The sequence below is a fragment of the Rhodoferax sp. genome, assembly GCF_028688795.1.
Classification (GTDB): Bacteria; Pseudomonadota; Gammaproteobacteria; order Burkholderiales; family Burkholderiaceae_C; genus Rhodoferax.
Map to the genome: position 1 here is coordinate 1 of NZ_JAQTXM010000032.1, position 47,299 is coordinate 47,299.

The following is a 47,299-nucleotide window of genomic DNA, read 5'->3' on the forward strand; positions in this document are numbered from 1 at the left end:
TCAGCTCATCCTTTTGTGCATGGCTGAGTTCGGTGAGGTCGGGCAGGGTTGGCATCAAAACCAATTCTCGCTCACTATTTCATAGCGAACTCAAATTAATCTCCATTGGGAGCTGAGTAGTTACAAATTTTTAGGCTGCAACCTGGCCCACCACCAAAGTCCAATGCCGCCCAGAATCATCGGCACACACAGCCACTGCCCCATGCTCATGCCCAAACTCAGCAGGCCGAGGTGTGCATCAGGCTCACGGAAAAATTCGGCAATGAACCTGAACAATCCATAACCAAACAAGAACGCCGCCGCCACTTGTCCGCGTGCCCTGGGTTTGCGCGCGTACAGCCATAGCAGCACGAACAGCAGCAAGCCTTCCAGCAAAAATTGGTAAATTTGCGAAGGGTGCCGTGGTAAGTCACCGGCACCACGAAACACCATGCCCCAAGGCAAATCCGGGCTGGCCACACGGCCCCACAGCTCGCCGTTAATGAAATTGCCAACGCGCCCCGCTGCCAACCCGGTTGGCACACAAGGTGCCACAAAGTCGGCCACCTGCAGCCAAGGTTTGCCGCGCGAATGAGCAAACCAGACCATCGCCACAATCACACCCAGCAAACCGCCATGAAAACTCATGCCGCCTTGCCACACGGAAAATACCTCCAGCGGGTGGGCAGCGTAATACAGCGGTTTGTAAAACAGGCAGTAGCCCAGGCGCCCGCCCAACACCACACCCATCACACCCAAAAACAGAAAGTCTTCGACATGCTGGCGGTTCCAGGCCTGGGCGCCGCGCATGGATGCGTAGGGCTCATGCCGCAAGCGCCGCGTGCCCAACCACATGAACAGGCCAAAAGCCGCCAGATAAGTCAGACCATACCAGTGCACCGCCAATGGCCCCAATTGCAGGGCCACGGGGTTAATTTCGGGATGAACCAGCATCAGTCGGCAAGCAGGGACAGATCGCGCACAGCACCTTTGTCGGCCGACATCACCAGCTTGGCATAAGCCCGCAGTGCAGCCGAGACCTTGCGTGGACGCGGTTTGGCGGGTTTCCAACCCAAGGCGTCCTGCTCGATACGGCGTCGAGCCAGCTCTTCATCGGACACCAGCACGTTGATGGACCTATTGGGAATGTCAATGCGAATGCGGTCACCCTGGCGAATCAGGCCAATGGCGCCGCCACCGGCTGCTTCTGGCGATGCGTGGCCAATCGACAAGCCCGAGGTGCCGCCCGAGAAACGGCCATCGGTCAGCAGCGCACAGGCTTTGCCCAGCCCCTTGGACTTGATGTACGACGTGGGGTAGAGCATTTCCTGCATGCCGGGGCCACCCTTAGGGCCTTCGTAGCGCACGATGACCACATCACCGGCCTTGACCTTGTCGGCCAGAATGTCAGCCACAGCTTCGTCTTGCGACTCGGTCACGTAGGCCGGGCCTTCAAATACCATCAGTGTGTCATCCACGCCGGCGGTTTTGACGACGCAGCCATTCAGGGCGATGTTGCCCACCAGCACCGCCAAACCGCCTTCTTGCGAGTAAGCGTGCGCGCCGGAGCGAATGCAGCCTTCCACACGGTCAATGTCCAGGCTGGGCCAGCGCGACTTCTGGCTGAACGCCACCTGCGAGGGCACGCCCGCAGGGCCCGCCTTGTAAAAGGTTTGCACCTCGGGGCTGGGGTTGCGCGCGATGTCCCACTGGTCAAGCGCATCTTTCAGGGTTTTGGTATGCACCGTGGGCACGTCAGTGTGCAGCTTGCCAACGCGGTCAAGCTCACCCAGGATGGCCATGATGCCGCCCGCGCGGTGCACGTCTTCGATGTGGTACTTGGGTGTGTTGGGGGCCACCTTGCAAAGCTGCGGCACATCGCGCGAAATGCGGTCAATGTCGGCCATGGTGAAGTCAATCTCAGCCTCTTGGGCAATCGCCAAGATATGCAAAATGGTGTTGGTCGAGCCGCCCATGGCGATGTCCAGGGTGATGGCGTTCTCGAAAGCCTTGAAACCTATGGCGCGCGGCAACACCGAAGCGTCGTCTTGCTCGTAATAGCGTTTGCACAAGTCAACGGCCACTTGCCCAGCACGCTTGAACAATTGCTCGCGATCAGCGTGCGTGGCTACCACCGTGCCATTGCCCGGCAGCGACAAGCCCAGGGCCTCGGTCAGGCAGTTCATGGAATTGGCGGTGAACATGCCTGAGCATGACCCGCAGGTGGGACAAGCCGAGCGCTCTACCTCAGCCAAGTCTTCGTCGGATACCTTGTCGTCGACCGCCATCACCATGGCATCGACCAAGTCCAGCTTGAACACGCTCAAACGGGTTTTGCCCGCTTCCATTGGGCCGCCAGACACAAAAACGACCGGGATGTTCAGGCGCATGGCAGCCATCAGCATGCCGGGGGTGATCTTGTCGCAATTGGAGATGCACACCATGGCATCCGCACAGTGGGCGTTAACCATGTATTCGACACTGTCGGCAATGATGTCGCGGCTGGGCAGCGAATACAGCATGCCGTCATGACCCATGGCGATGCCGTCGTCTACCGCAATGGTGTTGAACTCTTTGGCCACACCGCCCGCAGCCTCGATCTCGCGTGCCACCAACTGACCCAGGTCTTTCAAGTGAACGTGCCCAGGCACAAACTGGGTGAAAGAATTGACCACGGCGATGATCGGTTTTTCAAAATCGCCATCTTTCATGCCGGTGGCACGCCAAAGTGAACGGGCGCCCGCCATGTTGCGGCCGGCGGTGGTGGTTTTTGAACGGTAGACAGGCATGGTGATTGGTGCAAAGTGGGGTTAAAAACAAGGAAATAGGGCTACCGGATTATGTCCCAGAGGCCTTGAATCTTGAATGCCCGGGCTGGCGTCAAGGTGACTGGAACAGGGCCAGTTCAGGCGGCATCAATGGCCTGCTGGCAATCACACTGGCTGCCTGCGGCTTATCGTTTGCGTGTTTTCTGGAAATTGGCGTCCAATGCGTTTTTGGTGCGCTCACGGCGGGCGTCCCGGAGTTTGTCTTCGTGCGCCATGGCTTTGCGCTTGGTGTAGCCCGAGCTATCGGCCCATGCCCACCACGCCACGGCCAGGGCGAACGGCGCCAGCACCCACCACCACGACAACGCGGCCACAGGACCTGTCTCTGTGTACTTCAGCACCAACAAAATCAGCCCCAAGCCGAGCAAATACATGGTTCATTCTCCAAATCAGTCTGATCAATCGGCAAGCAGCACCAGTCAACCGTGCCGCCTACAATGACGTTAAAGCTACTCTAACCCACTTTAACGAAGGACGACACGATGAATCGCTCTCTCTTTGCATTGCTTGCTGCCGCCTCTTTTGCGGCACCGGTGCTGGCGGATCAGGCCTTGGCGCAAAGCAAAAACTGCATGGCCTGCCATGCGGTCGAAAAAAAAGTGGTGGGGCCTGCTTACAAAGATGTGGCCAAGAAATACGCTGGTCAAGACGTGGCCGCCAAACTGGCCACTAAGGTGATGAAAGGCGGCTCGGGTGTGTGGGGTGCAATCCCCATGCCCGCCAATCCACAAGTGAGCCAAGCCGACGCTGACACCTTGGTGAAGTGGGTGCTATCGATGAAATAGGCGGCACGACCGGCCAAAAAAAAGCCCGCTGTAGCGGGCTTTTTTCATGCCGGCATCGTGCCAGCATATTTATAAAAAATAAGCCGCTGGCCCTTATGAAATAAGCGCAAGCAGCTTCTATTTTTATAGCATCAGTAGGCTTGACCCAACTGACCCAGAATGGCTGGGTTTTCCAGTGTCGAGGTGTCTTGGGTGATGGTTTCACCCTTGGCCAGCGAGCGAAGCAGGCGACGCATGATCTTGCCAGAACGGGTCTTGGGCAAGTTTTCACCAAAGCGAATGTCTTTCGGCTTGGCAATGGGGCCAATTTCCTTGGCCACCCAGTCACGCAATTCTTTGGCGATTTGCTTGGCTTCGTCGCCAGTCGGCACGCCACGCTTCAGCACCACAAAGGCGCAGATGGCTTCACCGGTCAGGTCATCAGGACGGCCCACCACGGCGGCTTCTGCCACCAGGTCGGTCTTGGCCACCAAAGCTGATTCGATTTCCATGGTGCCCATGCGGTGACCCGACACGTTCAACACGTCATCAATACGGCCGGTGATGCGGAAGTAACCGCGGTCTTCACTGCGCACCGCGCCGTCGCCGGCGAGGTAGTAGGTACCACCCATTTCTGGCGGAAAGTAGCTGCTCTTGAAACGCTCAGGGTCATTCCAGATGGTGCGAATCATCGATGGCCATGGGCGCTTGATGACCAGCATGCCGCCTGAGCCGTTGGGTACGTCCTGACCCGCTTCATCCACGATGGCGGCCATGATGCCGGGCAACGGCAAGGTGCAGCTACCTGGAACCAAAGGTGTAGCACCAGGCAGTGGCGTGATCATGTGGCCACCGGTTTCGGTCTGCCAGAAGGTGTCCACAATCGGGCATTTTTCATGGCCGATGTTTTTGTAGTACCACATCCAGGCTTCTGGGTTGATGGGTTCACCCACCGAACCCAGAATGCGCAGGCTGCTCAGGTCAGAACGGTCTGGGTGCACTTTTTCGTCAGACTCAGCCGACTTGATCAGCGAGCGAATGGCAGTAGGTGCGGTGTAGAAAATGCTGCACTTGTGGCGCTCGATCATCTGCCAGAAACGGCCAGCGTTGGGGTAGGTTGGGATGCCTTCAAAAATGATTTGTGTGGCGCCAGCTGCCAGCGGGCCGTAAGCCACGTAGGCGTGACCGGTGATCCAGCCGATGTCAGCCGTGCACCAGAACACGTCGTCTGCTTTCAAGTCAAAGGTCCAGTCCATGGTCAACTTGGACCACAACACAAAACCACCGGTGGCGTGCTGCACGCCTTTGGGCTTGCCAGTTGAACCAGAGGTAAACAAGATGAACAACGGGTGCTCGGCACCCACCATCACCGGCGCGCATTCGGTGCTTTGACCAGCGAGTGCTTCAGTGAAGGTCACGTCACGGCCAGCCACCATGTTGCAGGCAGCGGTGGTGCGTTCAAACACAAACACCGACTTGATGGATTCACAGCCACCCAGGCCCAGGCCTTCGTCCACAATGCCTTTGAGGGGCAACTGCTTGCCACCACGCATCTGGAAGTTGGCAGTGACGACGGCCACGGCGCCCGCGTCAATGATGCGTTCTTGCAAGGCCTTGGCCGAGAAACCGCCGAACACCACGCTGTGGGTGGCGCCAATACGGGCGCAAGCTTGCATGGCCACCACGCCTTCGAGCGTCATGGGCATGTAAATCAGGACACGGTCACCCTTTTGGATGCCACGTGCCTTGAGGGCGTTGGCGAACTGGCTGACCTTGGCCAGCAATTCTTTGTAAGTTGTCTTGGTGACTTCACCACCATCAGCTTCAAAAATGACAGCGACTTTGTTCTCATTGGGCGTACCCATGTGCTTGTCAAGGCAGTTGGCTGAAGCGTTGAGTTCGCCGTCTTCAAACCACTTGTAGAACGGCGCATTCGACTCGTCCAGTGTCTTGGTGAAGGGTTTGCTCCACACCACATTTTCACGGGCCAGGCGGGCCCAGAAACCTTCAAAATCTTTTTCTGCTTCAGCGCACAAGGCGTTGTAGCCCTCCATGCCTTGAATGCGGGCCGCCTTGACGGTCGCTTCGCTGGGTGGGAACACGCGGTTTTCAACCAATGTGGATTCAACAGCAGTTTTAGGTGTAGTCACAGATAAGTCTCCTCTAGTTAAACAATGTTCGCCCAGTAATGTCATGGCTGGCACTTACATGCTACTGACTATCAAGCACTCATCACCTGCCCGGTAAACTCCCCACGTTGTTTCCATTACCGAGTACCCCCTATGTCCGAACCCATTTCAAGCCCGCGCCCTTTGCGCCCAATTCCCCGCCTGATATTTGCCAGCCGCTGGCTTCAGTTGCCGCTGTACCTTGGGTTGATTGCTGCGCAGTGTGTGTATGTCTTTCACTTCTGGGTGGAACTGGTGCATCTGCTTGAGGCCGCCTTTGGCAGCCAGACGGCACTGCAAGCGTTGATTGACGGCATTGGTTACAAGACCGATGTGCCCATCACGCACCTGAACGAGACCATCATCATGCTGGTGGTGTTGGCGCTGATCGACGTGGTGATGATCTCCAATTTGCTGATTATGGTGATTGTTGGCGGCTACGAAACCTTTGTGAGCCGTCTGAACCTGGAAGGGCACGATGACCAACCCGAGTGGCTAGACCACGTGAACGCATCAGTGCTCAAGGTCAAGTTGGCCACGGCGATCATCGGCATCAGCTCGATTCACCTGCTCAAAACCTTTATCAACGCTGCCAATTACAGCGACAAGGTGTTGATTGCGCAAACTGTCATCCACATCACATTTTTGCTTTCAGCCATTGCCATTGCCTACACCGACAAGCTGATGTCGCATGGCCCAGCGTCATCACATTGACGGCTCTACCCCAGCCGATGACGCAGGCGCTGGCGTGCGGCAATTCATCACACGCCCTGTTGGGTTAACCGGTCAGTACGCGTGCACAAATGCGTCGACGTGAAAAAATAGTCTGATGCATTTGCTTCTTGCTATCCTGATCCCATTTTTTGGCTCTGTACTGGTGGCCCTGCTGGCGCACCGCGGTCGCAGCGTGTCGGCCTGGACAACCGCAGGGACCACGGTTTTGGCGCTCGCTGTTCTTGCACCCTCGCTCATTGACAGTTTTGCCGGTAAAACAACCATTCAGCGCGTGGGCTGGATACCAAGTGCCGGACTCGACCTGAGCTTTCGCATGGATGGCTTGGGCGTGCTGTTTTCGCTGTTGATTCTGCTCATCGGCCTGCTGGTGATTTTGTATGCGCACTATTACCTGTCACCGCGCGACAGCTTGAGCAGGCTCTACACCTACCTGCTGATGTTCATGGGGTCAATGCTGGGCGTGGTGCTGTCTGAAAACCTGATCCAGTTGCTGATTTTCTGGGAGCTGACCAGCCTGTCATCTTTTATGTTGATCGCTTACTGGCGCCACCGCGAGGCCGCACGCGCAGGCGCCAAAATGGCACTGGCGATTACTGGCGCAGGGGGGCTCGCGCTGCTGGGCGGCTTTATCTTGCTGGGTGAGATGGTCGGCAGCTATGAGCTCACCACTGTGCTGGCCAGTGGCGACCTGGTTCGCGCCCACCCGCTTTACTTGCCCGCCCTGTTGCTGATTTTGCTCGGTGCGTTTACCAAATCAGCGCAGTTTCCTTTCCATTTCTGGCTGCCAAACGCCATGGCGGCGCCCACACCCGTGTCGGCCTACCTGCACTCGGCCACGATGGTGAAAGCCGGTGTTTTTTTGCTGGCCCGGCTGTTCCCAGTGCTCTCGGGCACCGATGCCTGGACCTGGTGGGTGGGTGGTGTCGGCCTAACCACTTTCTTGCTGGGTGCGGTGTTGGCCTTGTTCAAACACGACCTCAAGGGCTTACTGGCCTACTCAACCATCAGCCATCTTGGCCTGATCACCGCGCTGTTTGGCATTGGCACGCCGCTGGCGGCTGTGGCTGGTGTATTTCACATCATCAACCACGCCATTTTCAAGGCCGGCCTGTTCATGGCGGCAGGCATCATTGACCACGAATGCGGCACCCGCGACATGCGCCGTATCAATGGCCTTTGGCACTACATGCCACACACCGCCACCTTGGCCATGGTGGCCTCTGCCGCCATGGCGGGGGTGCCGTTGGCCAATGGCTTTTTGTCCAAGGAAATGTTTTTTGCCGAAGCCGTGGCGGCCAGCAGTGACCTGCGCCTGGGCTGGTTGCTGCCTGTGGTGGTCACGTTGGCGGGGATTTTTGCGGTGGCCTATTCCATACGCTTTATCCATGATGTGTTTTTTAATGGTGAGCCCATCAACCTGCCCAAAACACCGCATGAGCCACCGCGCTGGATGAAGGTGCCGGTTGAAATTTTGGTGGTAGTGGTGTTGTTGGTCGGTATCTTCCCAGCTCAAACCGTTGAGCCTTTGCTGGCCATTGCGGCAAGTGCCGTGCTGCAGGGGCCGCTGCCCGTGCACAACCTGGCTATTTGGCACGGCTTCAGTCCGGCACTGTGGATGAGCATCATCGCCTTGGGTGGCGGTGCCGTACTTTACTGGGGCCGCAAACCGCTGTTTGCCCTGCATGACCGGCTGGACGAGCGTTTGCAGGGCCGGCTGATATTTGATGCCGGTTTGAATGCCGTGTTGGCCGTTGCCCGGCGCATCACCTATTGGCTTGACACCGGCTCTCTGCAGCGTCAGTTGATGCTGTTTGTGCTTTGCGCACTGGTCCTCGGTGGTGCTGGTTTGACACTGGTAGCCGCCCCGTTGACAGGCACGCGCACCCTGCTGCCAGTTGATCTGGTCAGCCTGACCGCTGCTGTGGCCCTGGTGTTGGCCACGCTGGCGGCCACAGTGATGCATCGTCAGCGACTCACTGCGCTGATCTTGACCGGCGCGGTGGGCTTGATCGTGGCGCTGGTGTTTGTCAAGTTTTCTGCGCCTGACTTGGCACTGACGCAGCTGTCAGTGGAGGTGGTCACGGTTATCTTGCTGCTGCTGGCGCTGTACTTTTTGCCAGCCCACACACCACGCGAGTCGGGTGCAGCAAGGCGTTGGCGTGATGCCGGCATTGGCCTGCTGGCGGGTGGCGGGGCCGCAGCAATGGCCTGGGCGGTGCTGACGCGTTCCAGTGACAACATTGCCGGCTTTTTCATTCAAAACAGCGTGCCCGGCGGCGGCGGGCACAACGTGGTGAACGTGATTCTGGTTGATTTCCGCGGCTTTGACACCTTTGGTGAAATCACCGTGCTGGCACTGGCGGGCTTGGGTATTTTTGCCCTGCTGGGCGAATTGCAATTGCCAGGCCCGACGAAAGATGCCAACGGACGCGCCTGGAACTTTGACACCCATCCCATGATTCTGGCCACCTTTGCCCGGCTCTTGCTGCCACTTGCCTTGCTGGTGTCGGTGTTCATCTTTTTGCGCGGCCACAACCTGCCGGGCGGTGGCTTCATTGCCGGCCTGATCACCGCCATTGCCCTGATCATGCAATACCTGGCCAACGGCGTTATCTGGACGCATGCGCGATTGCCAGAGCGCACGCAACCCGTAATTGCAGCAGGCTTGCTCATCGCGCTGCTGACCGGGCTGGCAAGCTGGTTGTTTGGTCGCCCGTTCCTGACCTCAACGTTCGGGCATGTCAACTGGCCGCTGGTGGGTGAATTTGAACTCGCCTCTGCCATGGCGTTTGATTTGGGCGTCTTTTTGGTGGTGGTGGGTGCCACCCTGCTGATTTTGATCAACCTTGGTCTGGCCCACCGCGCCAACCATGACAAGGAGGCCCAGCCATGGAAGCCCTGATTGCCCTGGCCATTGGCACCTTGACGGGCTGCGGCGTCTATTTGATCTTGCGGGCACGCACCTTTGCGGTGGTGCTTGGGCTGACATTGCTGTCGTACGGCGTCAACCTGTTTTTGTTTGCGACAGGCCGACTGGTGATTGGCCAGCCCCCCGTGATCTCGGGTGCGCTGGGTCATGCCGACCCACTGCCGCAAGCCCTGGTGCTCACCGCCATCGTGATCGGCTTTGCCATGACGGCGTTTGTCATCATGCTCAGCTTGCGCGCCCGTGACGAATTCGGCAACGACCATGTTGACGGCACAGACACCACAGTCCCAGCCAAAGGTGACGCCGCATGATGGCGCATTTGGTGATTGCCCCGATCTTGCTGCCGTTCGTCTCGGGGGCTTTGCTGCTGGCCATGGGTCGGCTTTCCCTTCCTACCCAACGCTGGGTGGCAGTGGGTTCCGTGCTGGCCCAGATCGCTGCCGCCATCGCCCTGCTGGTGGCCGTCTCAAATGGCGATATTCTGGTTTACCGTTTGGGTGACTGGCCGGCGCCTTGGGGCATTGTGCTGGTGGCCGACCGGCTGGCCGCATGGATGGTGTTGATCACCACGCTGCTCGCCCTTTTTGCTGCGATTTTTGCCGGCGGCGGCGTGGATGCCCAGGGCCGTCATTTTCATGTGCTGTTCCAGATGCAATTGTTTGGCTTGGCAGGTGCCTTTTTGACCGGAGATTTATTCAACCTGTTTGTCTTCTTTGAGATTTTGTTAATCGCCTCCTACGGCTTGGCCTTGCACGGCGGTGGCGCCACACGCACCCGCGCCGGCCTGCACTATGTGGTGATGAATCTGGCGGGCTCCACCGTTTTTTTGTTCGGCGCCGGCCTCACCTACGCGGCACTGGGCAGCTTGAACCTGGCCGACCTGGCGGCCAAAGCGGCCACCCTGGCGCCCGACCAATTGGGGCTGGCACGCGCGGGTGGCTTGCTGCTGCTGCTGGTGTTTGGGCTCAAAGCGGCATTGCTGCCACTGCACTTGTGGCTGCCACGCGCCTATGTGGGCACCTCGGCCCCGGTGGCTGCGCTGTTTGCCATCATGACCAAGGTGGGCCTGTACGCCATTTTGCGTACTCACACCTTGCTTTTTGGCAACGAAGCGGGGGAGCTCGCCGATTTATTCACGCCCTGGTTGTTGCCGCTGGCGCTCACCACCATCGCCGTCGGCACACTGGGTGCCTTGGCCGCGAGCAGCCTGGCGCGACTGGCCGCCTACCTGGTGCTGGTGTCGGTGGGCACATTGCTTGCCGGCATCTCGGTGAGCACTGAAGGCATCGCCGCGGCACTTTATTACATGCCGCACAGCACCTTCACCGCTGCCTTACTGTTTTTGCTGGCGGATGCCATCAAGCGCCGCCGTCTGGTCAGTGGCGACAGTTTTGCGGTTGATGCGGACATGCCACGCCATGTGCTTTGGGGCTCGCTGTTTTTTGCGGCGGCTGTGGCCGTGGCCGGTTTGCCCCCACTGTCCGGGTTCATTGGCAAGTTTCTGATTTTGCGGGCAACGCCTGGGCAGCCGTGGGTTTGGGCCGTGATCTTGCTGGGGGCGTTGCTGAGTTTGATCGCGCTGGCACGCGCCGGTAGCCGCATCTTTTTCGCGTCCACACCCATGGCGACAGCGCCAGCAACAGCCACGACGGCGACGGTTTCGACCGCCTTAATCACGCCCACCGCTTCAATCGGGACTTCTGCAGTTTCTGACAGTGTGGCCATGCGGTCTTCTGCCAGGGAGCTATGGGCCATTGGTGGCTTGCTCGGTCTTATTCTGGCGTTAACCGTGGCAGCAGGGCCTGCGGTCGACTTTGCCCGTGCCAGCGCGCAGCAGTTGGCCAACCCCGCGCTCTACATAACTGCCGTTTTGTCAGGCAAACCATGAAGCATTGGTTACCCCACCCCCTGCTGACCCCGATCCTGGCCCTGGTCTGGCTGTTGCTCAACAACACACGGGCCCCCGGCCAAGTGGTGCTGGGCTTGCTGCTGGGCTGGGCCATTCCCCGTTTCACCCTGGCGTTTTGGCCAGACCGGGTGCGCATCTACCGCCCGTTGAGCCTGCTGCGTTTTGTTGGTGTTTTTCTGTGGGATGTGCTGGTGTCCAACGTGGCCGTGGCGCGCCTGGTGCTGGCCGGGCCCAAGGTGCTGAACCCGCTGTTTGTGTGGGTGCCCCTTGATTTATCCAACGACCTGGCGCTCAGCCTGCTGGCTAACACCATTTGCCTGACACCGGGCACCGTGTCCGCCAACTTGTCACCAGACCAGCGCCATCTGCTGGTGCACGCGCTGGATTGCACCGACCCGGACGAACTGGTGCGCACCATCAAGACGCGGTTTGAAACCCCGCTCATGGAGATTTTTGAATGCTGAGCATCGCCCTCACCCTCGCCTTTGGCCTGGTTGCCGCCGCCTTTGGCATCAGTTTTTTCAGATTGATGAAGGGCCCCAGCGCGCCAGACCGCATTTTGGCGCTGGACACCCTGTACATCAATGCCATTGCCCTGCTGGTGCTGCTGGGCATTCATTTAGCCAGCCCGCTGTATTTTGAAGCCGCATTGCTGATTGCCCTGATGGGCTTTGTTGGCACCGTGGCGCTGTGCAAGTTTTTGCTGCGCGGAGACATCATCGAATGAGCACCAGCACTGAAATTCTTTTGTCGGTGCTGGTCCTGGTGGGAGCGGCTTTCACCTTTGTCGGTTCGCTCAGCCTGCTGCGCTTCAAGGATTTTTACACCCGTCTGCATGGCCCCACCAAGGCCACCACGCTGGGGGTGGGCTGCCTGCTGGTTGCATCCTCGATTTTCTTCAGCGTGACGACTCAGGATTTAAGCCTCCATGAAATTCTGGTCACGCTGTATTTGTTCATCACCGCCCCGATTTCAGCGCACCTGCTGGCCAAGGCGGCACTGCATCTGCGCTTGCCGTCTGTGACACCACTGCCTGATGACATACCCGCGCCCGCATCTGCACCCACACACCCAGCCGAGCAAAAGTAAACCAAGCGCTCCCAGGGGCAGCGTCAGCCAGGCGTTGGGGCTGGGTGGTTAAACTTCTAGTTTGCGTTGATTCCGCGCTGATTCACCCCCATTTGCCACCACTTCGAGGACGCCTTCCATGAGCACCGCCATCCGTCAAAACGACCTGATTGAATCTGTCGCCGCAGCCCTGCAATACATTTCGTACTACCACCCCGCTGACTACATTGCGCACTTGGCTCGGGCCTATGAACGCGAACAAAGCCCGGCTGCCAAAGACGCCATTGCACAAATTCTGACCAACAGCAAGATGAGCGCCACCGGCCATCGGCCGATTTGTCAGGACACCGGTATCGTCAACGTGTTCCTCAAAGTGGGCATGGACGTGCGCTGGGAAGGTTTCACCGGCAGCCTGGACGACGCCATCAACGAAGGCGTGCGCCGCGCCTACAACTTTCCCGGCAACACGCTGCGCGCCAGTGTGGTTGCAGACCCCGAGTTTTTGCGCAAAAACACCAAAGACAACACCCCCGCCGTCATCAACACCGAAATCGTGCCCGGCAACACGGTGGAAGTCACGGTGGCAGCCAAGGGCGGCGGCAGTGAAAACAAAAGCAAGATGTACATGCTCAACCCCGGTGACTCGGTGGTGGATTGGGTGCTGAAGACCGTGCCGACCATGGGTGCCGGTTGGTGCCCACCGGGCATGCTCGGCATCGGCATTGGCGGCACCGCTGAAAAAGCCGTGCTCATGGCCAAGGAAAGCCTGATGGACAACCTTGACATGTACGAATTGCAAGCCAAGGCCGCCAGTGGTGCGGCACTGGACAAAACCGAAGAGCTGCGCCTGGAGCTGTTCAACAAGGTCAACGCGCTGGGCATTGGCGCACAAGGTCTGGGTGGCCTGACCACCGTGCTTGACGTCAAGATCAAGATGTACCCCACCCACGCCGCCAGCAAGCCGATTGCCATGATTCCCAACTGCGCGGCCACCCGCCATGCGCATTTTGTGATGGATGGCAGCGGCCCGGTTTACCTGACCCCACCCTCGCTCGACACCTGGCCCGACGTGCAGTGGGCACCTGACTACATCAAGAGCAAAAAGGTTGACCTCAACACCCTCACCCGTGAAGAAGTCGCCAGCTGGAAACCCGGCGACACCCTGCTGCTCAACGGCAAGATGCTCACCGGCCGCGATGCCGCGCACAAACGCATCAAGGACATGCTGGCAAAAGGCGAGAAGCTGCCGGTCGATTTCACCAATCGCGTGATTTATTACGTTGGCCCGGTGGACCCTGTCGGTGACGAGGCGGTAGGCCCTGCCGGCCCAACCACGGCCACTCGCATGGATGGCTTCACCGAAATGATGCTGGCCGAGACCGGCCTGATCGCCATGATCGGCAAATCCGAGCGTGGCCCGGTCGCCATTGAAGCCATCAAAAAACACAAGAGCGCCTATTTGATGGCGGTAGGCGGCGCCGCTTACCTGGTCAGCAAAGCCATCAAGACTGCCAAGGTACTGGGCTTTGCCGATCTGGGCATGGAAGCCATTTACGAATTCGACGTGGTTGACATGCCAGTGACCGTGGCAGTCGACGCCCAAGGCATCAGTGTGCACAACACGGGCCCGGCCGAGTGGCAGCAACGCATTGCCAGCGGCGAATTCAAGGGCATTGCCGTCTCAGGCCAGTGAGTTGACACAACCGGGCCTGATTGGGCAAGTCAAGCGCCCCATCGGGGTGTTTGACAGCGGTGTTGGCGGCCTGAGCATCCTCAAGGCCTTGCGCACCGAGCTGCCCTTTGAGGATTTTGTTTATGTGGCCGACAGCGGCTATGCACCGTATGGCGAGCGTGACGAAGGCTTTGTCATTACGCGCTCGCGCACGATTGCCCGGTATTTGCAGGATCACGATCGCCTGAGCATCAAGGCGCTGGTGATTGCCTGCAACACCGCCACTGCAGCCGCCGTGCACCTGCTACGCGAGGACGACCCTGCACTGCCCATCATCGGGGTCGAGCCCGCACTCAAACCCGCCGTTGCCTTGAGCCATACCAAACGCATCGGTGTCATGGCTACCCGAGGCACCCTGGCCAGCCGCAAATTCAAGGCCCTGAGAGATTCTTTGGCAGGCCAGGCCGAATTCATTTGCCAACCTTGCGATGGCTTGGCCGATGCGATCGAGCGCGACGAAACCTCAAAAATAATAGCGCTTTGCGCTGATTACACGGGGGCTATAGGCCAATTTGGCTTAAAAAAAGATCAAATTGACACCTTGGTACTGGGGTGTACCCATTACCCGTTTGCCAGCCATCACCTGCAGACTTTGGTCGGCCCAGAGGTGCGCCTGGTGGATAACGGTGAGCCCGTCGCCCGGCAAACGCGCCGCGTGCTGCCCCTGCTGGCCAACAGCGGTCAACTCGGGAAGCTGGTGCTGTTGTCAACTGGTAACCCTGATGCGCTGCAGGCAGCGGCGAAGCGCTGGCTTGACGTCAATGTAAATGTCCAGCGCCTGACAAGTTAGGCCCTGGCCCTGAAGCCAGTGACAGCAATTACGCCAATTGCCCCCGGGGCATCAGTTTGAGCATCAGTTCCATGTTCAAACTCAGCTTCACCGAGGTGGGGGCCAGCGTGGACTCAACTGCAAAATCTGGCTTGGCCGTGTCGCGCAAGCGGGGTTCGGCAATGGGCTGGCCGCTGCGGTTGATCACCGAAGCCACCCAGGGCTCTCCAGGCTTGATACCCCTACGTACCACCACGGCCGTTTCGCCATTGGCCAGGGTGACAAAAGTGCCTGGCGGGCTCACACCCAGCAGCCTGACCAATGCAGTGCCCACCTCATCGTGTTTGGTTTCACCCACCGGCAACACCACGCTGCGCACCGAATCACGCGCGTTACGCCCGGCTCTGGACTTGCGTGGGCTCATGGCAGCCGTGTAACGGTCAACGATTTGCAAGATGCGTGTCATGCGCTGTGCCACCGGCCAATCAACCAATTTCTCAGGGCCTGAAAGTGCCGCATGGTGCTGCTCAACCACCTGCAACCAGAGTTCATCGGTGACACCTGACTGCACCAACAGCTGGCGCCCCATGACCGAATGCGTGTCGATCATGTTGCGTTGGCTGGGGCTGGGTGCCCCTTTTTGCAAGGCCAACAGGTCTTGTAAATGCGTCATGGCCACATTCATGGTGAGCGCGGCACACACCAGGCTGCGGCGTTCGTCATCAGACAACCCAAACGGGCTTGCCAGTGAATTCACCAAGGCTGCACAAAGCAGGGAATGCAGGGCGCTGTAGCCACCAAAGTGTGTCACGGCCCGGTTAAAAAGTAAAAACTGCGAGCCATAGATATCCTGGCCGAGCAAGCGCCCGATTGCGTCTTCCAGCGAACCAATCTTGCTGTCAAAACCGCTGGTGCTCTGGACGCTGGCCAAAAGACCGCCCAACTTTGACTCAACATCGCCCCAGCGCTGGCTCAAGGTACCCGCCTCTTTGTCTTCGGCTTTTGCGGCGGGCCTGACCCCCAGGTATTTGGAAAAGTCCTTAATGGGTGCACCCATTCGGTTCAGCTCAGTGATACCCGACATCATGGCCCGCACGCCTTCGTCGGTTTCATCGATCTCAACAAAAATTTTGGGTCGACTCTGGATACCTGTCAGTTGCAGAGGGGAGTCAATTTTTTGCCCCTTGGCCAACAAAATAGCACCGGAGCCGTCGCGCAGCGTAAACGGCAAAGACATGCCGATATAAAGCAATTCTGGTCGAAATTCAATCAGGTCCATGTCGGTCGTATTGCATGCGCAGTGATGAAAATTGAAACCTGGCCATCAGTATGGCAAAGCGGTAAAGGCGTTGGGGCGACGCACCGCCTGACTCTAACTCAAACATTGGGCTTGTAGACAACGCCCGGGCAACGCAATCCCGGATAATCACGCCCCATGAATGACCTCTTAACGCTCCTGCAGCCCTACCCCTTTGAGCGGCTGCGCCAGCTCTTTGCTGACATCACCCCCAACCCTGCCTACAAGGCTATCAGTCTGGGCTTGGGCGAACCACGCCACGCCACGCCACAGCTGATCCAGAACGCCATGATCCAGGCCATCACCCGCGCACCGAGCGGCTTGGCCAGCTATCCGGCCACCGCCGGTGAACCCGCGCTGCGCGAGGCCTTTGCCCAATGGATGTTGCGCCGCTACGGCCTGGCGCTTGACCCCGCCACACAAATGTTGCCGGTGCTTGGTTCGCGCGAAGCGCTGTTTGCCCTGGCGCAAACCGTGATCAATCGCCCGGCCAACGCGGCAGATCCCAAACCCCTGGTGGTTTGCCCCAACCCGTTCTATCAAATCTACGAAGGCGCCGCCCTACTGGCCGGTGCTGAACCCTACTTTGTGGCGAGTGACCCAGCGCGCAACTTTGCCCCTGACTGGGCCAGCGTGCCCGATGCGGTGTGGGCGCGCACCCAACTGCTCATCGTCTGCTCTCCGGGCAACCCCACCGGCGCAGTGATGCCGTTGTCAGAATGGCAAATGCTGTTTGAGCTCAGCGACAAGTTTGGCTTTGTGATTGGATCAGACGAGTGCTACAGCGAGATTTACTTCCGCGACGAACCGCCCTTGGGTGGCATGGAAGCCGCCGCCAAACTTGGCCGCGCTGACTTTAAAAACATGATCTCGCTCACCAGCCTGTCCAAGCGCAGCAATGTGCCCGGCATGCGCAGCGGCTTTGTCGCCGGCGATGCGGCCCTGATCAAACCGTTTTTGCTCTACCGCACCTATCACGGCAGCGCCATGAGCCCTGTGGTGCAGGCGGCCAGCACGGCAGCTTGGCAAGACGAGGCCCACGTGGTGGCCAATCGGGCCCTGTACCGCACCAAGTTTGCCGAAGTGACGCCACGGCTGGCCCAGGTGTTGAAGCTGTCGCTGCCCGATGCCGGCTTCTACTTGTGGGCCGATGTGGCCGGGGATGACACTGCTTTTGCTCGCGAGCTTTACGCTAACTACAATGTGACGGTGCTGCCGGGCAGCTTTTTGGCTCGTACAGCCCAAGGCCACAACCCCGGCTTGTGCCGCATCCGCATGGCCTTGGTGGCCGACACCACAGAGTGTGTGGAGGCTGCGGAGCGCATTGTTGAATTTGTTAAAACCCGAGCCTGAATTGAAACTTTGTTGACTGTACCCGCGCAGTGGCTGGCTTTGGCGGCCTCCTCATACTGGGGTAGCAGAAATCGTCGGCCGCCAAAGCCAGCCACTGCACTAGTCGCGCTGCCAGCCAGCCACCTGTATATCATTCCTCACGTTGAACCAACCCTATCATTTTCATGACACAACAACTTCAAACCATTCTTGACGCCGCTTGGGACGACCGTGCCAACATCTCTGCCACCAATGCATCCAAGGAAGTCATTGACGCTGTCGAACATGTCATCAGTTCGCTCAACACCGGCCATTTGCGCGTGGCCACCCGCGAAGGTGTGGGCCAATGGACCACCCACCAGTGGATTAAAAAAGCCGTGTTGCTGAGCTTTCGCCTGAACGACAACGCCATCATGCACGCCGGTGACCTGGCTTTTTACGACAAAGTGCCAACCAAATTCTCCAACATGACAGCCTCGGGCCTGCAAGCCACCGGCGTGCGCATCGTGCCGCCGGCAGTGGCGCGCCGTGGCAGCTATCTGGCAAAAGGTGTGATTTTGATGCCCTCGTTTGTGAACATTGGCGCATTTGTCGACGAAGGCACCATGGTTGACACCTGGGCGGCTGTGGGCTCGTGCGCGCAGATCGGCAAAAACGTGCACTTGAGCGGTGGCGTCGGTATCGGTGGCGTGCTGGAACCAATGCAGGCCAACCCGACCATCATCGAGGACAACTGCTTCATCGGTGCCCGCTCCGAAATTGTGGAAGGCGTCATCGTCGAAGAAAACTCAGTCATCTCGATGGGTGTCTACATTGGCCAGAGCACCCCGATTTATGACCGCGCCAGCGACACCGTGAGCTACGGCCGCATTCCGGCCGGCTCGGTGGTGATCAGCGGTAACCTGCCCAAAGATGGCGGCAAATACAGCCTGTACGCGGCCATCATCGTCAAACGCGTTGATGCCCAAACCCGCGCCAAGACCAGTTTGAACGATTTGTTGCGAGATTAAGGCTTAGTTCTGTCCTCACCTGACCAGGTAACAACATGGCAACCACACCCGCAACCAACGGCACCATGGACCGGATTCTTCGGCTGATGGCCGAAAAGCGCGCGTCTGACGTGTACCTGTCAGCGCATTCCCCGGCCATGATCCGCATCAACGGCCTTTGCGTGCCCATCAACAGCCAAGTGTTGCCACCCGATGCTGCCATCACCTTGTTGCGGGAAATCCTGCCGCCAGAGCGCATCGAAGAATTGTTGGAGCTCAATGAGCTCAATATGGGTTGGTCGATGAGCGGGGTTGGCCGTTTTCGCATCAGCGCGATGCGCCAGCGCGGCACCATTGCCGCTGTGATTCGCTACATCACCAGCGACATTCCGGCGCTGGCCTCGTTGTCCTTGCCTTTGAGTCTGGCCAATTTGATGCTGGAGAAGCGCGGTCTGGTGCTGATGGTGGGGGCCACAGGGGCCGGCAAAAGCACCACCCTGGCGTCAATGATTGACCACCGCAACGCCAGCACGACAGGTCACATCCTGACCATCGAGGACCCGATCGAGTTTTTGTTCAAGAACAAACGCTCCGTGGTCAACCAGCGCGAAGTGGGCACCGATACCCAGTCGACCCAACTGGCACTGAAAAACGCCTTGCGACAAGCCCCGGATGTGATCCTGATTGGTGAAATTCGCGACCGTGACACCATGAGCGCGGCCATTGCCTACGCGCAGACCGGTCACCTGTGCCTGGCCACCATGCATGCCAACAACAGCTACCAGGCGCTGAATCGCGTCTTGAGTTTTTACCCGGTTGAGGTGCGCCCTACCATGCTGGGCGACCTGGCCTCATCGCTGAAAGCCATCGTGTCGCAACGTCTGTTGCGCACCATAGCCGACACCCGCACACCGGCTGTTGAGATCATGCTCAATACCCGGTTGGTGGCTGAAATGATCGAAAAAGGGGACTTCTCCAGCATCCTGGAGGCCATGGAAAAATCCATTGTGGAGGGCAGCCAGACTTACGAGCAGGACATTGCCCGCCTGATCACCGCCGGCATTGTCGACCGCAAGGAAGGCCTGGCCAATGCCGACTCACCCACCAACTTGATGTGGCGCCTGCAAAACGAATTTGCCGCCCAAAGCAAAAAATCCGTGCCCACGCCGGCCCCCGAGGCCGACGACGAAGCCACTTTCACCGAAATCACGCTCGACGTGAACCACTGATTCTTTATGAGCCCTACCCTTGCCTTGGCGCGCCAATTGATTGCCTGCCGCTCTGAAACCCCGTCTGACGGCCAATGCCAGCAAATCATTGGCCAAAGGCTTGCCGCAGCAGGCTTTAATCTGCACACGCTGGTCAGCGGACCGGCTGAATCTGCCGTTACTAATTTATGGGCAAAACGACCTGTAGCCCTTATAAATAAAGCGCAAGAAGCTACTAAGTTAATAGTATTTGCAGGCCACACCGATGTTGTACCGACCGGCCCCTTGAACCACTGGGACAGCGACCCCTTCACCCCCACCGAGCGCGACGGCAAGTTATTTGGCCGCGGTTCCGCCGACATGAAAACCTCACTGGCAGCATTTGTGGTGGCCACAGAAGCCTTTGTGGCAGCGCACCCGGACACACCCCTGAGCATCGGCTTTTTACTCACCAGCGACGAAGAAGGCCCGGCGCTGGACGGCACGGTCAAGGTCTGCGAATGGCTGACCGCCAATGGCGAGCAACTTGACTATTGCATCGTCGGCGAGCCCACCTCGGTGGCGCGCACCGGCGACATGATCAAAAACGGCCGCCGCGGCACCCTGAGCGGCAAGCTCACGGTGAAGGGTGTACAGGGCCACATTGCCTACCCGCACTTGGCCAAGAACCCGATCCATCTGCTGGCCCCGGCACTGGACGAGTTGGTGGGCATCGAATGGGACAAAGGCAACGCATTTTTCCCGCCCACGTCCTGGCAGGTCAGCAACATCCACGGTGGCACGGGCGCCAGCAACGTGATTCCAGGCGCGGTGGTGGTTGATTTCAACTTTCGGTTTTCCACCGAGTCCACCCCTGAGTCCCTGCAACAGCGCCTGCAAGCGGTGCTTGATCGCCATGAGCTCGCCTTTGATTTAACCTGGACGCTGGGCGGCACACCGTTTTTGACCACGCCAGGCACCTTGGTGGATGCGGTGGTCGCTGCCATTCAGGCCGAGGTTGGCATCACACCCGAGCTATCCACCACCGGGGGCACCAGTGACGGCCGCTTCATTGCCAAGATTTGCCCACAGGTGATTGAGCTTGGCCCCCCCAACGGCAGCATTCACAAAATCAACGAACACATTGCGCTGGCTGACATCGAGCCTCTTACCCGGATTTACCAGGGCGTGCTTGAGAACCTGCACGCGCAGTTGCTGACATGAGCACGCCGAAAATGCCAGCCGAAGGCCTTGGCCAGCCGCCCGGCTTGGCCAGCACTGCCGAGCCGATCACGCTACTGGACTGCGTGAAGGCAGCCGCCCAGCAGCTCACCGAGGCGGGTGTCGCGTTTGGCCATGGCACCACCAATGCCTTTGACGAAGCTGCCTGGCTGGTGTTGTGGCAGCTCGGTTTGCCCCTGGACACGCCCTTGTTGCCCACCGCTGAGCCGCTGTCAGAGTCTTCACCGACCCCTGAAGACGCAATGGCAACAGCGATTGAGCCAGCTGAAGAATTTATATCAAATCGACCTGTAACCCTTATAGAACAAGCGCAGATAGCTACTCTTTTGAGAGCGCGTATCGATACCCGAAAACCAGCCGCCTACCTGACGCATGAAGCCTGGCTGCAGGGTGTTGCGTTTTATGTGGACGAACGTGTCATCGTGCCACGTTCGCTCATTGCAGAGGTGCTGGTCGAAGGCAGTTTGGACTACTGGCTGAGCGAAACCACCCACCGTGTGCTCGACCTGTGCACCGGCAACGGCAGCCTGGCCGTGATTGCCGCCATGGTTTACCCCGACGTGCTCTTGCAAGCCTCTGACATCAGTGCCGAGGCGCTGGAAGTGGCACGTATCAATGTGGACCGCCATGGCCTGCATGACCGCATCATCTTGCGCCAGGGCGACGGTCTGCCAAAAAGCGGCACCCATTACGACCTGATTTTGTGCAACCCGCCCTATGTCAATGCCCAAAGCATGGCCACCCTGCCACCGGAATTCAAGGCGGAACCCGCCTTGGCGCTGGACGGCAACATGGCTGGTGGCAGCGACGGCATGGACTTTGTGCGCCAGCTCCTGGCCGATGCGCCCGCCTGCATGAGCGAGCAAGCCGTTTTGGTGCTGGAAGTGGGCCACGAACGCGAACACTTTGAGGCCGCTTTTCCCCAGCTTGAGGTCTACTGGCTGGCCACCAGCGCCGGCGAAGACCAGGTGTTGCTGGTCACCCGCGAAGCCCTAGTGAACGCCCACGTCCCCAAATTTCTGGATCCTGGATCACCTCCGGGATGACACATAGCTTGTCATCGCGGGTTTGACCTGCCATCCACGCCCCTATTCATCTAACTTCTTGCGAAAAATTTCTTTTGATCACCCTAAAAAATGTCACCCTGCGCCGCGGCGCCAAAGTCTTGCTTGACGGCGCCAACGTCACCCTCAACCCCGGTGAAAAAGTCGGTCTGGTCGGGCGCAACGGCGCTGGCAAATCCTCCTTGTTCGCGCTGTTCAATGGCAACCTGCACGAAGATGGCGGCGAGTACTACATTCCCACCCAATGGCGCATGGGCCAGGTGGCTCAGGACATGCCCGAAACCGAGCAAAGCGCCACTGACTTTGTGGTTGAAGGCGACGTGAATCTGCTGGCCGCGCAACAAGAAGTCACCGCGGCCGAGGCCACCGACGACTACGACCGCATGGCCCACGCCTACATGGCGCTGCAAGATGCTGGCGCCAATGACGCCCCAGCGCGTGCGCAAGCGCTCATCCAGGGCCTGGGCTTCAAGACCACCGAGCTCACCAACCCGGTCAACAGCTTCTCGGGCGGCTGGCGCATGCGCCTGCAACTGGCGCGCGCCTTGATGTGCCCAAGCGATTTGCTGCTGCTTGACGAACCTACCAATCACTTGGACCTTGACGCGCTGGTGTGGCTGGAAGCCTGGCTCAAGCGTTACGAAGGCACCATGATCGTCATCAGCCATGACCGCGAGTTTCTGGACGCCATCACCAACGTCACCCTGCACATTGACGCGGGCAAGCTGGTGCGCTACGGCGGTAACTACAGCAAGTTCGAGGACATGCGTGCCGAGCAGATGAACCTGCAGCAAAACGCCTTTGCCAAACAGCAAGACAAAATTGCCCACCTGCAAAAGTTCATTGCCCGATTCAAGGCCAAGGCCAGCAAAGCCAAACAGGCGCAAAGCCGGGTCAAGGCGCTGGACCGCATGGAAAAAATTGCACCGCTGCTGTCTGAGGCTGACTTCACCTTTGAATTCAAAGAGCCGGCCAACCTGCCCAATCCGATGCTGTCAATGTCGGGCGTGGACTTTGGCTACCCGCCAGCCGAAGATGCACCCGAAGGCACACCGCCCACCGTGATCGTGCGCAACGTCAGCAAGTCGGTGCTGGCCGGCCAGCGTATCGGCATTTTGGGCGCCAACGGACAAGGTAAATCAACTGTGGTGAAAACCATCGCGCGCGATTTGTTGCCCATCAGCGGCGAAATCACCGAAGGCAAGGGCCTGAGCATTGGCTATTTTGCCCAGCAAGAGCTCGACGTGCTGCGCCCCGCCGACACCCCACTGGAGCACATGATCCGCCTAGTGAAAGACATGACCGCCGCCGGAAAAATCGTCGGCCAGCAAACCCGCGAGCAAGACCTGCGCAGTTTCCTGGGCACCTTCAATTTTGGTGGCGACATGGTCAAGCAAGCCGTGGGCAGCATGAGCGGTGGCGAAAAAGCCCGCCTGGTGCTGTGCATGATCGTCTGGCAGCGCCCTAACCTGTTGTTGCTTGATGAGCCGACCAACCACCTGGACCTGGCCACCCGCGAGGCGTTGGCCATGGCGCTGAATGAGTTTGAAGGCACCGTCATGCTGGTCAGCCACGACCGGGCCTTGTTGCGGAGCGTGTGCGACGAATTCTGGATGGTGTCGCGCGGCGGCGTCGAGCCCTTTGACGGTGACCTGGACGACTACCAGCGCTACCTGCTGGATGAAGCCAAGCGCCAGCGCGAAGCCATCAAGGAAGCCAGCAGCGCTGCGGCGAAGGCCGAACGCAAGGCACAGGCTGAAGCCATCGCCGCAGCAGCCAAAGTCAAGCACAAGCCAGCGCCCACCGGCTCGCTCAAACGCAAATTGTCAGACATTGAGGCCCGCATGGCCGTGCTCAATGGTGAAGGCGCCGCGCTGGAAGGCCATCTCAGCCAGTCACCGCCACCGTCCGACTTTGCAAACCAAGGCAAGCGACTGAAAGCGGTCAATGAAGAGCTGCAGACACTGGAAGAGCAATGGCTGGCAGTCTCGACAGAAATAGAATCTGCCGGTTAACACAGACATCCTGTCGGGCCGACTGAAGTCAACGCTGTAAAGGTTCAGCTCACGTCAATGGGTGCTTAGGAAAAGCCAACTTTAGGGAGTAACAAAATGATCATGGTCACAGGCGGCGCCGGTTTTATTGGTGCCAATTTCGTTCTTGACTGGCTGGCTTTGAATGATGAGCCCGTCATCAACCTCGACAAACTCACCTACGCCGGCAACCCCGAAACCCTGCAAAGCCTGCAGGGTGATGCGCGCCACACTCTGGTGCAAGGCGACATTGGTGACGCCACGCTGGTCACCCAACTGCTGACCCAGCACCAACCGCGCGCCGTCATCAACTTTGCCGCTGAGAGCCATGTGGACCGCTCCATCCACGGCCCAGGTGAATTCATCCAGACCAACATCGTAGGCACCTTCAACCTGCTCGAATCGGTGCGCGGATATTGGAGCGACTTGCCGGCTAATCAAAAAGCAGCTTTTCGCTTCCTGCATGTGTCCACTGACGAAGTTTATGGCTCACTGGCCAAAGACGACCCGGCTTTCACCGAGTCCAGCCACATTGAGCCCAACAGCCCGTACAGCGCCAGCAAAGCCGCCAGCGACCATCTGGTACGCGCCTGGCACCACACCTACGGCCTGCCGGTGCTCACCACCAATTGCTCCAACAATTACGGGCCGTATCACTTTCCTGAAAAGCTCATCCCGCTGCTGATCGTCAACTCATTGGCCGGCAAGCCGTTACCGGTGTATGGGGATGGCCAGCAGATTCGCGACTGGTTGTATGTCAAAGACCACTGCAGCGCCATCCGTCGCGTCTTAGAGGCCGGTCGCCTGGGTGAAATCTACAACGTGGGTGGCTGGAACGAAAAGGCCAACCTGGAGATCGTCCACACGGTGTGCAGCTTGCTGGATGAGTTGCGTCCGCGTGCGGATGGTAAGCCCTACAAAGACCAGATCACCTATGTGACCGACCGCCCCGGCCACGACCGCCGCTACGCCATCGACGCCCGCAAGCTGGAAAGTGAACTCGGCTGGAAACCGGCGGAAACCTTTGAATCAGGCATCCGCAAGACCGTGCAGTGGTACCTGGACAACCCCGACTGGGTGGCTCATGTGCAAAGTGGTGCCTACAGGGATTGGGTACAAAAGCAATACAACTAATTGGGGTCAGATTCCAATTTTTTTCAGGGCCTGGTTTGAAAATTCTCCTTTTGGGTAAAAACGGCCAGGTCGGCTGGGAACTGCAACGAAGCCTGGCGCCTTTGGGCGAGCTCATCGCGCTTGACCGTCACAGCACCGACTATTGCGGTGACCTCAGTAACCTGAGCGGTTTGGCAGAAACGGTGCGGGCCGTGAAGCCGGACGTGATTGTCAACGCCGCCGCGCACACGGCTGTGGACAAGGCCGAATCCGAGCCCGAACTGGCACGCACGCTCAATGCGCAAGCGCCCCAAGTGTTGGCAATTGAAGCCGCCAAGCTTGGCGCCTGGCTGGTGCACTACAGCACCGACTACGTGTTTGATGGCAGTGGCGACAAGCCCTGGATCGAGTCTGATGCCACCGCTCCTTTGAGCGTTTACGGTGCCACCAAGCGCGAAGGCGAGGCCTTGATCGCCCAGCATTACTCCAAGCATTTGATCTTCAGAACCAGCTGGGTTTACGCGGCACGCGGTGGCAACTTTGCCAAAACCATGCTGCGGCTGGGTCAGGAGCGCGACAAGCTGACCGTCATCAACGACCAATTTGGTGCGCCCACCGGCGCTGATTTGATTGCTGACGTGACGGCTCACGCCATTCGTCAGTTGGTTCAAAGTGGGGCCAAAGCAGCCGAGCTGGCCGGCATTTACCATTTGGTCGCTAGCGGCACCACCACCTGGTTTGACTATGCGAAACATGTCCTAGACCAGGCAGAACAAGCGCTACCAGCTATCAAAATTAAAGCTACCGAGGTATTACCTGTACCCACCAGCGCCTTCCCGACACCCGCCAAGCGGCCGCACAACTCGCGCTTGGACACAAGCAAATTGCAGCGCACCTTTGCGTTGACGCTTCCCGCATGGCAGTCCGGGGTCAATCGCATGCTTAGAGAAACCCTCAATTGAAGCTGATCGCATCAGTGGGTTCCGCAGGGTGGGCCTGCACCCGACTGGTCGACTGAAGTCGACCCTACAAAACGCCAGCAACACTCACAACCCTTGGAATTCACACCATGACACAACGCAAAGGCATCATCCTGGCCGGCGGCTCCGGCACACGGCTTTACCCGGTCACACAGGCCGTCAGCAAGCAACTCATGCCGGTGTATGACAAGCCGATGATTTACTACCCCTTGAGCACGCTGATGCTCGCCGGAATCCGAGAGGTGTTGATCATCTCCACACCGCAAGACACACCGCGTTTTGCCGATTTGCTCGGCGACGGCAGCCAGTGGGGCATGAGCATCAGCTACGCCGTTCAGCCTTCGCCAGACGGCTTGGCGCAGGCCTTCATCATTGGTCGTGATTTCGTCAATGGCCTGCCCAGTGCGCTGGTGCTGGGCGATAACATTTTTTACGGCCATGACCTCAGCAAACAATTGGCAAATGCCGATGCCCGCACCAGTGGTGCCAGTGTGTTTGCCTACCATGTGACCGACCCCGAACGCTACGGCGTGGTGGCGTTTGACGCGGACAAGCGCGCCATCAGCATCGAAGAAAAGCCGGCACAACCCAAGAGCAATTACGCCGTCACCGGCCTTTATTTTTATGACAACCAGGTGTGCGACATTGCTGCCAGCATAAAGCCTTCTGCCCGGGGCGAGCTTGAAATCACCGATGTGAATCGCGTCTACCTTGAAAAAGGTCAACTCAGCGTCGAAATGATGGGCCGCGGCTACGCTTGGCTCGACACCGGCACCCATGACAGCCTGCTGGAGGCTGCCAGCTTCATTGCGACCCTGCAAAAACGCCAGGGCCTGCAGGTGGCTTGTCCGGAAGAGATTGCCTTTGCGCAAAAATGGATAGATGCCGCGCAGATTCAAAAGCTGGCTGCGCCGCTGGCGAAAAACGGCTACGGCCAGTATTTGCTGAGCCTGTTGAAGTGACCACCATGCCTTACACCGTCACCCCCACCTCCCTGCCCGAAGTCCTGATCCTTGAGCCCAAAGTCTTTGGTGACGCGCGTGGCTTCTTTTTTGAAAGCTTCAACGCGCGTGACTTTGCCAATTGCACCGGGCTTGATGTGCAGTTTGTACAAGACAACCACAGCAAGTCTGCCAAAGGCGTATTGCGCGGCCTGCATTACCAGATTCAACACCCCCAGGGCAAGCTGGTGCGGGTAACGCACGGCGAAGTCTTTGACGTAGCGGTTGACCTGCGGCGCAGTTCCCCCACCTTTGGCAAGTGGGAAGGCGTGGTGTTGTCGGCCGAGAACAAACACCAGCTCTGGGTGCCACCGGGCTTTGCCCACGGTTTTTTAGTGACAAGTGAAAGCGCTGAGTTTTTGTACAAAACCACCGATTACTACCACCCCGAGTTCGAGCGCAGCCTGCTGTGGAACGACCCAACGGTGGGCGTGCAATGGCCGCTTCATGCCGAGCCGCTGTTGGCCGCCAAGGACAAAGCCGCTGCGACCCTGGACAGCGCTGAAGTTTTTCCCTGAAGATAAAATACACACTGCAAGTCTGCAGGAATCTGGACATAAAAAAACCCGCTAAAAGCGGGTTTTTTGCGGCAAGGTGACTGCGCAGTCACAGACTGCGCATCACATTTAGCCCATGTGCAAACCACCGTTGACCGAGAACTCGGCACCGGTCGCGTAGCCGCCTTCGTTAGACGCCAACCAGGCGATGATGGACGCAATCTCAGACGGCTCACCCAAGCGCTTCACAGGCACGGTGGCAATGATCTTGTCGAGCACTTCCTGGCGAATGGCCTTGACCATGTCGGTGCCAATGTAACCTGGGCTCACGGTGTTGACCGTGACGCCTTTGGTGGCCAACTCTTGGGCCAACGCCATGCTGAAACCATGCATACCGGCTTTGGCAGCCGAGTAGTTGGTTTGACCAGCTTGACCCTTAACGCCGTTCACGCTGGAGATGTTAATGATGCGACCCCAGCCTTTTTCAACCATGTCACCGACCACTTGTTTGGTCACGTTGAACATGGAGTTCAGGTTGGTCTCGATCACGGCGTCCCAGTCTTCGCGCGACATTTTCAGGAACATGCGGTCACGGGTGATACCGGCGTTGTTGACCAGCAGGTCAATGCTGCCGTGCTCGGCCTTGGCTTTGGTGAAGGCTTCCACGGTGGAATCCCAGTCACCCACGTTGCCGGCCGACGCGTAAAACGTGTAGCCCAGCGCAGCTTGCTCAGCCACCCATTTGGCATGGTCACGGGTTGGGCCGCAACCTGCGATGACCGTGAAACCTTCTTTGCTCAAACGCTGGCAAATGGCGGTTCCGATGCCACCCATACCGCCGGTGACATATGCTACTTTTTGACTCATTCAATTCTCCTCTTTGTTAATACGAAATCTGCTTAAAACTCAATTATGAAGGCTAAATCAGCGCTCCAACGCAAGGGAAACCCCCATACCGCCGCCAATACACAGGGCAGCCAAGCCCTTCTTGGCGTTGCGGCGCTGCATTTCGTGCAGCAAGGTAACCAAAATGCGGCAACCGGACGCGCCAATCGGGTGGCCAATGGCAATGGCGCCACCGTTCACGTTCACTTTGGATGGGTCGACCTCAAGCAATTGATTCACAGCGCAAGCTTGTGCAGCAAAGGCCTCGTTCAATTCAAACAGATCCACATCACCCACGCTCCAGCCGGCACGGGCCAGCGCCTTGCGCGAAGCAGACACTGGGCCCAAGCCCATTTGCGCTGGATCCACACCGGTGGTACCAAACGCAGCAATGCGTGCCAAAGGAGTCAAGCCCAGGGCTGCGGCTTTTTTGGCCGTCATGACCATCACGGCAGCTGCACCGTCATTGATGCCTGATGCGTTACCGGCAGTGACCGAGCCGGCCTTGTCAAACGCTGGGCGCAAACCTGCTAAAGCTTCTGCATTGGATTTGCGGTTCAGGAACTCGTCGGTGTTAAAAACCAGCGGGTCGCCCTTGCGCTGAGGAATCAACACGTCAACGATTTCGTCCTTGAACTTGCCAGCATCTTGGGCGGCAGCGGCTTTTTGCTGGCTGGACAATGCCAGGGCATCTTGCATGTCGCGGCTGATGCTGCAAGCTTTTGCCACGTTTTCTGCGGTGATACCCATGTGGTACTGGTTGTAAACGTCCCACAGGCCGTCCACAATCATGGAGTCAATCATCTTCCAGTCGCCCATGCGCATGCCGTCGCGCGAGCCCATCAGCACATGAGGTGACGCGCTCATGTTTTCCTGGCCACCGGCAATCACGATGTCGCTGTCGCCCCAAGCCACTGACTGCGCAGCCAGCATGACGGCCTTCAGACCAGAGCCACACACCGCATTGATGGTCAATGCGGGCGTTTCCTGCGCCAAACCGGCTTTCAGGGTGGACTGGCGCGCCGGGTTTTGTCCTGAACCTGCGGCCAGCACTTGGCCCAGAATCACTTCACCAATTTGGTCAGCGCTCAAACCCGTGCGTGCCAACAAGGCCTTGATGACGGTGGCACCCAATTCCGGGGCAGCAACTTTTGCCAGTGAACCACCAAATTTACCTACGGCTGTACGCGCCGCTGAAACGATAACGATGTCTTCCATGTTGTCTCCTGAGTCCTGGTTAAAAAATCAAACAATACCAAAAAATTAAAAATCAAGCCCGAGCTTTGACATAGCTGCCGGGTGCAGGCTCGATGGCCTTGTATTTGCCCTTGCCATAGGTTTTGGGCGCGGAAATTTCTTTACCGGCTTGTGCAGCCAGCCAATTAGACCAGTCCGTCCACCAACTGCCTTTGTGTTCAACGGCGGTGGTTAACCACTGATCAACCGTTTTAGGCAACTTGCCGTCATCACGAATCCAGTGGCTGCGTTTGCCTTTAGCGGGCGGGTTGATCACGCCGGCAATGTGGCCGGATGCGCCCATGACAAAACGCTTTTTTCCTGGCAGAAACTGGGTGGTGGCATAGGCGCCGCCAATCGGCACAATGTGATCTTCGCGCGAACCATAGATGTACGCGGGAATATCGACCAAATTCAGGTCAATTTTTTCGCCACACACAATCGCCTTGCCCGGCTTGGTCAGGTTATTTTCAAGGTAGGTGTTGCGCAAGTACCAAGCGTAAAACGGGCCAGACAGGTTGGTGCCATCGCTGTTCCAGTACAGCAGGTCAAACGGGGGAGGCGTTTCGCCTTTGAGGTAGTTGCCCACCACGTAGTTCCACACCAGATCATTCGGGCGCAAAAAGCTGAACGTGCTGCCCAGGTCTTTGCCCTTCATCAGGCCGCCTTTGCCCATTTCCTGTTCGCGGTATTTGACAAAGCCTTCATCAATGAACACGTCCAACACGCCCGTATCAGAAAAGTCGAGCATGGAGGTCAGGAGCGTGACGCTGGCCACTGGTTTTTCACCACGCGCTGCCAGCACTGCCAACGCCGTGCCAAGCATCGTGCCGCCCACGCAGAAACCCAGTGCATTGATGGTTTTTGAGCCAGATATTTCTTGCGTGACCGAAATCGCCTTGATCACCGCTTTCTCAATGTAATCGTCCCAAGTGGCCTTGGCCAAAGACGCATCGGGGTTACGCCAGCTCACCAGAAACGTGCGATGACCTTGCGCCACGGCGTACCGCACCAGCGAGTTTTCAGCTTGCAGGTCAAGAATGTAAAACTTGTTGATGCTCGGTGGCACCATCAGGAAAGGTTTCTCAAAGACCTTGTCGGTCAGAGGCTTGTACTCAAGGAGCTGAAAGTATTCGTTTTCAAAGACCACAGCACCTTCGGTGGTCGCCACGTTTTTGCCGACCTCAAACACGCTTTCGTCGGTCATTGACACATGGCCTTGCTTGATGTCGTGCAGCAGGTTTTGAATGCCTTTGGCAATGCTCTCGCCTTTGGTGTCAATGGCTCTCTTCTGGGCTTCGGCATTGGTTGCCATGAAGTTGCTGGGGGCTGCAGCGGCGGTGAGCTGCTCAACCGCAAATTGAATGCGGGCACGGGTTTTGGCGTCCGTATCGACGGCGTCTGCCATCTGTGTGAGGGTTTTGGCGTTCAGTAAATAAGCCGCAGCTGAGAAAGCCGCCGCCGGGTTAGCCGTCCAGGCCTCATTGGCAAAACGCCGGTCAGTGAGCTTGGCAGCACCTTGCAGGCTGCTGGTAAAGAGCTCACTGGCTTCTTCCAAGTACTGCTTTTGTAGCGCTTGCAGCTTTTCAGGGGAAAACTTGATTTTGGGGGGCTTGGTGGTGGGGGCCATCAGTTTGGGAGCCGCTGCGCCCAAGTCCATGTTCTGAAACGACTCAAAAGTCTTGGTCCAGCTTTCGGTCATGGTTTGTTGCATTTGTTGGGCCGACTGGAGCCATTGTTCTTGAGCTTTTTCGTTCATTCTTTACCCTCTGAGTAATCATCAATGTCAAACAAGGCTAGTATCTTAGGGCAAGCCCTTCGAGATCCTGACATTTTCCAATCAACCCCAAAAATTTTCATCTTCACCCTATGTACATCGTTCCCATAGGCTGGCTTTATGTGGCTGTTCTGATGGCTGCGGCCGAAGCCACCAACACCAACGGCACCGTGCTGGGCGGGCTCATCACCTTTGTTTTATACGGACTGCTGCCCGTGGGGCTGGTGGTGTATGTGATGGGTGCACCCGGGCGCAAACGCGCCATCAAGGCCAAAGAACAGGCCGAAATAGTTGCCACACAAGCGGCGTCAAGTGCGGCATCAGACACCGCGCCAGATGCTCACGCAAAAACGCCCACTGACCCGGTCACGCCGGTGCGAAAAGAGGCGTGACGCATTGCCAACCGTGCACCAGGCTGCGCTGCTGTTGTTGCCGTAAACCTGTGTCACGCCAAGCGCGCGCAGGCGTAAGCGGGCCAGGCCGGCCAAATCCGCCAACCATTTGCCTGACGCCAGGGGCTGAAAACACGCAGCAGCAGACCGGTCTTGTGAGTTGAATGCCGTGCGCACCTCGTCACCCACCTCAAACGCGTCAGGCCCAATGCACGGGCCCAACCACGCTATTATTTCAGTAGCTGATTGCGCTTTATCCATAAGGGCTAGAGCACTAAAACTCTTGTAAGTTGCTTCAAGCACACCCACACCACCCTGCCCGGCCAAACCTCGCCAGCCAGCGTGCGCAGCAGCCACCGCTTGGCCCTGCCGGGTGGTGAACAACACCGGCAAGCAGTCAGCCACCATCACGGTGCAGGCCACACCAAATTGATTGGTGATGCAGGCGTCTGCCACCGTGCCGTCCTGGCTGTTGGCGTCTAAAAACACCACGTCAGCGCCATGCACCTGGTTCAAAAACACCGGGCGTACGGCCAATGCAGCTTGCAGGGTGGCCCGGTTGGCCGCCACATCGGCTGGGTTGTCGCCCACGTGGTCACCCAAATTCAAGCTGTCGTAGGGTGCGCGTGACACGCCGCCTGCGCGCGTGCTGCACACGGCGCGCACTCCGGCGGGCGCGGGCCAGTCGGGGATCAGCCAATCGGGGTTCATGGCGAAATTTTGTTCACTGTGTCAACGCGCCATGCTTTTCAGCATGGCGCGTTTCATCTTGCTGATGATCAGCGCTTTGCAAGTCAGGCAAAGGCGTGAACCTTGTCGTAGGCAGCCAGCAGTTTGTGGTGCATCTCAAACCCATCCAGCGCCAAGCCAGGTGCGCCGAGACCCATGAAGCGGTCTTCCTGCATGATCAAGGCATGCGCTTGCGCCAGCGGACCGGCGCCGTAGAGCAAGGCTAAGGTGTCCAGATACGGGCCACTGTCGCCCATGTCCGCCAGGTTGATCAGGTTCTTGATGCAGGCATAAACGCGTTTGCGCTCGGGGTTGCACTGGTCAAAGTTCAAAATCCATTCACAACCTTCCAGCGTGGCGGCTTCGTCGCCCACGGCCAACGCCAGCAGGGTCTTGAGCTCTCCCAGACGCAAATCGCTCCAGAACGACCCGGCATCAGCAGCCAAACCAATCAGACCCGGCACAGGGCGGTGGTCCGCCAGGTTGGAATCGTTCAGGGTGTCGAGCAGATCGACGCACTCTTCGTCGTCCAGATCGGGCAGGTTCAAGATGGCTTCGCGGAAGTCATTCGCAATGCTGTTGTTCTCAAACTCCAGGTCGTCAATCGGGTAAATTTCTGACAGGCCCGGCACCAGCACGCGGCAGGCGTACACGCCCAGCTGCACAAAATCGGCAATGTAGACCTGATGGCCGTCGTGCTGCAGGCGCTCCAGGCTCCAGGCGTAGTCTTCGGCGGTGGTGCTGCTGAAGTTCCAGTCAACAAACTCATAGTCGGCCACATCACCCAAAAACTTCCAGTGAATGACGCCGCTTGAGTCGACAAAATGGATCTCGATGTTGGTCGAGCTAGCGGTTTCTTCCAGGTCAAAGCCGGGTGCAGGAAAGCCTGACAGTGCATCCAGCGCACGGCCTTGCAGCAATTCGGTCAAGGCGCGCTCCAGCGCCACCTCAAAGCGCGGGTGCGCGCCAAAGCTGGCAAAGCAACCCTGATCCAGCGGATTCAGCAGCGTGACATTCATCACCGGGTATTGGCCACCCAACGAGGCGTCTTTCACCAGAATGCCAAAGCCGGCCTCACGCAGGGCTGCAATGCCACGGGCAATTCGCGGGTAGCGGGCAATCACGGCCTCGGGCACATCCGGCAGGCAAATACCTTCGCTGATGATGCGGGCTTTGACTGAGCGCTCAAAAATCTCCGACAGCGCCTGCGTGCGGGCTTCCATTTGGGTGTTGCCAGCTGACATGCCGTTGCTGACATACAGGTTGCCAATTATATTGACCGGGAAATACACGGTTTGGCCATCGCTCTGGCGCACGTAAGGCAGGGCACAAATGCCGCGATCCGTGGCGCCTGAATTGAAGTCAACCAGCGCGCTGGCGTCCACGTTGCCCTGTGGGTTGTAGAGCTTGTGCAGTTCAGGCGTCAACAACTCGGCAGGCCAGGTTTCGTCTTCTGGCACGGCAAACCAGCGCTCTTGCGGAAAATGCACATGAGCGCGGCTGGTCAGATCGGGGCCGAGGTAGAAATGGGTCCAGAAATAATGGGTCGACAAGCGCTCAAAAAACTCGCCCAAAGCGCTGGCCAGGCAGGCCAGGCGGCTGGCACCTTTGCCGTTGGTGAACAACAATGGGCAATCACGGTCACGAATGTGCACCGACCAGATGCCGTCCACCGGGTTGAGCCAGCTGCGTTCTTCAATGTGGAAACCCAAGGCCTGCAGCTTGCCCAAGAGCGTGCTGATGGTGGTTTCGAGGGCGGCATCTTTGCCAGGAATAAAGGTAGTGTGTGTCATCACTCCAGCATAACCCATGGCCCGACCGCACCCGCGCAGGCACCGTGCTGAAAACGCTAGACTTGAGGTTTTGCCCAATCAGCCCCCCAATTGCGAAAGACCTTCATGATTCTTGAACTAGCCGATTTTTCCATCCAGCCCGGACAAAACGCAGCCTTTGAAGAAGCCATTCAGCGCGGACTGCAAACGGTCATTGCACACGCCAAAGGTTTTCAAGGCTTCACGCTAAACCACGGCATTGAAAACCCACAGCGCTACATCTTGCAAATTATCTGGACCACTTTGGAAGACCATACTGTTGGTTTTCGTGGCTCCCCTGCGTTTGGCGAATGGCGTGCCATCGTCGGCCCGTTTTTTGCCAGCCCGCCGGTGGTGGAGCACTTCAACCTGTTGGCCAAGTCAGCCTAAGCTTGCCACTACGTTCAAGCCCAAAGAATAGCCATGCCAAATTCCCTAACCCCACCCAGGCCATACTGACATGACGTTTGCATTTCCACCTGCCCCCACCGTGTCCGTGCCCGTGCTTGGCTCTGGCGCGCTGTTTCCGGTACACCGCGTCTACTGTGTCGGTCGCAACTATGCCGAGCACGCACAAGAGATGGGGCACACCGGGCGTGAGCCACCTTTTTTCTTCATGAAGCCGGCCGATGCCGTGCTGGTGGTACCGCCTGGCAGCGTCACTGCCCTGCCCTACCCCAGCTTGACCAGTAACTTTCACCATGAAATCGAGCTTGTGGTGGCGATTGGCACTGGCGGAAAGAACATCACGGTAGAACAGGCCCCAAGCCATATTTTTGGCTACGCCGTGGGCCTGGACATGACACGCCGCGACCTGCAAAACGACATGAAGGCACAAGGCCGCCCTTGGTGCATTGGCAAAGGCTTTGACCAATCTGCCCCGATTGGACCGATCACGCCCAAGGCCGCGGCAGGCAGCATCAGCCAGGCAGCGATTGACTTGCAGGTCAATGGTGTGCAGCGCCAACATGGCACGATTGACCAGTTGATCTGGAACATCTCGGAAACGATTGCCCAGCTCTCAGCCGCCTGGGCACTGCAACCCGGTGACCTGATTTACACCGGCACACCCGCTGGCGTGGGCGCGGTGGTGCGTGGGGACATCCTGAACGGCAGCATCAGCGGCCTGACGAGCATTGAATTGAAAGTAAGCTGACATCGGCGGGCAGCTAGTGCGGTCGACCTTAGTCGACCATGGCTTGCGCCAACCCACCCTGCACATGACCGGCATGTACTTTTGAAATTACACTCCAACGATGCACCGCCCCCCCATCAAACATTGCAAAAGCTGCGGCACATCCGTGGTGTACCGGCTACCAGATGACGGCGACACCAAGCTGCGCGCGGTGTGCCCGGCCTGCGACACGGTTCACTATGAAAACCCGCTCAACGTGGTGGGCACGATTCCCGTGTGGAACGACAAAGTGTTGCTGTGTAAGCGCAACATCGAGCCGCGTTTTGGCAAGTGGACGCTGCCCGCCGGCTTCATGGAATTGAACGAGACCGTGAGTGAAGGCGCCGCGCGTGAAACGCTTGAGGAAGCCGGTGCGCAGTTTGAAATGGGCGAATTTTTCTCACTGGTCAACATCCCGCGGGTCGGCCAGGTGCATTTGTTTTACCGCGCACAGCTGCTCAGCGACCAGTTTGAGCCGGGATTTGAGACCATTGAGGCACGCCTGTTTACCGAGGAAGACATTCCCTGGGAAGACATCGCTTTCAAGACCGTAGGCGAAACCCTGAAACGTTTTTTTGCAGACCGCCGCCTGGGCCGTTATGCCATTCATGTCTTTGACATCACCTGAACTACAAGCCAGCTTTGAATTCTGGTTCTACCGCGTGGGCACCTACTTGGTCGCCAATGTGCTGGATGATCCCGCTTGGCTTGCCCTGATGTTTTGTTAGTGTTTTAGGCCTCTAGCCCTTATAGAACATGCGCAAGCAGCTATTATTTTTGACATTGCTATAAACACCCATGCTGCCCTGCTACGTACTGCTTGACCTGGAAACCACAGGCGGCAACCCGGTCAATGACCGCATCACCGAGATCGCCGCAGTGCGCATCGAACACGGCGTGGAAGTGGCCCGCTGGAGCACGCTGGTCAACCCCGGCACACACATTTCAGGTTTCATTGAGCAGCTCACTGGCATCAGCAACGCCATGGTGGCCAACGCACCCGCGTTCAGTGAGGTGGCCAAGCCCTTGCTGGCGCTGCTGGACGGCGCCGTGCTGGTGGCCCACAACGTGCGTTTTGACCACGGCTTTTTGCTGAACGAATTGGCACGGCTGGACGTGGCGCTGCGCGTTAAAACCCTGTGCACGGTACGCCTATCACGCCTGCTTTACCCGCAGTTCAAAAGCCATGGGCTCGACGCCATCATGCAACGCCACGGCTTGGTGAGCACGGCACGGCACCGCGCCATGGGTGACGTTGAGGTGATGCAAAGCTGGCTTGGGCTTGCCAGCAGTGAACTGGGCGCGGATTGCCTGAAGGGCCAAGCCCAGAGTCTGCTGCAAGGCAGTGCCGCCCTGCCGCCGCAACTTGACACCAACGTGGCCGACATTCCCGACACACCCGGTGTGTACATTTTTTACGGCGAAAGTCCGCTGCCGCTTTATGTCGGCAAAAGCGTCAAGCTGCGCAGCCGGGTCATGTCGCACTTTCAGGCCGCCAGCCGCAACGCACGCGAGATGCGCATGGCGCAAGAAATTCGCCGCATCGAGTGGATCGAGACCGCTGGCGAACTCGGGGCGCTGTTGCTGGAAGCGCGTCTGGTGAAAGAGCAGCAACCCATTCACAACCGCCAGCTGCGCCGCGAAAACAACCTGTGCGCCTGGCGCCTGGAGGCCAACCCCAGCAGCCGCCCTTTACTGACACTGGTGCGCGGTAGCGACCTGGTCCCAGCTGAATTTGGTGCACTCTATGGCCCCTACCGCTCCAAAAACCAGGCGCAAAGTCACCTGCGCGAACTGGCCGACACACATGGTCTGTGCCTGCAGGCGATGGGACTCGAATCAGGCAAAGGCCGCTGCTTTGCGCACCAGATCGGCCATTGCAAAGGTGTGTGTTGTGGTGAAGAAGCGCCTGAGCGGCACCACTTGCGCCTGCAAATGGCCCTGATTACCCACAAGCTGCAGGTGTGGCCGTTTGCCGGCAAGGTGGGTTTGCGTGAGCACAATGCAAGGACTGATCGCACCGATATTCATGTGTTTGACCAATGGTGCCATCTGGCCACCGTGCACTCAGACGATGAGTTACAAGACGCCCTGCAAAGCCAAAAAAGCCCGTTGGCGTTTGATCTGGACACCTACCGACTTTCGATGAAACATTTGCGGCCCGCTGGCAAAGTGCATGCCGAGCTCATTGAATTTACATGAAATAAGCCTCTAGACCTTATGAATAATTCGTAAGCAGCTATATAAAATATAGCTAAAATCAGCGCATCGGGTCAATGCGCTTGGGCTCGACATCGGTCACCACGGAAACATCACGCACCTCAGCGTCAATCACATCGTCAGAGGCTGCCTGCGGCGCGCCACCAAACCCTGCACCACGGCCGGCCTGCTGCCACGGTGGGCGGCGCATCATCTGAAACACCCAAGGCTGCACCGGTTTGCCTGTGACTTTGGCCCACAGCGCACGCAGCAGCCACAACGACAGCAGCACCAAGCCAACCGCAAGCACACTGGCAAAAAACACCAGCCCTGCCAGCAGCAGCCCCAGGCGCAGCATCAGCCCCAAAATTGATCTTACAAAATTACCCATTCAAACTCCTTTTGATGCTTTTAGGTGCGGCCATGCGGCGCACATACAAGCCGATTGACATTTCTTTACGCCGAGCGGCTCAAGGAAGTGGGCGGCGCGAAACCGCATACGGCGGCAGACCCTGCAGCATGCGCCGGCCGTAAGCCATGTTCAGCAAACGCTTGTCATAACAAATCACCCGCGCCTGATCGGTCTCACTGCGAATCGCCCGCCCTGTCCACTGCAGCAGCTTGATACCAGTGGCGGGCACCACCAGTTCCGAGAAAGGGTCGCGCCCGCTGCGCTTGAGCCACTCGGCGCGCGCCTCTTCGACCGGATCGCTCGGCGGGCTGAAGGGCAGTTTGGTGATGAACACCGTTTCACACAGCGTACCAGGCAAGTCCAGCCCTTCGCCAAACGATTGGAGACCAAAAATCACCGAGGCAGCGCCCGCCTCGACCCGGGCCTGATGAATGCCCAGCAGCTTGCCACGCGCCAACTGGCCCTGTACCAGCACCACCTCCAGCAAGGCGGCATCCAGCGCATTCACTGCCGCCTGCATTTGCACACGCGAGGTAAACAACACCAGCGCGCCATGCGGCACGTCGCGCAAATCCGTTAGCAGGGCCGCCACCATCTCAGCGGTGTACTGGTCCACCTGACGCGCATCGGCCAAGGTGTCTGTCACGATCAACTCGCCTTGGCGCTGGTAGTCAAACGGACTGTCCACCGCCAAGGTGCTCACTTGCGGCAAGCCGGCCAAGCCGGTTTCGCTCAGAAAATAGTCAAAACTGCCACAGGTGGTGAGTGACGCAGATGTCACCACCGCGCCACGCACTTGGCGCCACAAATGCCGACGCAACAAGTCGCCCGGCACGATCGGACAGGCGTTTGCGCTGAGCGACACCAAGCCAGAACTGGTGTCTGATTTGAGCCATTTGGCCAGGGGCGGCTCGTCAGTGGCCAGCCACATGGCGCTGGTGGCCACCACACTGTTGATTTTGGGTGCCAGCTGGCCAAGTTTGGCGTATTCAAGCGAACACTGCGCGGCCTGTGACGGGTCTTCTTTGGCCCGTAATTTAAGCTCGGCACCCAGAGCTTCCAACGAATCTGAGAGCGCCACGGCGTGGCCGTGGATCAGCTTGAAGGGCTCCAGCATCACCTCGGGCACAACGCCTTCCTTGAAACGATAAACCGTGTCGTAAGTGCTGGCTACACCCCGCAAAAACTCCATAGCCAGGCGACTCGCTTCCAGCATGGCGGTTTTGAGCTGTTGTGCCAGGGTGGTGACGTCTTGCGCCAGCACAAAGCCCAGCTTGTCAGCTACCTCGACCAGAATTTTGGGCAGCTTTTCAAGCCAGCGCAGGCTGCCCAAGTCCATGGCACTGGAAAACTGGTCCAGGGCCACCGCCGGCAAGTGGTGGCCTTCGTCAAACACCACCAGGCAGTTGTCCAGGTCAGGCAGCGCCTTCATGCCCAAGGAGGCCAGCACCAGGTCATGGTTGGCTACGATCACTTGCGCCTGTGCCAGTTGCATGCGCGCCTGGTAGTAGCTGCACGCAGAAAACCGTGGGCAATGGCGGGCAGTGCAGGTGTGGCGCTCAGCGGCCACGGTACCCCAATCAGAGGGGTCGGGTTGCTCGGCCAGGCTGTCGCGGTCGCCGTCCCATTTACCGGTGGCCAAGCCGGAGGCCAGCGTGTCGTAAAGCTGCATGCGCCGCTCCAGCGGGTCTTGCCAGACCTGGCCCCTGACGGGTTTGGGGGATTGGAGCGGCTGCGCTGCTGGTTCGTCGTCGCCCTCGAACATGTCAACGGCATCGCCACCGCCCACCAACCGCTCCAATTTGAGCTTGCACACATAGCGGCCACGGCCTTTTGCCAAGGCAAACACAAACGGTGTGTCAAGCACGGCGGCCAGCGCAGGCAGGTCTTTGGTCATCAATTGCTCTTGCAGCGCTACGGTGGCAGTCGACACCACCACCCGCGTTTTGCGCGCCAATGCCATGGCCACCGTGGTCGATAAGTAAGCGGCAGATTTGCCAACGCCAGTGCCCGCCTGAATCACCGCCACTGCGCTTTGTGGCTCGTCGTGTTCGCCCAGCGTCACACATTCCAAAGCACTGGCAATGCGCTGGGCCATGTCGCGCTGACCCATGCGGGCGCGAAAGCCCGGCGTAGCCGCCACAACCTGGTCAAACGCGCCCAGTGCCACGTCGGCCAAAGCAGCGTCACTCAATCAAGCACCTGCAGCAAACACATGAAACACAAGCACACAAGACAGACTCCGAGGAATAGATAAAGGGATGAGTTTAAGAAGGCGTTGGGCCGGGTGCGAGTAGCATCGCCAACAATCACCGGGTTTTCGCAGCAATTTAGCCCGCAAGAGCCCAGAGTATCCGTCCACTTTGCGCCAGCAAAGCTCACACTGAGAATTTGACCTAAGGGGATAAAGCCTATGAAACCCGTCGACCCACCCCATCACCCGCAAGAGATTGAACTCAAGCTGGCGCTACCCGGTGCCAACCCGGCACAACTGCTCAAGCAATTGTCCCGCACACCAATTCTGGCGCGTCGCCAGCCGACCCAACTGCAACTGCACAACGTCTATTACGACACGCCCGAGCAACACCTGCACCAACAAAGCATCGCCTTGCGCATTCGTCGTGTGGGCAACTCAGCCAAGCCCCAGTGGCTGCAGACCCTGAAGACAGGCAAGCAAAACAACTCGGCTCTGAGTCAGCGTGGCGAGTGGGAAACCCCTGTGCCCAATGAGCGTTTGTCAGCCAAAGCCCTCAAAGCCACGCCTTGGACCGCGCTTGACCCTGATGGCAGCCTGTTCAAGTCGCTGCGACCATGCTTCACCACGCGTTTTGAGCGCACGATCTGGCTGGTGCGCCGGCGTGATGGCAGTGTGGTTGAGGTCGCTCTCGACGTGGGCCAAATCGTGGCCGGTGACCAAACCGCCGTGATTTGCGAGCTCGAATTTGAGCTCAAGGCCGGCCAGCCAGCCGCCTTGTTCGACGTGGCCCAGCAAGTGGCCCGCAGCGTTGCCGTGCTCCCGGCAACCCAAAGCAAAGCCGAGCGTGGCTACGCCTTGGCGCAAGGTGGCTTGGCCACACCGGTGCGCGCCCTGCCGCCCAAACTGACACCCGACCTGCCCGTGCTGGCAGCGGCACAGCGTGTGCTGAGCGAGATGTTTTGCCAATTCACCAGTAATATGAACGCACTGCACGCGTCGGAAGACCCAGAAGTGGTGCACCAGGCCCGGGTCGGTTGGCGTCGATTTAAAAGTGCCTGCCGCCTGTTTCGCCCGGCTCTTGCGCCAGACGCTTTACCGTCCTGGGAGCCGCTGCATGCGCTATTGACCTGCCTGGGGGAGCTGCGCAACCTTGAGGTGGCCCTAACGGAGACACTGCCACCATTTGCCGATGCCTACATAGCGGGCAATGAGCCCCGCGCGCGCACGTGGGAGGCCATGACACAGGCCCTTGCGCATGACGCTGAGCTGCAGCGTAAAGCGGTGCGCTACGCACTGCGGGACCCCAGTCTTGGTGCCGCTTTGCTGGCCACCACACAATGGATCGAAGGCTTAACGGCCGTGCCTGGAACGGTTGAATCGGCGGCTTTACAGAAACAATCCTTGCGCCGTTGGAGCCGTCAACGCATCAAACGTCTGCATGCCAAATACAAACAGGCCTTTCAAGCGGCCAATACCCTTGAGGCCCAGCACGGCGCGCGTATTCTTGCCAAGCGTCTTCGCTACTGCCTGGAGGCGCTGCAATCGCTGCTGCCAGCCAAGCGCACCAAGCGCTGGGTTCAGCAGGCCACCAACGTGCAAAGCGCCATCGGAGTAACACGCGACTTCACGCAGGCAATGGCATTTATAGCCCGGCAGGATCTGAACCCGGGCTTGGCAGAATTTTTGCGCGGTGTGGCCGCGGGGCGGTCACAGCCTTAAATCGCCTCACTCACAATGGTAGGCAGCATGCGGGTGGTGGTGTCGCGCAGGCGGCTGGTCATCAGCTGCAACACCAGCAGCAAAACCTTGTTGGCAAGGCGTGGGTACTCCAGCATGATCGTGTTCAGCTTGTCGCGCGTCAGCACGGCAAAGTCAGTGGGTTGGGTGGCTACACAGCTGGCAAAACGCTGGCGCCCGTCAATCAATGACATTTCGCCTAAAAAGCCGCCAGGCCCCACACGTGTCACCAACTTTCGCCTGCCAGTACCGTCATTTTTCATCACATCGACCTGTCCCGTCAGCACAATCACCAAAAAGCTGCCCTCGGTACCTTCATTCAAAATGGTGTCGCCCCGGAGCGCGCCGTAACACGACATGTATTCACAAAACTTACTGTATTCAGAGACAGAAAAGCCCTCAAACAACGACAACGCTTTGACAACTTCGTAAATCTCGTCCAAATAACCCGAGGCGCTCCCCAATTGGGTCATGTGCTCGAAACCCAGCAGCGGTGTTACAGAATGGCTCATGGATTGGGCCAAGCTAGCGGTAAGGATATGAACATTGGATAAATGGTTTGTGCCGTCAGTCGTTTCAAGTTAGTGCACGAGTCTGCTCAATTCTTCGCATGAGAACAATAGTTCAATCAGACTACTAAAGTTGTCTGCCCTTATTCGCTATTTTTTCCAGACAGCGACTCAAATTTAACGGCCCACAAATCACCAGAATTGCAGTGCTGGACTCTGTGCAGGATTCGCCTTGCCTGAAGGATAGGGCGAGTGCCCAGGGCATCACCAACACTTTTCAGCTTGACCTCATGAAAAGCTGGATTTGGTACAAACAGAGACACTCAGGACCTATTTTCAATGAATTTAGGAGGTTTTTGGCATCGTGCAACATCTGGTTACAAAGCAATCAGACGAAAAAAAATCCCTTGTAAGTCATTGATTTACAAGGGATTTTCATAATTAATTGGCGGAGCAGGGGGGATTCGAACCCCCGGGGGATTTAACTCCCCGCACGCTTTCCAGGCGTGTAAATTAATAAATATTTATCTATATAAATCAAATACTTACAACATTTATAACAGTTTAAAAAGCATTTCCGGCACAAAACGGGCACACTCGCTTTACACTTTCACCCATCAAATTCGTGTGAAAGGCAGAAATGGCAAGCTTTCGAAAACGTGAATCCGGGCTCTGGCAAGCCACCGTTCGAATGACTGGATACCCATCTCAATCGAAAACTTTCGAGCGAAAAATCGACGCTGATATTTGGGCTCGCAAGATTGAAACCGACATCGATAAAGGCATTTTCCAAAGCTCGTCTGATGCCGAGAAGACTACGCTCACCGACCTGATCGATCGCTTCAAAAAAGAGTACGCCCCCTTCCACTATCGAAAGCGCGAAGATGAAAAGGAAGCCTGGCGCTTTCAGCTCGCCAGGCTTGACTCCTTGATTGGCAAATACTCCCTCGCTGCCATAGACCAAAAAGTTGTTGGTGCGTACCGCGATCTGCGATTGGCTGGCAACAGCCAGATGCCAGCGGTCGGTGACTCTACCGTCCGCAAAGAAATTTTCATGCTGTCCAAACTGATGAGATTCGCTCAAATTGAGTGCGGCATCCTGTTACCTCGTGGCAACCCGGTCGACAACGTGCGCAAGCCATCAGAAGGTAAAGGCCGCGAGAGACGCCTCACAAAAGAAGAGTTCGCCCGCCTGGAAGCTGAAATCAAGCGGTCACGAAACAAACTTCTCTACCCGGCCTTCCAGTTCGCCATCGAAACCGCAGCGCGACAAAATGAAATTTTGTCGCTGACTTGGGAGCACGTGAACCTTGAACGCAAGTTTGCCCTCTTAAAAGACACTAAAAACGGCGAAGAACGGGCGGCTCCGCTGTCATCAAAAGCGATTGAGGTGCTGGATGCATTGCCAAAGCCAAAGCCCGCAGGCAAGTTCAACCCAACGGATCGGCCCTTCCCTATTGACCGGACTTGCCTTTTGAGTGTTTTCCGCTATGCCTGCCAGCGCGCAAAAATTCAAGACTACACCTGGCACGACTTGCGCCATGAGGCCATGAGCCGCCTGAGCGAAAAGAATGATTTCTCGATTCTTGAGCTCGCCTCTATCTCCGGCCACAAAACTCTGCAAATGCTGAAAAAATACACCCACCTTCAGGCTGAAAAATTGGCTGACAAGATGGGATAGTAACTGCTCGTCCCCAGACTGTCAGCGGAAGCGACGGCAACTTTGGGATCGAAAGAAGCAACAAAGCGTCCCATGAATACCGTGACAACAAAAACCGGGTTCAGCGTGCATGGTCAGACAGAAATCCTGACTACTGGCGCCTTCAGGTCCAAATCGCTCAATTCTTTCGGCATGGTGACCCGACCTGAGTGCCCGTCAATCAGCGCTCTTTGTTTGCCTGGGCCAAAACCGACGCAGCCAATTGCCTAGTGTCATCAGAATAGCGATCACTGGCCAGAACGCGCGCAGCCTTGTCTTCCATCTCTGCCCCTGTCTGTTTGCCGCCTCCGCACTGAGCCAAAGCGGATGCGGCAAGACTCTTGGCAATCTGAGATGCCCGGTTGTCTTGCAACGTTTCGGCTGCCAGCTTAGCGATCTGAGCAGACGTCTGTTTCGTGTTTTTGGACATGATGGGCTTCTTAATGTGATCAGTTCTTCAGCAAACTCTTGAATGGCAATACAACGGGATTAGTTTGGGATTTCTGTTCAGTTCCATCTGAAGGCGCAACGCGCAGCCGCGCAAGTTGAACGACATTGCTTTTGCCCCGAAAGTACCCATCCGGGAGCCCTGTCAGCATTTCCACGTCAGTTTCTGACAGTCCGATATGCCTAGGAATCGCATCAAGTGGCATCACATTTTCGTCGACCAATAGATCGATAGTGCGTCGAAGCAGACGCGGTTGCTCGGGCTTTCGATCGCCGTCACCAGGCTCTGATTTGCCTCCCCACCGAGCAGATCGCCGCTTGAACAGTGACAACTTGCCTTCTTCATCCAGCAATCCCAAGGCATACAACCTCATCGTGATCGCTGCGACCGAAACGCCCCACCGACGTTTGAGCAACAACATGTCGTCAAGCGTGACAGGCATGCGCACATCAGATGCAAAGGTTTCGGCAGGTAGCAGAAATGCTCCAGCAAATTGATGGGCTTGCTTTTCCATCAAGTTATGGCGCTCGCGATCGGTCGTGCGTTGGATAAGTCGGTGCAGCACCAGGTGACCCAACTCATGTGCAAGATCGAATCGGCTGCGGTAACCATTATCTTTGTCAGCTGACAACAAAATGAGCGGACGCCCAAGGACCTCGCTCCAAGCTGAAAGCCCCTCGATTTGGGCAATACCTGTTTCTTCGCGAACCAAGATGACACCTGCGCCCTCAACGGCGAGCGCAAGGTCTTGAACTGCCACACGCCCCAGTCGCCACATATCACGGCATTCACAGGCTGCCCGCTCAATGTCTTCAGACGTGATTTCTTCTGGATTGAGAAAACTGCGTTTCGGCAGATTCAGATCCGGATAGTCGACGAATTCCATCAACGCGACAGCGATATCCTGCGCCCATTCCAGGCGAGCCTCAAGCATCGCGCGTGCAGCAACGTGAGCAGACGCATTGCTGCGAAACAGTGGCAAAGAGATTTTTTCTGTTGGTGCCCGGGTGAACCACTCGGGTGTGACATTCACCACGCCCGCAAGACGATCAAGAGCCTCTCGCTCAGGCGCTTGAGAGCCTGCTCTCCATTTGCTGACTGTCGCTGGCGACACACCAACCATGGTGGCGAGCTGCACCTGGGTCAAGCGACGCACAGCCAGGATCTGGCTAAGCCGATCCTGTTGAAAACCTTGGATTCCACCTCGGCTCATTGTGTTGTTCCATCTTTGTCCTGCTTGCCGCTGTTCTTTTTCAGCTTCGGCATTGCAAGGTCATCCTGCATCGTTGCCGGTTTCTGGTCATATCGCTTGAGGAAAGCATCAATGGGCTCCCGAAAGAGCCAACCTTCCATATTTCGGTCTGGGACAGCTATTTGGATAGAAACCGGTGAATCAGGGTGAATTTGTAGAGATCCGGAGAAGCAGGCCACAAAAAAGGCAACTGCATCCGACGGAGGCACATAGTCGGCAAAAAGCTCTGGTTGAACCAAAGGCTCAATCGCCTGATTCGCCATCGACATCTGTCTACGGGTTTGACTGCGGCGACCATTGGTCCAAATGCCTTCTTTGATATTGAATCGCGCCAGCGTGAAAACACCAGTACGACCAACGACAATTGCATTGCCCCTAATTGGTGAAGGCGCACCATCATTAACAGCAAGTGTTCGCTGGAAAGCCTCATTCATGTGAAAGTGGCGTAACTGGCCCACTACGCTCGGAAGATGCCCATCATCCATGCCGCGGGCGGCGGCGTAGGCACGTTGCGCACCAACCACCAAAGCCTCTTCAACACCCAGGACTACTTCTCGAGGCAAGTTCCTTACGAGCAGGTCTGGGATCGTGTCTTTTGTAGGCTTGGCCATTGGCAACTCCAGTGTCGAATTTCGCATAAGTGGATTCTATACTTAAATTATTTCGCATAACAAGCTTTTTTAATGAATTCGTATCGCGGAGCTCCCCCGGATCAGTCACTAGCTTGGACGTCGTAGTGCTAAAAGGCGTTGGCCCAAAGTTTCTCAAGCTCTGTGGTCGCGTCCTCTACTGGCAGGTGGATGTCGAAGTCTTTGAACAGTCGTGCCTGTCAACATCGACCAAGGCCCTTGCGGCTCCGGTCAGGTGCGACTGAGAAATGGTGCGTTTCGTCGGCAAATGTTGATAAGCGCCGACGTTTCGAAACACACCCGAGTCGATGAAACTATCAATCACTTTATGAGTTAACCATTTCCACCATTGAGCGAAATATGATCCCAACCGCATACCGAAACATCTTCCACTATTGCCCTTCTGCAAGCGTCTGAAGGCGTTCGCTAACTTTGACTGTAAGTTGCTGGAGTCCCTCCCCATTGTTTAGGTATTGGATATACCGGAGATGTCGCAGGTCAAAAGGCACATCGTCCGCAGACTGGGTTATCAGAATGACATCCTTGCCCAGGGAATGTGCAATTCCAGCCTCATAGAACACATTCGCATTCTTTCCG

The 47,299-nt window shown here is 57.7% G+C and carries 43 protein-coding genes and 1 pseudogene; 27 read left to right on the forward strand and 17 right to left on the reverse strand.

Features of this window, described 5'->3' with window-relative positions; translation table 11 throughout:
* Window positions 1-120 precede the first annotated feature (120 nt).
* From lgt to PHQ58_RS19135, 3 genes are all read right to left on the reverse strand, one after another.
* Complete coding sequence (gene lgt / locus PHQ58_RS19125; RefSeq protein ID WP_300114295.1) at window positions 121-933, reverse strand: prolipoprotein diacylglyceryl transferase; 813 nt, start codon at window positions 931-933, stop codon at window positions 121-123.
* Window positions 933-2,768: a dihydroxy-acid dehydratase gene (gene ilvD, locus PHQ58_RS19130; RefSeq protein ID WP_300114298.1), complete on the reverse strand. Its 1,836-nt coding sequence runs from the start codon at window positions 2,766-2,768 to the stop codon at window positions 933-935. Before ilvD ends, lgt begins: the two co-directional genes overlap by 1 nt.
* A gap of 164 nt (window positions 2,769-2,932) precedes the next feature.
* On the reverse strand, window positions 2,933-3,181 hold the full coding sequence (locus tag PHQ58_RS19135) for a TIGR04438 family Trp-rich protein (RefSeq protein ID WP_300114301.1): 249 nt from the start codon (window positions 3,179-3,181) through the stop codon (window positions 2,933-2,935).
* Between the two features lie 108 nt (window positions 3,182-3,289).
* Here PHQ58_RS19135 and PHQ58_RS19140 point away from each other — a divergent pair, with 108 nt between their 5' ends.
* Window positions 3,290-3,592 carry a c-type cytochrome gene (locus PHQ58_RS19140; protein ID WP_300114305.1) on the forward strand — a complete coding sequence of 101 codons (303 nt, stop codon included), beginning with the start codon at window positions 3,290-3,292 and terminating at the stop codon, window positions 3,590-3,592.
* Window positions 3,593-3,723: 131 nt separating this feature from the next.
* On the opposite strand, the gene acs is transcribed toward PHQ58_RS19140, so the two are convergent.
* Complete coding sequence (gene acs, locus PHQ58_RS19145; RefSeq protein WP_300114308.1) at window positions 3,724-5,721, reverse strand: acetate--CoA ligase; 1,998 nt, start codon at window positions 5,719-5,721, stop codon at window positions 3,724-3,726.
* 132 nt (window positions 5,722-5,853) lie between these two features.
* Here acs and PHQ58_RS19150 point away from each other — a divergent pair, with 132 nt between their 5' ends.
* The 9 genes from PHQ58_RS19150 to murI all read left to right on the forward strand — a co-directional run bounded on the left by PHQ58_RS19150 (window position 5,854) and on the right by murI (window position 14,902).
* Window positions 5,854-6,453 carry a YqhA family protein gene (locus PHQ58_RS19150; RefSeq protein WP_300114310.1) on the forward strand — a complete coding sequence of 200 codons (600 nt, stop codon included), beginning with the start codon at window positions 5,854-5,856 and terminating at the stop codon, window positions 6,451-6,453.
* A gap of 115 nt (window positions 6,454-6,568) precedes the next feature.
* Window positions 6,569-9,376 (forward strand): monovalent cation/H+ antiporter subunit A, encoded by a 2,808-nt coding sequence (locus tag PHQ58_RS19155; RefSeq protein ID WP_300114348.1) that lies wholly within the window; start codon window positions 6,569-6,571, stop codon window positions 9,374-9,376.
* Entirely contained in the window at window positions 9,364-9,714 is a 351-nt protein-coding gene (locus PHQ58_RS19160; protein ID WP_300114351.1) for a Na+/H+ antiporter subunit C, read from the forward strand. The genes PHQ58_RS19155 and PHQ58_RS19160 overlap by 13 nt, the downstream gene beginning before the upstream one ends.
* Window positions 9,711-11,291, forward strand: a complete 1,581-nt coding sequence (locus tag PHQ58_RS19165) for a monovalent cation/H+ antiporter subunit D (protein ID WP_300114354.1) — start codon at window positions 9,711-9,713, stop codon at window positions 11,289-11,291. The genes PHQ58_RS19160 and PHQ58_RS19165 overlap by 4 nt, the downstream gene beginning before the upstream one ends.
* Window positions 11,288-11,776, forward strand: coding sequence for a Na+/H+ antiporter subunit E (locus tag PHQ58_RS19170; protein WP_300114358.1), 489 nt, complete (start codon window positions 11,288-11,290; stop codon window positions 11,774-11,776). The genes PHQ58_RS19165 and PHQ58_RS19170 overlap by 4 nt, the downstream gene beginning before the upstream one ends.
* Window positions 11,770-12,039 (forward strand): K+/H+ antiporter subunit F, encoded by a 270-nt coding sequence (locus PHQ58_RS19175; RefSeq protein WP_300114361.1) that lies wholly within the window; start codon window positions 11,770-11,772, stop codon window positions 12,037-12,039. The genes PHQ58_RS19170 and PHQ58_RS19175 overlap by 7 nt, the downstream gene beginning before the upstream one ends.
* Window positions 12,036-12,401, forward strand: coding sequence for a Na+/H+ antiporter subunit G (locus PHQ58_RS19180; RefSeq protein WP_300114364.1), 366 nt, complete (start codon window positions 12,036-12,038; stop codon window positions 12,399-12,401). Before PHQ58_RS19175 ends, PHQ58_RS19180 begins: the two co-directional genes overlap by 4 nt.
* 118 nt (window positions 12,402-12,519) lie before the next feature.
* Window positions 12,520-14,073, forward strand: a complete 1,554-nt coding sequence (locus tag PHQ58_RS19185; protein ID WP_300114367.1) for a fumarate hydratase — start codon at window positions 12,520-12,522, stop codon at window positions 14,071-14,073.
* Between the two features lies 1 nt (window position 14,074).
* Window positions 14,075-14,902, forward strand: a complete 828-nt coding sequence (gene murI / locus PHQ58_RS19190; protein WP_300114370.1) for a glutamate racemase — start codon at window positions 14,075-14,077, stop codon at window positions 14,900-14,902.
* A 28-nt stretch (window positions 14,903-14,930) separates the two neighbouring features.
* On the opposite strand, the gene PHQ58_RS19195 is transcribed toward murI, so the two are convergent.
* Window positions 14,931-16,160, reverse strand: a complete 1,230-nt coding sequence (locus PHQ58_RS19195; protein WP_300114373.1) for a phosphodiesterase — start codon at window positions 16,158-16,160, stop codon at window positions 14,931-14,933.
* Window positions 16,161-16,316: 156 nt separating this feature from the next.
* Between PHQ58_RS19195 and dapC the strand changes: the two genes are divergently transcribed.
* From dapC to rfbC, 10 genes are all read left to right on the forward strand, one after another.
* Window positions 16,317-17,531 carry a succinyldiaminopimelate transaminase gene (gene dapC / locus PHQ58_RS19200; RefSeq protein ID WP_300114376.1) on the forward strand — a complete coding sequence of 405 codons (1,215 nt, stop codon included), beginning with the start codon at window positions 16,317-16,319 and terminating at the stop codon, window positions 17,529-17,531.
* Window positions 17,532-17,695: 164 nt separating this feature from the next.
* On the forward strand, window positions 17,696-18,520 hold the full coding sequence (gene dapD / locus PHQ58_RS19205; RefSeq protein ID WP_300114379.1) for a 2,3,4,5-tetrahydropyridine-2,6-dicarboxylate N-succinyltransferase: 825 nt from the start codon (window positions 17,696-17,698) through the stop codon (window positions 18,518-18,520).
* Between the two features lie 35 nt (window positions 18,521-18,555).
* A complete protein-coding gene (locus PHQ58_RS19210) occupies window positions 18,556-19,728 on the forward strand; it encodes a PilT/PilU family type 4a pilus ATPase (RefSeq protein WP_300114381.1) in 1,173 nt (390 codons plus the stop codon).
* A gap of 6 nt (window positions 19,729-19,734) precedes the next feature.
* Window positions 19,735-20,910: a succinyl-diaminopimelate desuccinylase gene (gene dapE, locus PHQ58_RS19215; protein WP_300114383.1), complete on the forward strand. Its 1,176-nt coding sequence runs from the start codon at window positions 19,735-19,737 to the stop codon at window positions 20,908-20,910.
* Window positions 20,911-20,921: 11 nt separating this feature from the next.
* A complete protein-coding gene (gene prmB / locus PHQ58_RS19220) occupies window positions 20,922-21,974 on the forward strand; it encodes a 50S ribosomal protein L3 N(5)-glutamine methyltransferase (protein ID WP_300114455.1) in 1,053 nt (350 codons plus the stop codon).
* A gap of 74 nt (window positions 21,975-22,048) precedes the next feature.
* Window positions 22,049-24,007 (forward strand): ABC-F family ATP-binding cassette domain-containing protein, encoded by a 1,959-nt coding sequence (locus tag PHQ58_RS19225; protein WP_300114386.1) that lies wholly within the window; start codon window positions 22,049-22,051, stop codon window positions 24,005-24,007.
* Window positions 24,008-24,103: 96 nt separating this feature from the next.
* Entirely contained in the window at window positions 24,104-25,159 is a 1,056-nt protein-coding gene (gene rfbB, locus PHQ58_RS19230; protein ID WP_300114389.1) for a dTDP-glucose 4,6-dehydratase, read from the forward strand.
* A 35-nt stretch (window positions 25,160-25,194) separates the two neighbouring features.
* Complete coding sequence (gene rfbD / locus PHQ58_RS19235) at window positions 25,195-26,100, forward strand: dTDP-4-dehydrorhamnose reductase (protein ID WP_300114392.1); 906 nt, start codon at window positions 25,195-25,197, stop codon at window positions 26,098-26,100.
* 107 nt (window positions 26,101-26,207) lie between these two features.
* Entirely contained in the window at window positions 26,208-27,080 is an 873-nt protein-coding gene (gene rfbA, locus PHQ58_RS19240) for a glucose-1-phosphate thymidylyltransferase RfbA (protein WP_300114395.1), read from the forward strand.
* Between the two features lie 5 nt (window positions 27,081-27,085).
* The gene (rfbC, locus tag PHQ58_RS19245) at window positions 27,086-27,637 is read left to right on the forward strand and encodes a dTDP-4-dehydrorhamnose 3,5-epimerase (RefSeq protein WP_300114398.1); all 552 of its coding nucleotides are present in this window, start codon (window positions 27,086-27,088) and stop codon (window positions 27,635-27,637) included.
* Between the two features lie 108 nt (window positions 27,638-27,745).
* On the opposite strand, the gene phbB is transcribed toward rfbC, so the two are convergent.
* From phbB to PHQ58_RS19260, 3 genes are read right to left on the reverse strand one after another with little or no spacing between them, the layout of a single operon-like run.
* Window positions 27,746-28,483 (reverse strand): acetoacetyl-CoA reductase, encoded by a 738-nt coding sequence (phbB, locus tag PHQ58_RS19250; RefSeq protein ID WP_300114401.1) that lies wholly within the window; start codon window positions 28,481-28,483, stop codon window positions 27,746-27,748.
* A 57-nt stretch (window positions 28,484-28,540) separates the two neighbouring features.
* The gene (locus PHQ58_RS19255) at window positions 28,541-29,719 is read right to left on the reverse strand and encodes an acetyl-CoA C-acetyltransferase (RefSeq protein WP_300114404.1); all 1,179 of its coding nucleotides are present in this window, start codon (window positions 29,717-29,719) and stop codon (window positions 28,541-28,543) included.
* Window positions 29,720-29,771: 52 nt separating this feature from the next.
* Window positions 29,772-31,496 carry a class I poly(R)-hydroxyalkanoic acid synthase gene (locus PHQ58_RS19260; RefSeq protein WP_300114406.1) on the reverse strand — a complete coding sequence of 575 codons (1,725 nt, stop codon included), beginning with the start codon at window positions 31,494-31,496 and terminating at the stop codon, window positions 29,772-29,774.
* Window positions 31,497-31,606: 110 nt separating this feature from the next.
* Here PHQ58_RS19260 and PHQ58_RS19265 point away from each other — a divergent pair, with 110 nt between their 5' ends.
* Entirely contained in the window at window positions 31,607-31,906 is a 300-nt protein-coding gene (locus PHQ58_RS19265; protein ID WP_300114408.1) for a hypothetical protein, read from the forward strand.
* Here the strand turns inward: PHQ58_RS19265 and pgeF are convergent.
* Both pgeF and ycaO read right to left on the reverse strand, forming a co-directional pair.
* Window positions 31,835-32,617, reverse strand: coding sequence for a peptidoglycan editing factor PgeF (gene pgeF, locus PHQ58_RS19270; RefSeq protein ID WP_300114411.1), 783 nt, complete (start codon window positions 32,615-32,617; stop codon window positions 31,835-31,837). The two genes, PHQ58_RS19265 and pgeF, sit on opposite strands and share 72 nt — an antisense overlap.
* A gap of 83 nt (window positions 32,618-32,700) precedes the next feature.
* Window positions 32,701-34,428, reverse strand: coding sequence for a 30S ribosomal protein S12 methylthiotransferase accessory factor YcaO (gene ycaO / locus PHQ58_RS19275; protein WP_300114415.1), 1,728 nt, complete (start codon window positions 34,426-34,428; stop codon window positions 32,701-32,703).
* Window positions 34,429-34,533: 105 nt separating this feature from the next.
* Here ycaO and PHQ58_RS19280 point away from each other — a divergent pair, with 105 nt between their 5' ends.
* From PHQ58_RS19280 to PHQ58_RS19295, 4 genes are all read left to right on the forward strand, one after another.
* Complete coding sequence (locus PHQ58_RS19280; protein WP_300114419.1) at window positions 34,534-34,836, forward strand: antibiotic biosynthesis monooxygenase; 303 nt, start codon at window positions 34,534-34,536, stop codon at window positions 34,834-34,836.
* Window positions 34,837-34,906: 70 nt separating this feature from the next.
* The gene (locus tag PHQ58_RS19285; protein ID WP_300114422.1) at window positions 34,907-35,602 is read left to right on the forward strand and encodes a fumarylacetoacetate hydrolase family protein; all 696 of its coding nucleotides are present in this window, start codon (window positions 34,907-34,909) and stop codon (window positions 35,600-35,602) included.
* Window positions 35,603-35,702: 100 nt separating this feature from the next.
* Window positions 35,703-36,248, forward strand: coding sequence for an NUDIX hydrolase (locus PHQ58_RS19290; protein ID WP_300114425.1), 546 nt, complete (start codon window positions 35,703-35,705; stop codon window positions 36,246-36,248).
* A gap of 170 nt (window positions 36,249-36,418) precedes the next feature.
* Window positions 36,419-37,822, forward strand: a complete 1,404-nt coding sequence (locus tag PHQ58_RS19295) for a 3'-5' exonuclease family protein (RefSeq protein WP_300114428.1) — start codon at window positions 36,419-36,421, stop codon at window positions 37,820-37,822.
* Between the two features lie 58 nt (window positions 37,823-37,880).
* Here PHQ58_RS19295 and PHQ58_RS19300 read toward each other — a convergent pair whose 3' ends face one another.
* Window positions 37,881-38,210, reverse strand: coding sequence for a hypothetical protein (locus PHQ58_RS19300; protein WP_300114431.1), 330 nt, complete (start codon window positions 38,208-38,210; stop codon window positions 37,881-37,883).
* Between the two features lie 79 nt (window positions 38,211-38,289).
* Window positions 38,290-40,425, reverse strand: a complete 2,136-nt coding sequence (dinG, locus tag PHQ58_RS19305) for an ATP-dependent DNA helicase DinG (protein ID WP_300114434.1) — start codon at window positions 40,423-40,425, stop codon at window positions 38,290-38,292.
* Between the two features lie 219 nt (window positions 40,426-40,644).
* Between dinG and PHQ58_RS19310 the strand changes: the two genes are divergently transcribed.
* Window positions 40,645-42,147 carry a CYTH and CHAD domain-containing protein gene (locus PHQ58_RS19310; protein ID WP_300114437.1) on the forward strand — a complete coding sequence of 501 codons (1,503 nt, stop codon included), beginning with the start codon at window positions 40,645-40,647 and terminating at the stop codon, window positions 42,145-42,147.
* Here the strand turns inward: PHQ58_RS19310 and PHQ58_RS19315 are convergent.
* The gene (locus tag PHQ58_RS19315; protein WP_300114440.1) at window positions 42,144-42,677 is read right to left on the reverse strand and encodes a cyclic nucleotide-binding domain-containing protein; all 534 of its coding nucleotides are present in this window, start codon (window positions 42,675-42,677) and stop codon (window positions 42,144-42,146) included. The two genes, PHQ58_RS19310 and PHQ58_RS19315, sit on opposite strands and share 4 nt — an antisense overlap.
* Window positions 42,678-43,314: 637 nt before the next feature.
* On the opposite strand from PHQ58_RS19315, the gene PHQ58_RS19320 reads away from it, so the two are divergent.
* Complete coding sequence (locus PHQ58_RS19320; RefSeq protein ID WP_300114443.1) at window positions 43,315-44,355, forward strand: site-specific integrase; 1,041 nt, start codon at window positions 43,315-43,317, stop codon at window positions 44,353-44,355.
* A gap of 199 nt (window positions 44,356-44,554) precedes the next feature.
* Here PHQ58_RS19320 and PHQ58_RS19325 read toward each other — a convergent pair whose 3' ends face one another.
* The 4 genes and pseudogenes from PHQ58_RS19325 to PHQ58_RS19340 all read right to left on the reverse strand — a co-directional run.
* Window positions 44,555-44,803, reverse strand: coding sequence for a hypothetical protein (locus PHQ58_RS19325; RefSeq protein ID WP_300114446.1), 249 nt, complete (start codon window positions 44,801-44,803; stop codon window positions 44,555-44,557).
* 19 nt (window positions 44,804-44,822) lie between these two features.
* Window positions 44,823-46,034 carry an XRE family transcriptional regulator gene (locus tag PHQ58_RS19330; RefSeq protein ID WP_300114449.1) on the reverse strand — a complete coding sequence of 404 codons (1,212 nt, stop codon included), beginning with the start codon at window positions 46,032-46,034 and terminating at the stop codon, window positions 44,823-44,825.
* On the reverse strand, window positions 46,031-46,684 hold the full coding sequence (locus tag PHQ58_RS19335; RefSeq protein ID WP_300114452.1) for an alpha/beta hydrolase: 654 nt from the start codon (window positions 46,682-46,684) through the stop codon (window positions 46,031-46,033). Before PHQ58_RS19335 ends, PHQ58_RS19330 begins: the two co-directional genes overlap by 4 nt.
* A gap of 410 nt (window positions 46,685-47,094) precedes the next feature.
* Window positions 47,095-47,299: pseudogene (locus PHQ58_RS19340) on the reverse strand (hypothetical protein); the annotation flags it as partial.

Excerpts from the sequence above, each read along its gene's own strand:
- lgt (WP_300114295.1), bottom strand. The coding sequence starts at position 933 with ATGCTGGTTCATCCCGAAATTAACCCCGTGGCCCTGCAATTGGGGCCA.
- ilvD (WP_300114298.1), bottom strand. The coding sequence starts at position 2,768 with ATGCCTGTCTACCGTTCAAAAACCACCACCGCCGGCCGCAACATGGCG.
- PHQ58_RS19135 (WP_300114301.1), bottom strand. The coding sequence starts at position 3,181 with ATGTATTTGCTCGGCTTGGGGCTGATTTTGTTGGTGCTGAAGTACACA.
- PHQ58_RS19140 (WP_300114305.1), top strand. The coding sequence starts at position 3,290 with ATGAATCGCTCTCTCTTTGCATTGCTTGCTGCCGCCTCTTTTGCGGCA.
- PHQ58_RS19150 (WP_300114310.1), top strand. The coding sequence starts at position 5,854 with ATGTCCGAACCCATTTCAAGCCCGCGCCCTTTGCGCCCAATTCCCCGC.
- PHQ58_RS19155 (WP_300114348.1), top strand. The coding sequence starts at position 6,569 with ATGCATTTGCTTCTTGCTATCCTGATCCCATTTTTTGGCTCTGTACTG.
- PHQ58_RS19160 (WP_300114351.1), top strand. The coding sequence starts at position 9,364 with ATGGAAGCCCTGATTGCCCTGGCCATTGGCACCTTGACGGGCTGCGGC.
- PHQ58_RS19165 (WP_300114354.1), top strand. The coding sequence starts at position 9,711 with ATGATGGCGCATTTGGTGATTGCCCCGATCTTGCTGCCGTTCGTCTCG.
- PHQ58_RS19170 (WP_300114358.1), top strand. The coding sequence starts at position 11,288 with ATGAAGCATTGGTTACCCCACCCCCTGCTGACCCCGATCCTGGCCCTG.
- PHQ58_RS19175 (WP_300114361.1), top strand. The coding sequence starts at position 11,770 with ATGCTGAGCATCGCCCTCACCCTCGCCTTTGGCCTGGTTGCCGCCGCC.
- PHQ58_RS19180 (WP_300114364.1), top strand. The coding sequence starts at position 12,036 with ATGAGCACCAGCACTGAAATTCTTTTGTCGGTGCTGGTCCTGGTGGGA.
- PHQ58_RS19185 (WP_300114367.1), top strand. The coding sequence starts at position 12,520 with ATGAGCACCGCCATCCGTCAAAACGACCTGATTGAATCTGTCGCCGCA.
- PHQ58_RS19195 (WP_300114373.1), bottom strand. The coding sequence starts at position 16,160 with ATGGACCTGATTGAATTTCGACCAGAATTGCTTTATATCGGCATGTCT.
- dapC (WP_300114376.1), top strand. The coding sequence starts at position 16,317 with ATGAATGACCTCTTAACGCTCCTGCAGCCCTACCCCTTTGAGCGGCTG.
- dapD (WP_300114379.1), top strand. The coding sequence starts at position 17,696 with ATGACACAACAACTTCAAACCATTCTTGACGCCGCTTGGGACGACCGT.
- PHQ58_RS19210 (WP_300114381.1), top strand. The coding sequence starts at position 18,556 with ATGGCAACCACACCCGCAACCAACGGCACCATGGACCGGATTCTTCGG.
- dapE (WP_300114383.1), top strand. The coding sequence starts at position 19,735 with ATGAGCCCTACCCTTGCCTTGGCGCGCCAATTGATTGCCTGCCGCTCT.
- prmB (WP_300114455.1), top strand. The coding sequence starts at position 20,922 with ATGCCAGCCGAAGGCCTTGGCCAGCCGCCCGGCTTGGCCAGCACTGCC.
- rfbB (WP_300114389.1), top strand. The coding sequence starts at position 24,104 with ATGATCATGGTCACAGGCGGCGCCGGTTTTATTGGTGCCAATTTCGTT.
- rfbA (WP_300114395.1), top strand. The coding sequence starts at position 26,208 with ATGACACAACGCAAAGGCATCATCCTGGCCGGCGGCTCCGGCACACGG.
- rfbC (WP_300114398.1), top strand. The coding sequence starts at position 27,086 with ATGCCTTACACCGTCACCCCCACCTCCCTGCCCGAAGTCCTGATCCTT.
- phbB (WP_300114401.1), bottom strand. The coding sequence starts at position 28,483 with ATGAGTCAAAAAGTAGCATATGTCACCGGCGGTATGGGTGGCATCGGA.
- PHQ58_RS19255 (WP_300114404.1), bottom strand. The coding sequence starts at position 29,719 with ATGGAAGACATCGTTATCGTTTCAGCGGCGCGTACAGCCGTAGGTAAA.
- PHQ58_RS19260 (WP_300114406.1), bottom strand. The coding sequence starts at position 31,496 with ATGAACGAAAAAGCTCAAGAACAATGGCTCCAGTCGGCCCAACAAATG.
- PHQ58_RS19265 (WP_300114408.1), top strand. The coding sequence starts at position 31,607 with ATGTACATCGTTCCCATAGGCTGGCTTTATGTGGCTGTTCTGATGGCT.
- pgeF (WP_300114411.1), bottom strand. The coding sequence starts at position 32,617 with ATGAACCCCGATTGGCTGATCCCCGACTGGCCCGCGCCCGCCGGAGTG.
- ycaO (WP_300114415.1), bottom strand. The coding sequence starts at position 34,428 with ATGACACACACTACCTTTATTCCTGGCAAAGATGCCGCCCTCGAAACC.
- PHQ58_RS19280 (WP_300114419.1), top strand. The coding sequence starts at position 34,534 with ATGATTCTTGAACTAGCCGATTTTTCCATCCAGCCCGGACAAAACGCA.
- PHQ58_RS19285 (WP_300114422.1), top strand. The coding sequence starts at position 34,907 with ATGACGTTTGCATTTCCACCTGCCCCCACCGTGTCCGTGCCCGTGCTT.
- PHQ58_RS19290 (WP_300114425.1), top strand. The coding sequence starts at position 35,703 with ATGCACCGCCCCCCCATCAAACATTGCAAAAGCTGCGGCACATCCGTG.
- PHQ58_RS19295 (WP_300114428.1), top strand. The coding sequence starts at position 36,419 with ATGCTGCCCTGCTACGTACTGCTTGACCTGGAAACCACAGGCGGCAAC.
- PHQ58_RS19300 (WP_300114431.1), bottom strand. The coding sequence starts at position 38,210 with ATGGGTAATTTTGTAAGATCAATTTTGGGGCTGATGCTGCGCCTGGGG.
- PHQ58_RS19310 (WP_300114437.1), top strand. The coding sequence starts at position 40,645 with ATGAAACCCGTCGACCCACCCCATCACCCGCAAGAGATTGAACTCAAG.
- PHQ58_RS19315 (WP_300114440.1), bottom strand. The coding sequence starts at position 42,677 with ATGAGCCATTCTGTAACACCGCTGCTGGGTTTCGAGCACATGACCCAA.
- PHQ58_RS19320 (WP_300114443.1), top strand. The coding sequence starts at position 43,315 with ATGGCAAGCTTTCGAAAACGTGAATCCGGGCTCTGGCAAGCCACCGTT.
- PHQ58_RS19325 (WP_300114446.1), bottom strand. The coding sequence starts at position 44,803 with ATGTCCAAAAACACGAAACAGACGTCTGCTCAGATCGCTAAGCTGGCA.
- PHQ58_RS19330 (WP_300114449.1), bottom strand. The coding sequence starts at position 46,034 with ATGAGCCGAGGTGGAATCCAAGGTTTTCAACAGGATCGGCTTAGCCAG.
- PHQ58_RS19335 (WP_300114452.1), bottom strand. The coding sequence starts at position 46,684 with ATGGCCAAGCCTACAAAAGACACGATCCCAGACCTGCTCGTAAGGAAC.